Raw genomic sequence first — 52,492 nt, forward strand, 5'->3', positions numbered from 1 at the left:
CGGCCGCACGTCGGTGTTGTAGGCGTCCATCAACGCCGCGTTCGCCTCCAGCACGTCGCCCGCCTGCTGTGCCGCGTCCAACGCGTCGTGGTCGACGAGGAGCGCCTTCGCGGTGGCCTCCTGGACGTTGAGCACCGAGCGGATGATCGCCGGGATCTTCGGTTCCAGGTTGTGGCACTGGTCGAGCATGAACGCGATGCCGGCCGCGGGCCTCAGCGCGTCGGCCAGCACGATCTCGTGCATGATCCGGAACAGCTGGAACGGGTCGGCCGCCCCCACCATCAGGTCGTCGTCGGCGTAGAAGCGCGAGTTGAAGTCGAACGCGCCGAGCTTCCCGGCCCGCAGCAGGAACGCCACGATGAACTCGATGTTCGTGCCCGGCGCGTGGTGCCCGGTGTCGATCACGACCTGAGCCCGGTCGCCCAGCTGCTGGCAGTGCGCGAACGCCGTGCCCCAGTCCGGCACGTCCGTGGTGTAGAACGCGGGCTCGAAGAGCTTGTACTCCAGCAACATGCGCTGGTCCGGGCCGAGCCGCGCGTACGTCTCCCGCAGCGCCTCGGCGAGCCGGTCCTGGCGGGCGCGGATGTTGTCCTGGCCCGGGTAGTTCAGGCCGTCCGCGAACCACAGCTTGAGATCGCGCGACCCGGTCTGGTCCATGATGTCGACGCACTCGAGCAGGTGCCCGATCGCCTTGCGCCGCACCAGCGGGTCCGGGTGGCAGACGCTGCCGAGCTTGTAGTCGTCGTCCTGGAAGACGTTGGAGTTGATGGCCCCCAGGGCGACACCCCGGTCCCGCGCGTACTCGGCCAGCTTCGCGAAGTCGTCCACGCGGTCCCACGGGATGTGCAGCGCCACGGTCGGCGCGACCCCGGTCAGCTTGTGCACGACCGCGGCGTCGTCGATCTTCTCGTACGGCGTGCGCGGGACTCCCTGCTGCGCGAACACCTTGAAGCGGGTGCCGGAGTTGCCGTACGCCCACGACGGGGTCTCGATCCGCTGCTCGCGCAACGCGTCTTTCACGCTCATGTGTTCTCCCCAAACAAACTCAGTCGAGGTGGAAGACCTCGTCGAGGGGCCGCATCCGTTCGTCGGCGTTGCCGTCGCCGACGAAGAACTCCGCCATCTCGGCCTGCCAGCGCGCGTTCACCTCGGTGCGTGCCATCTCCGCGAGCGCCGCGTCGAAGTCGTCGCACTCCAGGTACCCGACGAGCAGGCCGTCCTCGGCGAGGAAGAGTGAGTAGTTGTGCCAACCCGCCTCGCTGAGGGCAGCCCGCATCTCCGGCCACACCTCGCGGTGCCGCGCCCGGTAGGAGTCGAGACGGTCCGGGCGGACCCGCAAGGTGAAGCAGACGCGCATGTCAGAAGTCGAACTTGTCGATGTTGTCCTTGGTGAACACGGTCGGCGGGCCGAGCACGACCTCGCCCTTGGCGCCGATCGTGTAGTCACCGAGGTCGCCCGCCTTGAACTTCTCGCCCTCCGCGCCGGTGATCTGCCCGGACGCGAGCGCGGCGGCGGCGTAGGTGGCGAGGTAGCCGAGCTTGGTGGGGTCCCACAGCGAGAACGACCTCACCGTGCCGTCCTGGATGAACTTGCGCATCTGGTTCGGCGTGCCGAGGCCGGTCACCTGCACCCTGCCCTTGTACTCCGACGAGCTGAGGTACCGGGCGGCGGCCGCGACACCGACGGTCGTCGGCGAGATGATGCCCTTGAGGTTCGGGTGCGCCTGCAGCAGACCCTGGGTCTTCTGGAACGACGTCTGGTCGTCGTCGTTGCCGTACGCGGTCTCCACGAGCTTCATGCCCGAGTACTCGGGCTTCGCGAGCTCGGTCTTCATGACCTCGATCCACGCGTTCTGGTTGGTGGCGTTGGGGGTCGCGGACAGGATCGCGATCTCACCGCTGCCGCCGACGGCCTCGGACATCATCTTCACCTGGCCGGCCGCGATCTCGTTCGAGGTGGCCTGGTTGACGAACACGTCACGCGCGTCCGGCGCGGCGTCGGAGTCGAACGTGACGACCTTGAGCCCTTGTGAGCGCGCGCTCTTCAGCGCGGGCGCCACGGCGTTGGCGTCGTTCGCGGAGATCACCAGCGCGTCCTGCTTCTGCTGCGCGGCGGTGTTGATGTAGGTGACCTGCGAGGACGCGGCCGCGTCCGACGGTCCGGTCGGCTTGACCTCGGCCTTGATCGCCGTGCCCGCCTGCTCGGAGCCCTTCTGCGCCACGGTGAAGTACGGGTTGTTGACCTGCTTGGGCAGGAACGTGATCTTCAGGCCCTCCTTCAGGGCCGCGTTCGGATCACCCTTCGCGGCGTTGGTGGCGCCGCCGGTCTGGTCCGTCGCGCTGTCCTTCGTGGTGCCACCGCAGGCGGTGAGCGCGACTGCCCCGGACATCACCAGGGCGAGCACTAGACGTGTGTTCATGGTGCGGCCTTCCTTAGGCTTCCGACGCGACGGGTGACGGACGGGGCGAGAACGCTCACCAGCAACAGGAGTCCGGTGACGATGGTGAGGACCTCGGTGGAGGTGTCCTGCAGGATCAGGAGGTTGCGCAGGCCGCCCAGCAGCAGCACGCCCGCGAGCACGCCGAAGAGCGTTCCCCGGCCGCCGAAGATGGACACGCCGCCGAGCAGCACGGCGGCGACGACGGCCAGTTCGAGGCCGAGGCCGTTGTCCGCGCGGGCACTGGAGAAGCGGAACGTGTAGACGATGCCGGCGATCGCGGCGACCGCTCCGGCGAGGACGAAGAGCGACAGCTTCACGCGCTTGACCCGGATGCCGGAGAACCGCGCGCCCTCCTCGTTGGCGCCGATCGCGTACACGGACCGGCCGAACGAGCTGGCGTGCAGGGCGATCCCGAACAGGATCGCGAGGACCGCGGCCAGCACGATCGGGTACGGGATGTCGGTGCCGGGCACCGGTGTCGTGCCGAACGACGTGTAGCCGGCCGGGAAGTCGGCGACGGCGGTGTCACCGAGGACGACCAGCGCGAGACCGCGGTAGAGCGCCAGGGTGCCGATGGTGACGGCCAGCGAGGGCAGCCCGAGGCGGGTGACCAGCACCCCGTTGACCGCACCGCACACCGCGCCCGCCACGATCACGGTCGGCAGGATGGTCTCGAGCGGCCAGCCCGCGTTCCACAGCCAGCCGATCAGCGCGCTGGACAGGCCGAGCACGGACGCGACGGACAGGTCGATCTCGCCGGCGACGATCACGAGCGTCAGCGGGAGGGCGATCAGCGCGATCTCGCCGATGTCGAGCCCGAGGTAGAAGAGGTTGCCACCGGACAGGAACGACCCGTCCGTGCTGACCTGCCCGGTCAGCGCCACCACGATCAGGAGGAACACCAGCGCGGTCTCCCACCGCAGGAGGTTACGCATGGCTGGTCCCTTCCGAGGTGCGCAGTGCCTTGGCCAGCCGCAGCGCCAGGAGCCGGTCGACGGTGATCGCGCTGAGCAGCAACGCGCCCGCGATCGCCTGCTGCCAGAACGCGGGGATCTGCAGCACCACCAGGCAGCTCGTGATCGTGCCCAGCAGCAACGCGCCGAGCGCCGCGCCGGTCACCGTGCCCGACCCGCCGAAGATCGCGACGCCGCCGACCACGACCGCGGCGACCACCTGGAGCTCGAGTCCGGTGCCCGCCGCCGCGTCGACCGTGCCGTAGCGGGCCACCCACAGCGCGCCCGCGAGGCCCGCGATCAGTCCGGAGAGGACGAACGTGGTGAGCGTGCGCTTGGCGACCGGGATGCCCGCGAGCGTGGCGGCCTCCGGGTTCGAGCCGATCGCGTACAGCTCGCGGCCGGACCGGTACGAGCGCAGGTAGACGGCGGCGACCGCGATGACCGCGACGGTGACGAGCACGAGGATCGGGACGCCGAGGACGCGGGCGCTGCCGAGGTTCAGCAGCGCGTCGGGGAGGTTGGAGGCGTTGACCTGCTTGCCTTGCGCCAGCGCGAAGTCGACGCCTCGGAAGACGTAGAGCGTGCCCAGCGTGACCACGAGGCTCGGGACGTTGCCCAACGCGACCAGCAGTCCGTTGAGCAGGCCGCAGGCCAGGCCGACCGCGACACCGAACCCGATGCCCAGCAGGAGCGGGGTGCCGGGGTTGTCGGCGAAGTGCTGGGCGGTGAGGAACGCGGACAGGCCCAGGACCGAGCCGACGGACAGGTCGACGTTGCGGGTGACGACCACCAGGGTCTGGCCCACCGCCAGGAGGGCGACGATGGAGGCGTTGAGGAGGAGGTCGCGGAGGCTCTGGGGCTGGATGAACCTCGGGTTCACGATCGCCGTGGGGATCACGACGAGGGCCAGGGCGACGACGATGCCTAGCTCGCGGACCCGGCCGACTCGGGTGGAGAGGCGGCGGGCGGCGGTGCGCTGGGCGGGTGGGGACGGGGGCGAGCTGAGCTGGGTGGTCATCGGACCACCTCCGCCCGGCCGCGGGAGGTGTCGCTGACGCGTGGCTGGGGGAGGTGGGGTGCTGTCGTGTCGCCACCACCTGACCGAGGGACGTGGGGTGCTTTCGTGTCGCCGCCGCGTGGCTGGGGGACGTGCGGTGCTGTCGTGTCGTCGCCACCTGGCTGGGGGACGTGGGGTGCTGTCGTGTCGCCGCCGCCCGACTGGGGGACGTGGGGTGCTGTCGTGTCGCCGCCGCCCGACTGAGGGACGTGCGGTGCCGTCGTGTAGCCACCGCCCGACTGAGGGACGTGCGGCGCTGTCGTGTCGCCGCCGCCCGACTGAGGGACGTGCGGCGCTGTCGTGTCGCCGCCGCGTGGCTGAGGGATGTGGGGTGCCGTCACTGCGACACCGCCTGTCCGGCCGCAGCCAGCGCCACCCGTTCCTCCGTCGCCTCGTCCCGCGACAACTCCTCCACCAGCCGCCCTTCGTGCATCACCAGGACGCGGTCGGCCATGCCGAGCACCTCCGGCAGTTCCGACGAGATCATCAGCACCGCGACGCCCTGCCCGGCCAGTTCCGAGAGCAACCGGTGCACCTCGGCCTTCGTGCCGACGTCGATGCCGCGCGTCGGTTCGTCGACGATCAGCACGGACGGCTGCCGCGCCAGCCACTTCGCCAGCACGACCTTCTGCTGGTTGCCGCCGGACAGCACGCCGACGGGGTCGCTCAGCTTCGAGAACTTCAGCCGCAGCTTCACCGCCCAGTCCTGGGCCAGCGCGCGTTCGGGACGGCGCCGCAGCAGGCCGAACGTCGACAGGCGGCCGAGCGATGCCAGCGCGGTGTTGCGTTCGATGGACGCGTCCATCACGAGTCCCTGCTGGCGCCGGTCCTCCGGCACGAACCCGATGCCCGCGGCCATCGCGGCGGTGGGGGAGCCGTACTTCAGCCGTTTGCCCCGCACCGAGGCGAAGCCCGCGTCGGGACGGTCGATGCCGAAGATCGCCCGGGCCACCTCGCTGCGGCCCGCGCCCACGAGTCCGGACAGGGCGACGATCTCGCCCGCGCGGACGTCGAACGACACGTCGGTGAACACGCCCTCTCGGGTCAGGCGCTGCACCGAGAGCAGCACCTCGCCCGCGGTCGTGTCCTGCTTGGGGAAGAGCTGGGAGAGCTCGCGGCCGACCATGCGGCGCACCAACGAGTCCGGCGTCTCGTCCTCCAGCGTGCCGGACCAGACGAACTCGCCGTCGCGCAGCACCGTGGCGCGCTGGCACAGTTCGAAGACCTCGCCGAGCCGGTGCGAGACGAACAGCACGGCGGCGTCCTGCTCGCGCAACGCCCGCACCACACCGAAGAGCCGTTCTACCTCGTGCGCGGACAGGGCCGCGGTCGGTTCGTCCATCACGATCACGCGGGCGTCGAACGAGAGGGCCTTGGCGATCTCGACGAGCTGCTGGTCCGCAATGGACAGTCCGCGGGCGGGCCGGGCGGGGTCGAGCCTGACTCCCAGGCGGGAGAAGAGTTCCGAGGTGCGCGCGTTCATCTGCGCGATGTCGATGCGCCGGCCCAGTCCGAGCGGTTGACGGCCCATGAACACGTTCTCGGCCACCGACAGGTCGCCGAACAGCGTCGGCTCCTGGTAGATGATCGCGATGCCCGCGGCCAGGGCGTCGGCGGGACCGGAGAACCGTTGGGGCGCCTCGTCCACGAGCACCCGGCCCGCGTCGGGGCGGTGGACTCCGGCGAGCGTCTTGATCAGCGTCGACTTGCCCGCGCCGTTCTCCCCGAGCAGCGCGTGGGCCTCGCCGGGGAACAGTCGCAGCGACACCCCGGACAACGCCCGGACGGCGCCGAAGGACTTGCTCACCTCGTCCAGCGTCACCACGGGAGGTCGGTCCACGTCCGTCTCCTCGATGTTGAAACGTTTTAACGCCTGAGTTACGAGCACTCTGAGTGTGTTACGTCACCATGTCAAGGGTTGCGAGGTACGATTCGTTGTCACGTTTCAACAAAGGAGCCGCCGGTGAAGCCGTCAGTGGGCATCCGCGACGTCGCGCAGCACGCCGGCGTGTCGAACGCGACCGTCTCGAACGTGCTGAACCGGCCCGACGTCGTCGCCCCGGCCACCCGGCAACGGGTGCTGGCCGCGATCGAGGAGCTCGGCTTCGTGCGCAACGAGTCCGCGCGTCAGCTCCGCGCGGGCCGCAGCCGGGTGCTCGCCTACCTCGTGCTCGACGCGGCGAACCCGTTCTTCACGGACGTGGCGCGCGGCGTGGAGGACGCGGCACGGGAGGCGGGCCTCGCGTTGTTCCTGTGCAACAGCGCCTCGGACGGCGGCCGTGAGCGCGAGTACCTGGAGCTGCTGCACGAGCAACGCGTCGAGGGCATCCTGATCACCCCGGTCGACACGGAGAGCGCGCAGATCGCCGAACGCGGTACGCCGGTCGTGCTGGTCGACCGGGAGGCGCCGGACGGCACGCGCTGCTCGGTCGCCGTGGACGACGTGCTCGGCGGCGAGCTCGCGGTGACCCACCTGATCGAGAACGGCCACACGCGCATCGCCATGGTCGGCGGCCCGCTGTCCATCCAGCAGGTGCGCGACCGGCGGGAGGGCGCCGTGCGGGCACTCGCCAACGCCGGGCTGCCGGCGGACGCGCTCACGTTCCTCGAGACCAGGGGCCTGCGGGTGGCCGAGGGGCGCGGCGCGGGGGAGAGGCTGGTCGGCCTGCCCGCGTCACGACGTCCCACGGCGGCGTTCTGCGCGAACGACCTGCTGGCGCTCGGCCTGCTGCAGTCGATGACGCAGCAGGGCCTGCGCGTGCCGGACGACCTGGCCGTCGTGGGTTACGACGACATCGAGTTCGCCGCGGCCGCCGCCGTGCCGCTGACGTCGGTGCGCCAGCCGCGCGAGCAGCTGGGCCGCACCGCCGCCCAGCTGCTGCTGGCGGAGAACGAACCGGACCACGAGCACCGGCACGTGAAGTTCCAGCCGGAGCTCGTGGTCCGCGCGTCCACCGCGGTCAAGCGACGCTGACTACCGGACGAGGATCATTTCCCGGTCGTTCTCGACAATGCTCGAACTGTCCGGCGGAAGGTAGACGTTCAACGCGGCGGACGTGAATGCGACGCCCGGCCGGAATGCCTTCGTGCGGGACACGACGGTCACGTCGAGGCGGTGGTGATCACCGGTGCACGGGACGTTCGACGTGTACTTGTCGCCCGTCGCGAGGTCCCCGCGCACGTTCTGCGTGACCTGCACCCACAACGACCCGGTGGCGCCGTTCTGGCACATCACCCGCACCGGAACGACGACCGCGGCACCCCGCGCCTCCAGCCTGGCCTGCGACTGGAGGGCGACCGCGGCGTCGACCGACGCCGACGCCGGGACCGCGGCGGCCAGTGTCGCGGCGGCGGTCAGCACGAACGCCGAAATTGCACGCACGATTTTCACCTCGTTCTCGTGGAAGAAGCGGAATGCGGCCGCGAAACGACATTAGCGACGAGGCTCGGAACTGTGCGAGGGGCCATTGATCGTGGCACGAATCCATTCCACGTGAGCAGCCGTTCGGGAACACGGCTTCGGTGATGCAGGCCGTGTCCACTGTGGTGCCGAACCCGAGCAGGACGAGGGGCCGGTTTCACTCTTGACGCGGTCATCTCTCGGCCGCTGGACGTTGTTCCAGGTCAGGCTGGTCGCGCGGCGAGGAGAGCTCGATCCGGGCAGCAGGTGTCCGCGGGTGGAGCGAGCTCCACGGTTGGATCACCGGCCGGATGGGCACCCACGGTAGGTCCCGCCCGAACGGAAAGGTCTAGCCCATGCCGCCGGACAGTGTTCTTCTCGCCGACCGGTACCGGCTGGGCGAGGTGCTTGGTACGGGCGGTGTCGCACAGGTGCGCCGTGCCACGGACGTCCTCCTGGCCCGCGACGTCGCGGTCAAGCTCTTCCGGCCCGGTGACGACCTCGCGGACGCCCGCCGCATCGACAACGAGATCTGCGCGCTCGCGGGCCTGTCCCATCCCGGGCTCGTCACCGTCTACGACGCGGACCCCGGCGGCGAGACGCCGTACCTGGTGCTGGAACTGATCGAGGGCAGGACCCTGCGCGACCGCCTCAGCGACGGGCCGCTCTCCGTCGAGCACGTGCGTCGCGTCGGTGCGGCCCTGGCAGACGCACTGGCGCACGTGCACGCTCGCGGGTTCGTGCACCGCGACGTCAAGCCCTCCAACGTGCTGCTCGACGACGACGAGCTCCCGCGCCTCGCGGACTTCGGCCTGGTGAGCTCGGCGGACAGCGCCGGGCTCACCAAGACCGGCCAGGTCGTGGGCACGGCCGCCTACCTCGCGCCGGAACAGGTGCGCGGCCAGGAGGTCACCTCGGCGGCCGACGTCTACGCGCTGGGGCTCGTGCTGATCGAGTGCCTGACCGGGCGCCGCGAGTACGAGGGGACGGAGCTCGAGGCCGCTGTCGCGCGCCTGCACCGCCCGCCGACCATGCCGGAGCACCTGCCGTTCGACCTCGTGCGGCTGCTGTCCAGGATGACGGCGCTGAGCGCGTCCCGCCGCCCGTCCGCGGCCGAGTGCGCTGCGGCTCTGCGCACCCCTGTGGGCGACCCGCCGACCGTCGTCGTCACCCGTCCCCGCTCACGAAGCCTGCTCGCCGCCGCATCGGCCGTCGTGCTCATCTCGGCCATCGGCACCGGGCTCAGCGCCTGGAACAGCGTCACCGCGACGAGTTCCGAACCGCCGGCCACGAACAACGCACCGGCCACGAACGTTCCCGCCGCGAACACCCCCGCGTCGACCCAGCAGCGCACGGCCGAACTGGTCGCCACACCCGTCGTGGTGCAGCCGACCGCCCCGATCGTCGCGCCGCCACCGGCCCAGGTCGTGGACCACGGCAAGGCCGCCGGTGGCAAGGCCAAGCCCGGCAAGGAGAAGGGCAAGCCGGGCCCGGGGAAGTGACCCGCTACCGCTCCTCTTCGCGGTGAGCCCGCAGCGAACCGGGGTGAGCCTTGGCCGAGGGGTCGTTGCGCGTCTTGACCAGGCTGGCGGCGGTCACGACGGCCAGGATGCCGATGATCACGCCCAGGCTGAGCGGAGTGGGGATCTCCGGCACGCTCTCGGAGATGTCCACGTGCGCCCAGTGCAGGATCAGCTTCACGCCGATGAACGCGAGGATGACCGCGAGACCGGCCGAGAGGTAGACGAGCCGGTCGAGCAGGCCCTTGACGAGGAAGAACAGCGCGCGCAGGCCGAGCAGCGCGAACGCGTTGGCGGTGAAGACGATGTAGGGCTCCTCGGTCACGCCGAACACCGCGGGGATCGAGTCGAGCGCGAACAGCAGGTCGACGCCGCCGATCGCCACCAGCACGACGAACAACGGGGTGGCGAGGCGCTTGCCGTCGATGCGCGTGAAGATCTTGCCGCCGACGTAGTCGTCGGTGACGGGCAGGAGCTTGCGCGCGGTCTTCACCACGACGTTGTTCTCGACGTCCGGATCCTCGTTGCGATGCCGGAACAGCTGCACCGCCGTGAAGATCAACAGCAGCCCGAACAGCAAGAACATGAACGAGAACAACGACAGCAGCGTCGCGCCGACGGCGATGAAGATGCCGCGCATGACCAGCGCGAGCACGATGCCGAACGTCAGCACCTTGTGCTGGTGCTCCTCGGGCACGAGGAAGGTCGTCATGATGATCACGAAGACGAAGAGGTTGTCGACCGACAAGCTCTTCTCGACGATGTAGCCCGCGAAGTACTCCGTGCCGAACTCACCGCCGTGCGCCCAGGCGAACCACACGCCGAAGCCGATGGCGACGAGGATGTAGAACACCGACCAGAGGCTGGCCTCGCGGAAGCCGATCCGGTGCGGCCGCCACGCCGCCAGCACGAGGTCGACCGCCAGCAGCGCGACGATCACCCCGATCGTCATGGCCCACGTCAGTCCGCTGATCTCCAGCACAGAAAACCCCTCCGGCAGCCCGGTCCGTCCGCAGTGGACGTTACCGGGCTCGCACGGGGAAACACGCTAAGGACTCGTCGTGAACTCCGGTGTCAGCGCGCGGTCGAACCCGACCCGCCGCGCGGCCCCGGTCATCGAGAGCTTCAAAGCGGTGTGGATGTTCGCGCTCGACGTCCCGACGTGCAGCTCGACGTCACCGGCGTCGACCTGGCGATGTCCCGCCCGGCCGGTGTAGGAGGTGAGGTCGGCGTGCAGCCGCGCGGTGACGGTGCGGGTCTGGCCGGGCGCGAGGTCCACCTTCACGGCGCCGACCAGCGACCGGACCGGCCGCGCGACCTCCGCGACCGGGTCGTGCAGGTAGATCTGGACGACCTCGGTGGCCGGGGTGTCCGCGTCGTTGCGCAGGACCACGTGCACGGCGCAGGTGCCGTCGGTGGGCCACTCACGCTCCTCGCAGCCCGCCGTCACCCACGTGACCGGCGTGTACGAGAGCCCGTGGCCGAACGGGAACAGCGGGGTCGGGTCGACCGTGCTGACCTCGCTGCGGGTGCCCAGCGGAGCGCTGAGGTAGGTCGACGGCTGGGTGGACCCGGCGCCGGGGAAGCTGACCGGGAGCCTGCCGGACGGGTCGACGCGTCCGCCGAGGACCCCCGCGAGCGCCTCCGCGCCCTCCTGACCGGGGTAGAAACCGCAGACGACGGCCGCGAGGCGGTCGGCCTGCCGGGACAGGTCGTAGGGCCTGCCCGAGAGCAGCACGAGGACCACGGGCATGCCGGTGCCGAGCACCGCCTCCAGCAGCTCCTCCTGACGGCCGGGCAGCCTCAGGTCCGCGACGTCGCAGCCCTCGCCGGACGTGCCGTTGCCGAACAACCCGGCCTGGTCGCCCAGGACCACGACGCAGACCTCCGCCTGCCGCGCGGCCTCGACGGCCTCGACGATCTCGTCGTCGGAACCGCCGGTCACGGGGCATCCCCGCGCGAACACCACGTCGTGGTCCTCGCGCAACGCCTCCAGCACCGTCATGACCTCGATGCCCATCTCGACGTCCGGGTGGTGCACGCCGACGTGCATCGGGAACGAGTAGCAGCCCATCATCGCGCCGGGCTCGTCCGCGCGCGGGCCGATGACGGCCAGCCGCTTGCCGGCCAGCGGCAGCACGCCGTCGTTGTGCAGCAGCACGATCGAACGCTCGGCCACCTCGCGGGCGAGGGCCCGGGACTCGAGGTCGTCGAGGTCGAGGTCCGCGTCGGGCGCGGGGGAGTAGCCGGGGTCGAGCAGCCCCAGCTCGACCTTCTGGGTCAGCACGCGGGTGAGCGCCCGGTCGACCAGCGCCACGTCGACCCGGTCGAAGTAGAGGCCTTCGAGCAGCGGCTCGCCGTAACAGTCCACAGTGGGCAGTTCGACGTCGATGCCCGCCGCCAGTGCCTGGGCCGCCGCGTCCTCCCGGCCCGCCGCGACGCCGTGCAGCTTGTGCAGGAACGCCACCGAGAAGTAGTCGGCGACCACGGTCCCGGTGAAGCCGTACTCGTCGCGCAGCAGTTCGGTGAGCATCCTCGGGTCGGCCGCGACCGGCACGCCGTCGTTGTCGGAGTAGGAGTTCATCACCGACCGGACACCGGTGCGCAGTGCCATCTCGAACGGCGGCAGGATCACGTCCGCGAGCTCGCGCGGCCCGATCGACACCGGCGCGAGGTTGCGTCCCGCCCGGGAGGCCGAGTAGCCGGCGAAGTGCTTGAGCGTGGCCACGATCCCCGCGGACTCGAGTCCGGCGACGTAGGCGGCGCCGATCGTGCCGACGAGGTGCGGGTCCTCGCCGATGGTCTCCTCGACGCGGCCCCACCGCAGGTCGCGCGCCACGTCGAGGACGGGCGCGAGGCCCTGGTGGATCCCGAGGCGGCGCATCGAACCGCCGAACTTCGCGGCCATGCGCCGCACCAGGTCCGGTTCGAAGGTGGCACCCCAGCACAGCGGCGACGGGAACACGGTCGCCTGCCACGCGGCCAGGCCGGTCAGGCACTCCTCGTGCGCCATCGCCGGGATCCCGAAGCGGCTCGACTCGACGATCTTCCGCTGGGTGCGGGCGAGCGTGCGCGCGCCGACCTCGGGTGCGATCGGCCGGGTGCCGAAGACGCGGGTGAGCTGGCCGATCCCGTGCTTGGTCAGCTCGTCGAAGTCCTGCGGTGCCACGGCGAACTCGTGCTGGTGCGGGGCCATGTCGCCGACGGCGTCGATGCCGACCCAGATGCCCTGCAGCTGCGCGATCTTCTCCTGCGGCGTCATGCGCGCGACCAGGTCGCGCACGCGGTCGGCCACGGATGCGTGCGGGTCGCGCCAGACCTCGTCCGGCGCGGTGGCTTCTGTCGTCACGAGAACAACCTCACGAGGTCAGTGGGCGGGTCGACTGCCGGACGACCAGTTCGGTGCCCAGGGTGATGTGGGTGTCGGCGGGCTCGTCGCCGTTGATGAGCCGCACCAGCAGTTCGAGGGCGCGGTGGCCCATCTCGCGGATCGGCTGCTGCACCGTCGTGATCGGCGGGCTGCACAACGCGGACTCGGGGATGTTGTCGAAGCCGACCACCGAGAGGTCCTCGGGCACGCGCAGGCCGAGGTCGAGCGCGGCCTCGATGGCCGCGATGGCGGTGGTGTCGTTGGCTGCGAAGATCGCGGTCGGGCGGTCGGGCCCGGTCAGCAGGGCACGGGCCGACGCGGCCGCCACGTCCGGGTCGTAGTCGCCGCGGCGGACCAGGGTCTCGTCGACCGGCACCCCGGCGCTGGCGAGCGCTCCCCGGTAGCCGGTTTCGCGCTGCTGGGCCGATTTCAGGTCCTCGCGGCCGGTGAGCATGGCGATCCGGCGGTGGCCGAGCGCGAGCAGGTGCTCCGTCGCGAGCCGGCCGCCGTGCAGGTTGTCGGAGTCGACGGTCGGCAGTGCCGCACGCCCGGTGTGGGGGTCGACGGCGACGACGGGCGTGCCGGGGATGCCTTCGAGGTCGACGGCGGGAGTGACCAGCACGGCGCCATCGACGAGCGTGCCGCTCAACCTCGTGAGGTAGCGCTGTTCCCAGCCGTGCGGATCGCCTGTGCGACCGCCCGCCGAGTACACGACGAGCTCGAAACCGGTGCCGCGGATGGCGTCCGCCGCGCCCTTGAGCAGTTCGGTGCTGAACGGCTCGATGTCGGCGACGAGGATCCCGATCACGTTCGTGCGGTGGTTGCGCAGGCTCTGCGCGACGAGGCTCGCCTCGTACCCGAGGTCCTTGATCACGGCGGTGACCCGCGCGAACGTGTCGGCCGAGACGCCGTAGCGGTTGTTGAGGACCTTGGAGACGGTGGCTACCGAGACGCCGGCCTGAGCGGCGACGTCCTTGATCGTGACGCGAGAGCGTGGAGGCACCGGGTCAGGCTAGCCGTGTAAAACGTTATCGACAACGATTGACACGGGACCGGTTCACACGGGAGTCTCTGGCCCCAACACAGGCAGTCCAACCGGCCGACGTCGTCAGGAGTGGACCCCCCAATGCGTTCCAGAAAGCCCCTTGCCCTCTTCGCCGCCGCGGCGTTCGTGCTGGCCGGGTGCGGTGGTGGCGGCGGTGACGCCTCCACGGAAGGCCCCGTCACGCTCACCTGGTGGCACAACCGCACCACCGAGCCGATGAAGTCGAAGTGGCAGCAGATCGCCGACGACTTCCACAAGACCCACCCGAACACCTCGTTCACGATCGAACCGCTGCAGAACGAGCAGTTCCAGACCAAGGTGCCGCTCGCCCTGCAGGGCAACACCCCGCCCGACCTCTTCCAGCAGTGGGGCGGCGGTGCGCTCGCCGACCAGCTGAAGTCCGGCAAGATCGCGGACATCACCCAGGCCTCGTCGGGCTGGATCGGCCCGCTGGCCAAGAACGCCGACGGCTGGAAGGTCGGCGGCAAGCAGTACGGTGCGCCGTACCTGATGCACGCGGTCGGGTTCTGGTACCGCAAGGACGTCTTCGCCAGCGCGGGGATCACCTCGCCGCCTGCGACCCTGGACGATCTCAACGCCGCCGTCGCGAAGCTGAAGACCGCGGGTGTCACGCCGATCGCGATCGGCGGCAAGGACCGCTGGCCGGACGCCTTCTACTGGGCGTACTTCGCGGTGCGGCAGTGCTCGGTCGACACGCTGAAGAAGGCGGTCGAGAAGACCGAGCTCACGGACCCGTGCTTCCTCAAGGCGGGCGAGAACCTCAAGAGTTTCCTGGACACGAAACCGTTCCAGGACGGGTTCGTCGGGACGCCCGCTCAGCAGGGGGCGGGCAGCTCGGCGGGCCTGGTGGCCAACGGCAAGGCCGCCATGGAGCTGCAGGGCGACTGGAACCCCGACGTGATGCAGGCGCTCACGGAGGACAAGGAGCTCGGCTCGAAGATCGGCTGGTTCCCGTTCCCGACCGTACCGGGCGGACAGGGCGATCCGAGCGTGATGGTCGGCGGCGGTGACGGGTTCTCCTGCACCACCCGCGCGGCCAAGGCGTGCGCGGAGTTCCTCGGCCACCTGGTCGGCGACGACGTGCAGAAGATCCTCGCCGAGACCAACTCCGGCCTGCCGGTCACCCCGGCCGGTGTGGCCGCGCTGAAGAGCGAACCGCACAAGGCGATCGCCGAGACCATGGGCAAGGCGTCGCACGTGCAGCTCTACTTCGACACCGCGTTCCCGACGAAGGTCGGCCAGGCCCTGAACGACGCCATCGCGAACTTCTTCGCGGGGCAGGGCGGGCCCGACACCATCGTCAAGTCGGTGAGTGAAGCGGCTGCCGGGAACAAATGATGAGTGCCGCGATCACCACGCGGCCGCCGACCGCCCCCGTGCCGCACGCGCCAGCGGCCGGGGGCACCCGGCGGCGGTCCAGAGTCCGCACTCGCCTCGAGCTCGCGCTCCTGCTGATCCCGGCACTGCTGCTGTTCACCGGGTTCGTGCTGGTGCCGATCGGTGTCGCGGCCTACTACAGCCTCTTCTCGTGGAACGGCTTCGGCCCGCTCACGGACTTCGTCGGGCTCGACAACTACGTCGACGCCTTCTCCGGTGACGTCTTCCAGGGCGCCATCGGGCACAACCTGATCATCGCCACGCTGTCCGTCGTCGTGCAGCTGCCGTTGAGCATCGGCCTCGCGTTGCTGCTCAACAGGAAACTGCGCGGCCGGACGGTCCTGCGGATGGTGGTGTTCGCGCCGTACGTGCTGTCGGAGGCCGTCACCGCGGTCATCTGGCTGCTCATGTTGCAGCCTGGTGGGTTCATCGACGAGATCCTGCGCGCGGTCGGTCTCGGTGGACTGGTGCAGCTGTGGCTCGCCGACTCGTCGATCGTGCTCTACACGCTCTTCGTGGTGATCACGTGGAAGTACATCGGGTTCGGCGTGATCCTGCTGCTGGCGGGCCTGCAGGGCGTTCCGCCCGAGCTGCGGGAGGCCGCCGCGCTGGACGGCGCGAGCGCCTGGCAGACCACCCGGCACGTCGTGCTCCCGTTGCTGGGGCCGACGATCAGGATCTGGGTGTTCCTGTCGGTGATCGGGTCGCTGCAGCTCTTCGACCTGGTCTGGATCATGACGCTCGGCGGGCCCGCCAACGCGTCCTCGACGATGGCGACCTACCTGGTCGACCACGGCTTCAAGCGGTACGAGTTCGGGTTCGGCAGCGCGGTCGCGGTGATCCTCTTCATCATCTGCTTCGTGTTCGCGTTGTTCTACCAGCGGTTCGCCTTGCGCCGTGACACCGCCGGCGCGATGACGGGAGTGCGCTGAGATGGCACGTCGCAACATGGTCGGCTATCTCGCCGCGTTCGCCGTCATCGGCATGACGGTGGTGCCGCTGTTGTTCGTGATCCTGGGCGGTTTCCGCACCACGGCGCAGATCAACACGTCGCCGGCCGGCCTGCCCGGACCGTTCGTGTGGGACAACTACGCCGAGGTGGCGACGTCCCCGCAGTTCTGGCGGCTGCTCGGCAACAGCGCGCTGATCGCGGTGATCGCGACGACGCTCGCGGTCGTGCTCGGGTCGATGGCGGCGTTCGCGTTGTCCCGCTACGCCTTCAAGGGCCGCGAGGCGTTCTACACGTTGTTCACGCTCGGCCTGCTGTTCCCGCTCGGCGTGGCGACGCTGCCGCTGTACCTGTGGCTCCGTCAGCTCGGCCTGCTGGAGAACCCGCTCGGCGTCGCGATCCCGGAGGCGGCGTTCTCGCTGCCGGTCACGATCGTCATCCTGCGGCCGTTCATGCACGCCATCCCCAACGAGCTGGAGGACGCCGCGCTGCTCGACGGCGCGGCGAAGCTCGGCTTCTTCTGGCGGATCCTGCTGCCGCTCTCGCGCCCGGCGCTGATCACGGTGTCGGTGCTCGCGTTCGTCACCAGCTGGAACTTCTACCTGTTGCCGTTGCTGGTGTTCAACGACTCCACCAACTTCACCCTCCCGCTCGGCGTGGCGATGTTCCAGTCCGAGCACACCCAGGACACCGCGAAGGTGCTCGCCTTCACCGCGCTGTCCATGATCCCCGCTCTCACGTTCTTCGTCCTCGCCGAACGCCGCATGGTCGGCGGTCTGACCGGCTCAGTGAAGGGATGATCGTGCGAACCCGATTAGCAGTTGGTGCGGCAGTACTCCTGATGTTCGTCCAGTCGGCACCCGCCTCGGCGGCGGGACCGTTGAAGGGCGTCACGAACAGGTACGTGGGCAGCGCGGTGGCCGTCCAGCACCTGAACGCCGAGGCGGACTACAAGAAGGTGCTGACGCGGGAGTTCGACAGCGTCACTCCCGAGAACGAGATGAAGTGGGGCGTCGTCGAGGCCGTGCGGGGCCAGCAGGACTGGTCCGGTGCGGACGCGATCGTCGAGTACGCCAGGAAGTCCGGCAAGACCGTGCGCGGGCACACCCTCGTCTGGCACAGCCAGCTGCCCGACTGGGTGGCCGGGCTCGAGGCCGCCGAGCTGCGCGGCGTCGTCAAGGACCACATCAGGACCGAGGCGGGCCGGTACCGGGGCAAGATCCGGGCGTGGGACGTCGTCAACGAGGCGTTCAACGAGGACGGCACGCGCCGGCAGACCGTGTTCCAGGAGAAGCTCGGCGACGGCTACATCGCCGACGCGTTCCGCTGGGCCCACAAGGCCGATCCCAAGGCCAAGCTGTACATCAACGACTACAACATCGAGGGGCTCAACCCCAAGAGCGACGCGACGTACGAGCTGGTGCGCAAGCTGAAGAAGCAGGGCGTGCCGATCCACGGCGTCGGCATCCAGGGCCACCTCTCGCTGCTGTACGGGTTCCCCGCGGGGATGAGGGAGAACATCGCCCGGTTCGCGGCTCTCGGCCTGGACGTCGCGATCACCGAGGCGGACGTGCGCATCCCGCTCCCCGTCACGCCCGAGAAGCTGGACGCGCAGGCGAGCTACTTCGGCCAGATGTGGGACGCCTGCCACGCGGTGCGGCGCTGCGTCGAGTTCACCACCTGGGGCTTCACCGACCGGCACTCGTGGGTGCCCGACGTGTTCCCCGGCGAGGGCGCGGCCTGCCTGTTCGACGAGAACCTGAGGCCGAAGCCCGCGTACGCCAGGCTCAACCCGTAGCGGGAGGGTCCCCTTGGCACAGTTCGAGAACCCGATCCTGCCCGGCTCGCACCCCGACCCCTCGGTGTGCCGGGCGGGATCGGACTACTACCTCGTCAGCTCGACCTTCGAGTACTTCCCCGGCCTGCCGATCTACCACAGCAGGGACCTGGTGCACTGGCGCCTGCTCGGCCACGTGCTGGACAGGCCGTCCCAGCTGCCGTTGCAGGGCGTGCGGGCCTCCGGCGGTCTGTACGCACCGACGATCCGCCACCACGACGGGGTGTTCTACGTGGTGTGCACGCTGGTGGACGGCACGGCGGAGAGCGGCAACTTCGTCGTGACGGCCACAGATCCGGCGGGGAAGTGGTCGGAGCCGCGGTGGCTGCCCGAGGCGGACGGGTTCGACCCGTCGCTGTTCTTCGACGACGACACCGGCCGCGCGTGGTGGACGGGGACCCGTGAGGTGCCCGGCGGGCGGCCCGGCCAGACCGAGGTCTGGTCGCGGGAGTTCGACCCGGAGCGGCTGGAACTGGTCGGCGACGAGCACGTGCTGTGGACCGGCGCACTGCGCGACTCCGTCTGGCTCGAAGCGCCGCATCTGTACGAAGTGGACGGTAAGTACGTGCTGGTGTGCGCGGAGGGCGGCACCGACTTCGAGCACTCGGTGGTCGTGGCGACCGCGGACTCCGTCACCGGGCCCTACCGCGGGTCGCCGCTCAACCCGGTGCTGACCCACCGCCACCTCGGCCGTGATCACCCGATCGCGGCGACCGGGCACGCGGACCTGGTGCGCACGCCGGCAGGTCAGTGGTTCGCCGTGCTGCTCGCGACCCGGCCGTACGGCGGCTACGTCTACAACCTGGGCCGGGAGACGTTCCTGGTGCCGGTGACCTGGGAGGCCGGTGGCCCGGTGTTCAGCCCCGGCACCGGTCGCGTCGAGTCCCGCTACGACGTCCCCGACCTCCCCGCGCACCCGTGGCCGGAGGTCGCGGGGACCGACGACTTCGACGGGCCGGTGCTCGACCCGGCGTGGTCGTTCCTGCGCACACCGGACGAGGTGTTCTGGTCGCTCGCGGAACGGCCGGGCCACCTCCGCCTGCGGGCGCGTCCGGAGAAGATCACCGACCGGGTGTCGCCGAGCCTGGTCGTGCGCCGCCAGCAGCACCAGGACTTCCACGCGTCCTGCGAGCTCGAGTTCGAGCCGTCGGACGCCGGGGACGCCGCGGGCCTGGTGCTGTTGCAGAACGACGACCACCACGTCCGGCTCCTGCTCGGCGACCACCGCGAGGTCACCCTCGTGTGCCGCGCCGGAGGTCAGGACGCGGTGCTGGCGAGGACGACCGTGCCGGACGGCGTGGTGCGGCTCTGCTTCGAGGCGGAGGGACAGGAGTACCGCGCGCTGGTCGCCGGGAGTGCCGGTCCGTGGCGGCCGCTGGGCGAGCCGTTCGACGGGCGGGTGCTCAGCACGCAGGCCGCGGGCGGGTTCACGGGAGTCCACATCGGACTGTACGCGACCGGCGGCGGTTCCTGGGCGGACTTCGGCAGCTTCACTTACGGCGGCAGGAGAAGCTGACCGTTCTGGTGGAGGTGGCGCCGGGCGCGGTGTCACCTCCACCCATTCCTTTGTGGACGCGCGGCTCACCGCCGGGCCGCGACCGCCTGCTGCAGCATCGCCAGTGCCTGCTTGGCCACGACGTTGAACATGCCCATGGTGGTGTCGCGTTCGCCGAGCACCACCAGCAGCGTGTCGGCGTCGACGCCGAACACCCCCACCTGGCCGGAGTCCCCTTCGAAGAACACCGCTCTCGGGCTGCCCACACCGGCCTGCGAGGTGAACTGGGTCGCGAGTCCGGCCGCGGCCGCCGCCATCGCGGCGACACCGTCGTCCTCGACACCGCGCGTGACACCGCACAGCACCAGGCCGTCCCGCGTCGCGACCAGCACCCCGTTGATCGAGACGGAGTCGAAATCGCCGTAGACCTCCTGCAGCGCGTCGGCCATCATCTTCGCGTCGGTGCCGACCGCGGGGCGTGGAATCGACGGTGTGGTCTCGGACGACGAACCGCGTCTGCGCGTCGGCAGCGCGTCGGAACCTGCCGGTGTCCAGGTGTGCATCTCAGGCATCCAGGTCACACCGTCAGGTCGGCTTCGATGGTCTTCAGGCTGTGCCTCGCCAGCGCGAGGTTGGCTCGTTCGCGGTCCAGCACGAGGTAGAGGAACAGCTTCGAGTCACCGCGCTGACCCGGCGTCAGCAGGCGGATGAGGTGGTACTGGCGGTGCAGGGTGATCAGGATGTCCTCGATCTCGTCGTTCAGCTTGAGCGCCGAGATCACGCGCTGCTTGGACCGCACGACCTCGGTGTTGCCGGCCGCGGCGATCTCCAGGTTCAGCCACTCGCCACCGCCGATGGAGCCGAGCGACATCCCGCTGTCGTAGTCGACGAGCGCGACCCCCACCGCGCCGGTGATCGTCATCGCTTCTTTCAGCGCGGTTTCGATGTTCATCCCGAGACTTCCCCTCGTGCGCGGCTGATGACACACGGCGACGATTTTCCCCCGACCTCGCCGGGAATCCGCTGGAAGGCCGTGTGATCGGATTACCCTACGTCGCGATTGTGCAGGTGGCACAAGTCCGTTCGGAGCAACATCACCTCCATTCGAGTCCGTTTAGGACCGAACGGACAACGGCGCGGAAACGGTGGTTGAACGGTACGAACGTCTCTACAAAGGACGTTCACATGCGCTGATTCAGCCTGCCGAGGTGCTGCCTCGGTCGGTGAGCCGCGGTTGGAGCAGACGGACCTCCGGCGCGAGGTCGTGGGCAAGCCTCGTCATCGCCATCTCCACGGCGATCGTCCCCAACTCCTGCGCGGGCACGGAGATCGACGTCAGCGGGACGGGCAGGCTCTCCGCCTCCTCGTCCGGGCAGAGCGTGATCACCGACAGGTCGCCCGGCACGTCGATCGACCGGCGCCGCAGCTCGAGCAGCAGCGGTCCGAGGATCGCCTCGTTGTGCACGACCAGGCCGGTGATCCCGCCGTCGGGGTGCAGCACGGCGTCGAGGCACGCGGCGACGGAGTCGTAGCCGGGGGCGCACGAGTGCACCGACGCCGGCAGGTTCCGCCGGGTGGTCTCGCGCTGGAACCCGGCCAGCAGCCGCGCGGCGTAGCCCGTGCCCCGTTCGTACACGGCGGGAGGCGAGCCGATCAGCGCGATCGACCGGTGGCCGAGGTCGGCCAGGTGTCCCACCATCCGCGCGCCGGCGGCGGCGAAGTCGAGGTCGACGCAGCTCAGGCCCTCGTGCTCGTCGGGCAGGCCGAGCAGGACCACCGGTGCGTCGACGGTCCGCAGTTCGGGCACGCGCGGGTCGTTGCTCTCCACGTCCATCACGAGGATCGCGTCGGCCATCGACCGGGCGATCACCCGGTGGGCCTCGCCCGGACCGGCCTCCTTGGTCAGCAGCAGGACGTCGTAGTCGTGCTCGCGCGCCGACGTGACGATCGACGAGACGAACTGCATGACCACCGGCAGGTTCTGGTCGGAGTGCAACGGCACCACCAGCCCGAGCACGTGCGACCGGTTCGACGCGAGGGCGCGCGCACCGGCGTTCGGGTGGTAGCCCAGCGCCGCGATGCTCTGCTCGACCCGGCGCTTGGTCTCCGCGGAGATGCTGCGCTTGCCGCTCAGCACGTAGGACACGGTGCTGATCGAGACGCCGGCGTGACGGGCGACCTCCTTGATCGTGATCATGCCCGCCCCTGTTCGCCCGGTTGGTGGCGATCATCGTAGTGCCGGGGAACGTCGATGCCGCGTTCGTCGAAATCGTCGAAGGAGCGCCGATCGCTTGACGGGCGAGTTTCCGGTGTGTCACGTTGCCGGAGGCGTGGGTCGAAGCGCTTCGATTCGCAGTCGTCCGGAGGTGTCGGCGTGGTCACCATTGTGGACGTGGCGAAACATGCGGGTGTTGCTCCCAGCACGGTGTCGTACGTGCTCACGGGCAGACGTCCGGTTTCGTCGGGCACTCGTGTTCGGGTGCGGGAGAGCATCCGGCTGCTGGGCTATCGGCCGCTCGCGGCCGTGCGAGGGCCGGTGGGCAGGACGAACGTGCTGGCGCTGGTGCTGCCGCTGCGCGAGGGCGTGCACCTGCCGGTCGTGATGCGGTTCGTGACGTCGGTGGTCACCGCCGCCCGCGCCCACGGCATGGACCTGCTGCTGGTGACGGCGGACCAGGGCGCGGCCGGGCTGCGCAGGGTGGCGGACAGCGGCCGGGTCGACGGTTTCCTGGTGATGGACGTGGAGCTCGACGACGAACGGGTGCCGGTGCTGCGCGAGCTGGGCCGGCCCTCCGTCCTGCTCGGCCATCCGACGGCGGTGAAGGGACTGACCTGCGTCGACCTGGACTTCGAGGCGGCCGGCGCCCGGTGCGTCGACCATCTCGCCGAACTGGGGCACCGCAGCATCGGCTTCCTGGGCGCGCCCAGCGTGGTCTACGCGCGCAACACCGGCTTCGCCCAGCGAACGCTCGCGGGTTTCAGCGCCGCGGCCATGCGCCGGGGCGTCACCTCGACGGCGTTGCCCGCGGGCCACCAGCACTCGGTGCCCGACATGGTCGCCACGTTGGTGCGCGAGCTGCCACGGATGTCCGCGCTGGTCGTGCAGAACGAAGCCGTGCTGGGTCAGGTGGTCGAGTGCCTGCGGGCCGAGGGACGGCGGGTGCCCGACGACGTGGCGGTGGTGGCGATCTGCCCGGACGAGCTCGCCGAACGGCTGCGGCTCACCTCCGTCCCGCTGCCGGTCGACGTGCTGGGACGGCGAGCGGTCGACCTGCTGATGGCCAAGCTGAACGGGCAGCAACCACCGGCGCTCACGTTGCTGCCGCCCAAGCTGTCCGGACGGACCGGGCTGAAGGTCGTCTCGTCGGGCTGAGACACACCGTCCACAAGGGAGTCAGGCGCCGAGTCCTCGTTCCCGCAACCACTCCAGCTGTGCGACGGCGTTCGAACCGTGCCCGCCGCCGTGGTCGGCGAACTGCCAGACCGTCACGTTCCGGTCCTCACCCGCGTACCGGTTGTACGCGGCGTACACAGTGGACGGTGGACAGATCGGGTCCATCAGGCCGACGCTGAACAACGCCGGTGCCGTCGCCCGCCGCGCGAAGTGCACGCCGTCGAAGTAGGAGAGGGTCGCGAACGCGGGGTCGACGCGGTGCCTGCTGTGCCAGCGCAGGTACTCGGCGAGCTCCTGGTACGGGCCTTCGGCGCAGATCTCCGCCGCCCGGCGGTAGTGGCACAGGAACGGCACGTCCGGCATCACCGCGGCGACGGTCGTCAGTCCCGCGACGGCGAGGGCCAGCCCGCCGCCCTGGCTGATGCCCGTGGCGACCACGCGGTCCGGGTCGAGTCCCGGCAGCTGGGCGACCGCGTCCACGGCCCGGACGCAGTCGGTGATCAGCCGCCGGTAGTAGTACGTGGCGGGGGAGTCGATGCCGCGGGTCAGGAAACCCTTGGCCCACTGGACCCCGCCGCCCGTGTCCGGGGTGTCGTGGCCCTGGCCGCGGCTGTCGACGACGAGCTGGGCGTACCCGGCGGCCGACCACAGCAGGTGGTCGGTGGGCAGGCCGCGCCCGCCGGTGTACCCGATGTACGTGACGACGACGGGCAGCGGGCCCTCCGCTCCCCGTGGCCGCAGCAGCCACGCGGCCACCGGTTCGCCGTTCCAGCCGGGGAAGCGGACGTCCTCGACCTCGACCGTGCGCAGGAGGTGCGGGACCCGCTCGGTCCCCACCTCACCGCCGCACGCGCGCGCCTCGGCCAGAGTGCTGTCCCAGAACGCGTCGAAGTCCTGTGGTGCCACCAGGTCCGGGCGGTAGGCGGTGAGTTCGTCGAGGGACAGGTCCGTCAACGGCATCGGGTGCTCCTTCAGTCGGCCGCGGTGAACCGGAAGGCGGCGAGGCGGACGCCGCCGTGCAGCGTCACTTCGAGATCGTGGACGCCGTCCAGCGGTACCGGCAACGTGGCCTGCGCGATGGTCCAGACGTACAGATCATCGTTGGCCGGCACGGGAATCTCCACCAGCAGTTCCTCACCGGACCGGAACTCCACGCGCCCGCCCGGACCGGCGACCTCGGCCTGGACCCGGGCCGCACCGGTGACGTCCACCGAACGGAACCACAGCGTCGCGGGCCCGGCCACCGCGTCACCGGCGGTGCGGGTGGCGTCGACGAGGGTGGCGCCGTCGTGGTCGTCGAAGTCGGCGGCTCGAAGGCGTCCGCCGCGTGGCCCGGGAGGTGGTCCGGCGACGGTGAGCGGGGTGGTGAGCACGACATCACCCGCTGACCTGGCCACGAGCACCTCGTAGCGGCCGGGGTCGACGGCGAACGCGCCACCGCCGACGTCCCAGTGCGCCAGCTGGTCGCCCGCGAGGCGGAAGGTCAGCACCCGGATCTCGCCGGGCGAGAGCGAGACCTTGCGGAAGTCGGCGAGCCGCAGCCGTGGTGCCTCGTAGCGGGCGTCCAGCGCGCGGACGTAGAGCTGGACGACCTCGCTGCCCGTCCGGGAGCCGGTGTTGGTCAGCGTCACCGAGAGGTCCACCGCGCTGTTCGCGGTGATCGTCCCGGCGGACAGGATCAGGTCGCGGTAGGCGAAACCTGTGTACGAGAGGCCGTGCCCGAACGGGTAGAGCGGCTCGGCCCGGTGGTACTGGTAGGTCCAGCCCGCCTTGATCACGTCGTAGTCGAGCGGGTCCGGCAACGCGTCGTCACCGCGGTACCAGGTCTGCGGCAGCCTCCCGCCCGGGTCGGCCTCGCCGAGCAGCACGGCGGCCAGCGCCCTGCCCGTCTCCTGCCCGCCGTGGGACGTCCACACGACGGCGGGCAGGTGTTCGTCCGCCCAGTCGACGGCGTAGGGGTAGCTGCTCATCACGACGAGCACGGTGTCGGCGCGGACGTCCGCCACCGCACGCAGCAGCGCGTCCTGGGCGTCGGGCAACGCGAGTCCCGCGCGGTCCTCGGTCTCCCGGCCGTGGATGAGCGGGTGGTTGCCCAGGACGACCACCGCGACGTCGGCCGCCAGCGCTGCGGCGAGTGCCTCCGCGGTGCCGTCGCGCAGCAGCTCGCGGTCCCAGCGCTCGGCGTCCTCGGGGGAGTCGGCGGTGACGCTCACCCGCCCGTCGCGCACGACGGCGTACCGGCCCGTCAGGACGTTCTGCAGCAGGTGCGAGTCCTCGACGGGCACGAGCCGGAACGTCTCGCGCACCTCCCAGCTCTTGATCTTCTCCTGGTCGGCCACGAGGGACGTGTCCCGCAGGCTCAGGTACCGCCCGGTCTCCGCTGACCGCAACGTCAGCACCCCGTCACCCCAGTCGGTGACGTCGAACGCGGTGCCGCCCAGCAGCGCGCCGCTCGTGCGCGACCGCAACGCCACCCGATCCGCTCCGTCCGCGACGGCCACGTCCTCGCCGAGCACCCCGGTGAGTCCACTCGCGACGGTGACGGCGTACGGAAGCGTGCCGCTGTACCAGTCCTCGAACACGGCGTCGGCGAGCGGCCCGATCACCGCGATCCGCGGGGTTTTTAGCGGCAGCAACCCGGTGTTGCGCAACAGGACCACGGACTCGGTCGCCGCCTTCAGCGCGAGCGCCCGGTGTTCCTGGCAGTCGAGGACCTCGGAGCCGATGGCCGCGTACGGGTCGAGCTCGGGGTCGAACTCGCCGAGGCGGAAGCGGATCGCGAGCTGCCGCCGGACCGCGCGGTCCACGTCGGACTCGTCGATCAGGCCGCGGTCGAACGCCTCCCGCACCCTGCCGACCGGGGTCGCGCTGTCCTCGCCGTGGTCGGTGAAGCTGTCGATGCCGGCCTTCAGCGCGGCGGCGTGGGACTCGGCGTGGTCGTCGAAGTAGTGCTCCGGGTCGACCAGGTTGGACGGTGCCTCCGCGTCGCTCACCACGAACAGCTCGCGGCCGGTCGCCTCGGCCCACCGGCGCAGCTCCGCCGCGATCAGCGGGGTGACGTGGCACGGCCGTCCGTTGACGAGGTTGTAGGCGGCCATCGCCCCGGTCGCGGCACCGGACGTGATCACGGGCCGGAACGCGGCGAGGTCGTACTCGTGCAGCACCCGCGGGCGCAGGCTCGACGACGTGACGCAGCGGTCGTTCTCGTTGTTGTAGGCCAGGAAGTGCTTGAGCACCGGGGCGGCGCGCAGGAACCGGGGGTGGTCACCCGCGAGGCCACGGCAGAACGCCGTGCCGAGCCGTGCGGTGTGCACCGGGTCCTCGGAGTAGCCCTCCTCGTTGCGGCCCCAGCGCGGGTCGCGCAGCAGGTTCAGCACCGGCGCCCAGGCCTGCAGGCTGATGACGGGCGAATGGTGGTGCATCGCCCGCAGCTCGATCGAGGTGGCCTCGGCGACGCGCCGCACGAGCTCCTCGTCCCACGTTGCCCCGAGCCCGACGGCCTGCGGGAACACGGTCGCGGTACCCAGCCAGGCGACGCCGTGCAACGCCTCCGTCCCGGTGCGGAACGCGGCGAGGCCGAGCCGCGGCACGGCCGGCGAGTACTGGTGCAGCATCGCGATCCGTTCGTCGAGCGTCAGCCGCCCGAGGAGGTCGTCGATGCGCTTGCGCGTCGGCAGCGCCGGGTCGTGAAACGCCGGCCGATCGTCGACGGGGAGGTACTCGGAAACCACGGGGCAACCCCTCGGGTCGGAGCCGGAAGCGAAGCGTTTCGACATTGGCAGGACCAGGTTTCTGCTGTCAACGCCCTTGTCCTGAGAGACCTGCATCACTAGCCTCGCCGACATCTGTTTAAGCGCTTCGACACTTCGACGACGAAGGATCGGTTCCGTCATGGGCATCGAGTTGAACCGCAGAAGCTTCCTGAACGCCGCCGTCGCCGCCGCGGGACTCGCCGCGGCCGGGCCGCTGCTGTCCGCGTGCGGTGGCAGTGCGGCGCAGCGGGCCGGGGTGAACTCCGAGGCGGGGCTGAAGGCCGCCCTGCCCGCCCACGTGCCGCTCACCTCGATCAAGCCGGACATCCCGTCCGTCGCGGGCGGCCCGGACGTCCTGACCGACCCCGGTTTCCTGAGCTACCCGGCGAACCGCGTCGCCACGGTGCCCGGGGTGCCGGGCCGGGGTGGCCGCTACTCCGCCGTCGTCCCGCTGTGGGGCACGATCCCGCCCGCGGACAACGCCTTCTACCAGGCCATGAACAAGGCGCTGGGCGTCGAGCTGGAGATGAAACCGGCCGACGGCAACACCTACAACACCATCGTCTCGACGATGACGGCGGCGAAGCGGCTGCCCGACTGGATCAACCTGCCGTCCTGGTGGAACCCCAACTTCAACACCGGCGGACTGGTCGGCAACCAGCTCGCGGACCTGACGCCGTTCCTGTCGGGCGACAACGTGAAGAAGTACCCGAACCTCGCGGCCATCCCGACCGCCGCCTGGAGGGCCGGGGCGTGGGGCGACAAGATCTACGGCATCCCGAGCTTCTCCTCGGGGTTCGTGGTCGCCGGGACCACGTACTACCGGCGGGACGTCCTGGAGGCCAGGGGCATCACCGCGGACCAGGTGAAGTCCGCCGACGACCTGATGAACCTGGGCAAGGAGCTGACCGACGCCAAGGCGGGCGTCTGGGCGTTCGACGACGTCTACACCTACCTCTACACGGCGTTCGGCGCGCCGCTGAAGTGGAAGGTGGACAACGGAAAGCTCATCCACCTGTACGAGACCGACGAGTTCTTCGAGGCCGTCGACTGGCACCACCGCCTCGCCACGGCCGGGTACGTGCACCCCGACGCGCTGGCCGGTGACACCGCGGGCACCACCCGTTTCTACGCGGGCAAGGTGCTGATCGCGGGCGGTGGCACGGGAGCGTGGAACCTCGCCGACCACCAGAACGGCGTGGCCGCGAACCCGGGCTACCGGCGTGGAGCGTTCGACTTCTTCACCGCCGACGGCAAGGGCACGCCCCGCGTCGACATGGGCCCGGCCACCAGCATCGTCAGCTACCTCAACGCGAACCTGAAGCGCGAGCAGATCGAGGAGCTGCTGGCCGTCGCGAACTACCTCGCCGCTCCGTTCGGGTCCGCCGAGTACACCGCGGTCAACTTCGGCGTCGAGGGCACGCACTTCACCACGGCGGGCGGGGTGCCGACGCCCACCGACGCGGGCCGCAAGGAGGTGCAGGCGCAGACCTTCCCGTTCCTCGCCTCGCCGGCCCAGGTGATCAGCAACCAGACCGCGCAGGGCGTCACCCGCGACCTCGCCGCCTGGCAGGCCGCGAACGCCAAGGCGCTGGCCAAGCCCGTGTTCTGGGGCATGAACATCAGCATGCCGCAGGCACAGGCCACCGCCGAGGCCGCGCAGGCCGTCACGGACACCGTCAAGGACTGCTACCGGGGCAAGAAGAAGGTGCAGGACGTCAAGGACGCCGTCGCGACCTGGAAGGGCAGCGGAGGCGGTGACCGGTTGATCCAGTGGATGAACGACAACGTGCTGCAGAAGTACGGCTCCGGGCAGTGACCACGCTGCGGGTGAGGCTGCGGCGCGACCGCTCGCTGATCCTGATGACGCTGCCCGCGGTCCTCCTGCTGCTGGTGTTCAACTACGTGCCGCTGTTCGGCGTCGTCACCGCGTTCCAGGAGTACGACCCGCTGTCCGGCGTCACCGGCAGCCCGTGGGTCGGGCTCTACCAGTTCGAGCGGCTGTTCGGTGACCCGCTGTTCTGGGGCGCGGTGCGCAACACGCTGTACCTGAGCTCCGTGCAGCTGGTGCTGTTCTTCCCGGTGCCGATCGCGTTGGCGTTGCTGCTCGACTCCGTGCTGAGCGAACGGGTCCGCAACTTCATCCAGTCCGTCGTGTACCTGCCGCACTTCTTCTCGTGGGTGCTGGCGATCACGATCTTCCAGCAGATGCTCGGCGGCGCCGGCGTGCTCAACCAGTTCCTGCGCGGCCACGACCTCGGCACCTGGGACGTCATGACGAACCCGGACACGTTCGCGCTCCTGGTCACCTCGCAGGTGATCTGGAAGGAGGCGGGCTGGGGGATCATCGTGTTCCTGGCGGCACTGGCGGCCATCAACACCGACCTCTACGAGGCGGCCGCGGCGGACGGCGCCGGACGGTGGCGGCGGCTGTGGCACATCACGTTGCCGGGCCTGCGGGGCGTGATCGTGCTGATGCTGGTGCTGCGCCTGGGCAACGCGCTGACCGTCGGCTTCGAGCAGTTCCTCGTGCAGCGGTACGCGGTCGGCCACGACACGGCGGACGTGCTCGACACGTTCGCGTTCTACTTCGGCATCGCCACCAACGACTACAGCTACGGCGCGGCGGCGGGCCTGTTCAAGGGCGTCATCTCCCTGCTGCTCATCTGGGGTGCGAACAAGCTGGCGCACGCCTTCGGCGAAGACGGGTTGTACCGCGCATGACCGACACGTTGACGAGGGTCCGGGCTCGTGAGGAAACCGTCGCGCCGCGACCGGTCCGCCGGAACAGGGCGCGGCCGCCGTGGGAGGAGCAACCGACCGCCGCGGGCGAGGCGGCCAAGGGGTTCACCCTCGGCGGGGTGCTGCTGATCGTGCTGGTGCCGCTGTGGATCGTCATCGTCACGAGCCTGTCCACGCAGGGCGCGGTGAACAGGGCCGGCGGCCTGGTGATCTGGCCGGACGGCCTCACGCTCGACGCGTACCGGGTGATGCTCGAGGACTCGACCGTGCGCACCGCCCTGCTGGTGAGCCTCGGCGTCACCGGGATCGGCACGCTGGTGTCGATGGTGGTCTCGATCCTGTGCGCCTACGGGCTCTCCCGGTCGCGGTCGCTCGGCCACCGCTTCCTGCTGACGTTGCTGATCGTCACGATGTTCGTCAACGGCGGCCTGATCCCGACGTTCCTCGTCGTCACCGGGCTCGGCGGGTACGGGCAGTGGTGGGCGCTGGTGCTGCCGAGCGCGGTGTCGGTGTTCAACATCCTGATCCTGCGGGCGTTCTACTCGAGCACGTCGGCCGAGATGATCGAGGCCGCGCGGATCGACGGCGCGGGGGACTGGCGGATCCTGTGGTCGATCGTGTTGCCGACCTCGCGTGCCGTCACGGCGGTGATGGCGTTGTTCTACGGCGTCGGCTACTGGAACTCGTTCTTCAACGTGATGCTGTACCTGCCGACGGACAGCGAGAAGTGGCCGTTGCAGTACGTGCTCTACACCTACGTCAGCCGGGGCAACGGGATGCCGGGCTCGGTCAACCAGGGCTTCGGCGACGCGCTCTCGCAGACCGCGCCGCTGTCGTTGCAGATGGCCGTGGTGGTGCTGACGCTCGTGCCCCTGCTCCTCGTCTACCCGTTCGTGCAGAAGCACTTCCGAACCGGCGTCCTGACCGGCGCGATCAAGGGCTGAGCACATGGTGACCATTGCCGACGTGGCGAGGCACGCGGGCGTGTCGTCCAGCACGGTGAGCTACGTGCTCAGCGGCAAGCGCGCGATCTCGGAGGAGACGCGGCGCCGGGTGCGCAGTTCCGTGCAGGCGCTGGGATATCACCCCAACGCGGGTGCGCGGGCGCTGGCGGCCCGGCGGTCGCACATCATCGCGCTGATGGTGCCGTTGCGCACGGACGTCTACGTGCCGGTGATGATGGAGATCGCGATCTCCGTGACGACGGCGGCCCGCCGGCACGGGTACGACGTCCTGCTGATCACCAGCGACGAGGGCCCCGGCGGCGTCCGCAGGATCGCGGCCAGCGGTCTGGCCGACGGCGTGGTCCTGATGGACGTCGAGCTGGACGACGAGCGCATCCCGGTGCTGCGGGCCCAGGAGACCCAGGCCGCGCTCATCGGACTGGCCGACGACGCCCGCGGACTGTCCTGTGTGGACCACGACTTCGCCGCCGCCGGGGCGTTGTGCGCGGACCACCTCGCCGATCTCGGGCACCGGGAGATCGCGTTCATCGGCTACGGCTCCGGCGTCTACCACCGGCACGCGGGCTACGCCGAACGCACGCTGGCCGGTTTCCGGGACAGGGCGGGACAACGCGGTCTCCGGTTCCTGCACCGGACCTGCGAGGGCACCTACGAGAGCACCGCGGGGACGTTGGCGCGCGTGCTCGCGGACCGTCCGGGCACCACCGGTTTCGTGGTGCAGAACGAGGGCGCGATCGGCCCGTTGCTGAGCCTGCTGCGCACCGGCGGCCGGACGGTGCCCGAGGACGCCTCGGTGGTCGCGCTCTGCCAGGACCAGCTGGCCGAGCAGTTCGCGCCGCGGCTCACCGCGGTGACCGGCTCGGCGCAGGACCTCGGCCGGGTCGCCGTCGAGCAGATCATGCGCCGGCTCGCCGCCGCCCACGACGGTGGCAGCCCGGCCGACGAACGGGTGCTGCTCACGCCCGTCCTGACCGTGCGCGACAGCACGGGACCCGCACCGCACTGACCCGAGGAGTCCCGCATGTCCCCGTACCTCCGAGACCTCGGCACCGCGCTGGAATGGCGGGCCGCGGGCGAGACCCTCCGCGTCGAGGCCTGGGGCCCGGACGCCGTGCGCGTCCGGTCGACGCCCGCCGGCCCGTTGCTCGACGACCTCCCCGGCGCCCTGCTGGACACCCCGCCGGACAGCGAGGTGGAGATCAAGGTCGGTGCGCACCACGCGACCCTCGTCACCGGCGGGCTGACCGTGCGGATCGACGCCGGCACCGAGGGCGCGCTGACCCCCGACCTGCCGGCGTCGGCGGGACGGCTCACGTTCAGCAGGACCGAGGACGGCACCGAACTGCTGGCCGAACAACCCGCCCACTTCTGGTGGCCGGGACCGCGACTCGCCACCGCGACCGGCAACGGCCACCACCGGCTCGAACAGCGTTTCCGCGCGTACCCGGGAGAACGGCTCTACGGCCTCGGTCAGCACACCCACGGCCTGCTGGACCAGAAGGGCGCCGTGATCGACCTCGTGCAGCGCAACGCCGAGGTCACCATTCCGTTGGTGATCTCCGACCGCGGGTACGGGCTGCTGTGGAACTCACCGGCCATCGGCCGGGTGGAACTGGCGGAGACCGGCACCCGCTGGGTCGCCGACAGCGCTCGCCAGATCGACTACTGGGTCACCGCGGGCCGACCTGCCGACGTGCTGCGCCGCTATGCCGGTGTGACAGGGCGTTCGCCGGTGCTGCCGGAGTGGGCGTCGGGCTTCTGGCAGTGCAAGCTGCGCTACCGCGACCAGGACGAGCTGCTGGAGGTCGCCCGCGAGTACCGGCGGCGCGGGCTGCCGTTGTCCGTGATCGTCTGCGACTTCTTCCACTGGACCCACCTGGGCGACTGGCGGTTCGACCCCGCGGAGTGGCCCGATCCCGCGGCGATGGTGCGCGAGCTCGACGAGATGGGCGTCCGGCTGATGGTCTCGGTGTGGCCGTCGGTGAGCCCGGCCAGCGAGAACTACCACCCGATGCTCAACCAGGGGCTGTTGGTGGGCACCGAGTTCGGCCCGATGGCGCACGCGGACTGGCCGGACAAGGGACTCGGCGCCTACTCCGCCCAGGTGGCCTTCTACGACGCCACCGACCCGTCGGCCCGCGAGTACGTCTGGGAACGGCTCCAGCGCGGGTACCACGACCTCGGCGTGAAGGTCTTCTGGCTGGACGCCGGAGAACCCGAGCTGAAGCCCGGCCACCAGTACAACCTGCGCTACCACGCGGGACCCGGCCTGGAGGTCGGCAACCTCTACCCGCGCGAGAACGCCCGCACCGTCCACGACGGACTCCGCGCGGCGGGGGAGACCGAGATCATCTCGCTCAACCGCTCGTCGTGGGCGGGCGCGCAACGGTACGGCGCCGCGCTGTGGTCCGGTGACATCGGCACGGACTTCGCCACCCTGCGCGCGCAGATCAAGGCCGGGCTCAACGTCATGCTGTCCGGAATCCCCTGGTGGACGACGGACATCGGCGGCTTCCACGGCGGCGACCCGGACGACCCCGCCTACCGCGAGGTCCTGGTGCGCTGGTTCCAGTACGGCACCTTCTGCCCGTTGTTCCGCCTGCACGGTTTCCGCGGCGCCGAGCAGGTGCTGGAACCCGGGATGACCGGCCTGGCCAACGAGGTCTGGTCGTACGGCGAGGAGGCCTACGAGATCCTCGCCGAGCACCTGCGCCTGCGAGAACGCCTGCGCCCGTACGTGATGGAGCAGATGCGCGTCACCGCCGAGACCGGGCTGCCGCCGATGAGGCCGGTGTTCCTGGAGTTCCCGGACGACCCCTGGGCGTGGCAGGTCGAGGACGCGTTCCTGCTGGGGCCCGACCTGCTCGTCGCCCCGGTGACCGAGGCCGGTGTCCGCGAACGGGAGGTCTGGCTGCCCGCCGGTGCGCGGTGGACCGACGCGTGGACCGGCGAGCGGCACGACGGCGGTCAGACCCTGACAGCGGCGGCTCCGATCGAGCGCATCCCGTTGTTCCTGCGCGACAACGCGGTTCTACCCGTGCGGGGTGAGCCGTGATCACAGAACGCCTGGGGGGCTTGGCTTTCGGCGGCGACTACAACCCCGAGCAGTGGGACGAGCAGGTGTGGAAGGAGGACGACGCGCTGATGCGCGCGGCCGGGGTCAACCTGGTCACGGTCGGCGTCTTCTCCTGGGCCCTGCTCGAACCCGGGGAAGGGTGCTACGACTTCGAGTGGCTCGACGCGCACCTGGATCGCCTGCACGCCAACGGCATCGCGGTCGACCTGGCCACGCCGACGGCCTCACCGCCGCCGTGGTTCACGCTCGCGCACCCGGACGCCCTGCCGGTCACCGCCGACGGCACCAGGCTGGTCCACGGCAGCCGGGACACCTACTGCCTGACCGCGCCCGCCTACCGGGACGCCGCCCGGCGCATCGCTTCGGCATTGGCGCAACGGTACGGCGACCACCCGGCGGTGGCGTTGTGGCACGTGCACAACGAGTACACGACGTTGTGCTGGTGCGAGCACACCGCCGCAGCGTTCCGCCTCTGGTTGCAGGCCCGCCACGGGTCGCTCGACGTGCTCAACGAGGCGTGGGGGACGGCGTTCTGGAGCCAGCGGTACACCGCGTGGGAGCAGGTCCTGCCGCCGCGCGCGACCCAGTGGCACCGCAACCCCGGGCAGGCGCTGGACTTCAGCCGGTTCTTCTCCGACGAGGTGATCGCGGCCTACCGGGAGCAGCGGGACGCGATCCGGGCGTTCAGCGACCGGCCGGTGACGACCAACCTGATGTTGCCCGGCTACCAGAACGTCGACCTGTGGGCGCTCGGCCGCGAGGTCGACGTCGTGGCGATCGACCACTACCCGGACGCGCCCGGTCTCGACGCGGCGGCGGACGTCGCGTTCGCCGCGGACCGCGCGCGGTCGTTCGCGGGTGGCAGGCCGTGGCTGTTGATGGAACAGGGCACCAGCACGGTCTACGCCGGCGACCGGGTGCTGGCCAAGGAACCGGGGGAGGTGCTGCGCCACTCGCTCGGCCACGTCGCGCGCGGGTCGGAGGGAGCGTTGTTCTTCCAGTGGCGGCAGTCGAAGGCGGGTGCCGAGCAGTGGCACTCGGGAATGGTGCCGCACGCCGGGCCGGACAGCCGGATCTTCCGCGAGGTGAAGGCGACCGGTGCGGCGCTCGCCCGTCTGGCCGGTCTGGCGGGGTCGACCGTCACGGCGGAGGTGGCGGTGCTGCACGACTCCGATGCCTGGTGGGCCTTGAACTCGGACGGTCTTCCCTCGGCCGAGCTCGACTACCACTCGGCACTGCGCGCGGCCCACCGGGCGTTGTGGGACGCCGGGGCGGTGGTCGACTTCGCCCACCCGGCGGCGGATCTGCGCCGCTACCGGCTGGTTGTGGCGCCGTCGTTGTACCTGTTGTCCGACGAGGGAGCGGAGAACCTCCGCCGCTTCGTCGGCGACGGCGGCACGTTGCTGGTGCAGCACTTCAGCGGAGTCGTCGACAGCCGTCTGCACGCACGGCTCGGCGGGTATCCGGTGGCGGCGTTGCGCGAGACCCTGGGTATCAGGGTCGAGGAGCACCGGCCGTTGCGGCGCGACGAGCGGATCACGTTGTCCGACGGTTCCCGCGGCACGGCCTGGAGCGAGTCGATCCGGCTGGAGGGCGCCACCGCGGTCGCGACCTACACCCACGGCGTGCTCGCCGGACTTCCCGCGCTGACCCGCAAAGGCGCGGCCTGGTACCTCTCGACCCGTCTCGGCGCCCTGGACCACGCGGCACTGCTCGCCGGGCTGCTGGACTCCTCCGGCGTGGTGCTGCCGGTGATGCCGCCCGGAGTCGAGGCCGTCACGCGAGAAGGGCCCGAGTGCCTGTGGCACTTCGTGCTCAACCACAGCGGTGGTCCCGTCGCGTTGCCGCTGCCCGCCCGCGACCTGCTGACCGGCAGGCTCGTGGGCGAGGTGCCGGCCGGCGGATGCGTTGTGCTGGAGGAGAGATGATCCCTGGAATGCACCCCGACCCGAGCATCTGCCGGGTCGGGGAGGACTACTACGTGGTGTGCTCGACCTTCGAGTACTTCCCCGGGATCCCGGTCTTCCACAGCACGGATCTCGTGCACTGGAAACAGATCGGCAACGCGCTCGACCGGCCGAGCCAGCTGCTCCTGACGACCTCGACACCGTCGTCCGCTGGGATCTACGCGCCGACCCTGCGCCACCACGACGGGCGGTTCTGGCTGATCGTCACGAGTGTGAGCCACGGCGGCGGGAACATGATCTTCACCGCCACCGATCCAGCCGGGCCGTGGTCCGATCCCGTCTCGCTGCCCGGTGTCGAGGGCATCGACCCCGATCTGGCCTGGGACGACGACGGGAACTGCTGGTGCACGGTCGCCGGGGTGCGGCAGTACCGCATCGACCCCGTCACCGGTGAGAACTTCGGCCCGCCGCACCAGTTGTGGTCGGGGTCGCCCGGCGCGAGGTTCCCGGAGGCGCCGCACCTGTACCGGATCGGCGACCACTGGTACCTGATGATCGCCGAGGGCGGCACAGAACGTGGGCACGCCGTCTCGATCGCGCGCGGAAGCTCGCCCAACGGCCCGTTCGAGCCATGCCCGGCCAACCCGATCCTGTCCCATCGCGGCATCGACAAGCCGGTGCAGAACACCGGCCACGCCGATCTCGTGCAGGCTCCGGACGGATCGTGGGGGATGGTGCTGCTCGCCGTGCGTCCGGGCGGCGGCACGCCGGGGTGGCACGTGCTCGGCCGTGAGACCTTCTTCGCGCCGGTGACCTGGGTCGACGGCTGGCCCGTGGTCGGCGAGCCGGTGCCCCGTCCCGAATCCGCGGAGCTTCACCGGGACGACTTCGACGGCGACCTGGCGCCGGCCTGGATCTCCGTGCGCGACCGTTCCGAGAAGCACTGCACCACCGCGGAACGCGCCGGATGGCTGACGCTGCACGCCCGCGGGGCCGGAATGGACGATCCCGCCGTCGTGTTCGCCGGGCAGCGCCAGCGGCACCTCTCCTGCGTCGCCCGCACCCTGCTGGACCCGGCGGACGGCAGCGGCGGTCTGGCGGTCCGCCTCGACGAGGAACACCACTACGAGATCGAGGTCGCGGCGGGCCAGGCGCGGGTGCTGGCCCGCATCGGCCCGCTGAGCACCGTCGTCGCGTCCGAGCCGGTGCCGGACGGGCCGGTCGTCCTGGTGGTGAGGGTGGACGAGGAGCGGACGCCACAGGACGCTCGCCGGGGCCCGGACACCCTGACGTTCGGCACGGAGACACCCGACGGCACCTTCACCGCACTCGCCACGCTCGACGGCAAATACCTGTCGACCGAGGTGGCCGGGGGTTTCACCGGTCGCGTCATCGGCCTGTACGCCGCGGCGGGCACCGTGCGCTTCGACTGGTTCGAGTACGGCTCACCCGATTGCGAGGATTCATGAACCGATCACGAGCGACAGCTCTCGTTGCTGTGGCGGCCTTGGTGCTCACGGCCGCGCCGGCGGCGGCGGGCGTCACCTACCAGGCGCACACCGCGGGCCGCGTCACGAAGACCGGCCAGTACACCTGGCCCGGCGTCTACTTCGAGGGCCGGTTCCGCGGCACCGGGATCGGCGTGGTCCTCAACGACCCGGTCAACGACTACGACGTGCAGGTCGACGGCACGACGGTCGCGTCGCTGGTGACTCCGGGCGCCGTCACGCACTGGGTGCGCGGGCTGAGCGACACCGTGCACCGCGTCCGGCTGGTCAAGCGCACCGAAAGCCCGTGGGCCGCCGGGGAGTTCGGCGGGTTCGTCGCCGCGGACGGTGGCGCGGTGCTCGCTCGTCCCGCCGCGCGCTCCCGGCAGATCGAGTTCGTCGGCGACTCCCTGACCGCGGGCTACGGCAACCTCTCGACCACCCGTGACTGCTCCGCGAACGGCGGGGTCACCCGCAACACCAACACCGACCTGAGCTTCGGCGCGATCACGGCCCGCGCCTTGAACGCCGACTACCAGGTCAACGCGTACTCCGGGCTGGGCGTGGTGCGCAACTACAACGGCCACTCCGCCGGCACGAACTACCGCACCTACTACGACCGCGCGTTGCTGAACGTCGAAGGCGACGTGTGGCGCGTTCCGGCGTCCTGGCGGCCGCAGCTCGTCGTCGTGGGGCTGGGCACCAACGACTTCTCCACGCCGCTCAACCCCGGTGAGCAGTGGGCAACGCCGGAAGCCCTGGTCAGCGACTACACGGCCGCGTACCAGGGCTTCCTCGACAAGCTGCGCACCCGTTACGGCAAGCGCACGATGATCGTGGTCGGCGTCCCCGAGGGGTCAGGCAGGTTCGCTGACGCCGCCCGCCAGGTCGTCCAGGACCGGGGTGACGACCGCGTCCGCCTCTGGAACTACGACGACCCCGCGCTCGACCGGCTGGGCTGCGACTGGCACTTCTCGGCGCGCGACCACCGGTTGATCGCCGACAAGCTCAGGACCTACCTGTCCACGATCCCCGTGCGCTGGTAGCTCACCTGGGGTCGAGCACGAACAGCGGGATCTGCCGGTCGGTCTTCTCCTGGTACTCCGCGTAGTTGGGGAAGGCCGCCACGGCCCGCTCCCACCACCGCGCCCGCTCGTCACCGTCGACCTCGCGGGCGGTGAAGTCCTTCGCCTCCGCGCCGTCCTGCAGGACGATCTCGGGGTGAGCCTTGATGTTGTGGTACCAGGTGGGGTGCTCGGGCGCGCCGCCCTTGGACGCCACGACCGCGTAGCTGCCCTCGTGCTCCACGCGCATGACCGGGGTGTAGCGGAGGGCGCCGCTCTTCGCGCCGCGCACCGTCAGCAGCACGATCGGCCGGCCGAGTACCTCGACCCCCTCGGTCGTCCCGGTCTCGAGGATCGTCTTCGTCTGCTGCTGCACCCATTCGGTGGGGCTGAGCTTCACGTCTGCCATGTCCACGATCAACGATTCTGCTGCACCCTTCATTCCCCCGCAGATCAGCGGGCGGAGAACCGCACGTTCGTGGACCGCACGGCGGGCGCGGGTGTGCAAGCCCGGCATGCTGGCGGTGGTGCCGCACCGCCGCAACCGGGCTCTCGTCCGAAAGTACGAGATGGCAACCCGTTGTGGCGCAACGGCTTCCCGGCGCTTCTACGGTCGTGATCATGACTACTGCAACGGGCCGGACCACTCCGCCGGGCACCATCATCGCGGCTTTCACCGGGTTTCTCGTGTCGTGCGTTTTCGCGGTCACGTCCGTGGGTGTCCTGGTGGGCACGCACGACGACCTCGTCGACGCGCTGAGGGCGTCGGGTACGACGATGACCGAAGAGCAGTTGCAGAGCGCCGCCACCTTCACGCAGGTGTTGTTCGCGAGCATCGCGCTGGTGATCGCGCTGGTGCAGCTGTGGCTTGCCTTCAAGCTCCGGTCGGGACGCAACTGGGCCAGGGTGGTGCTGACCGTGTTCACGGTGTTCCAGGTGGCGTCGCTGTTCATCGGCGAGGGGACGGCGACGCTGCCCGCGTACGGCGGCGCGCTGGTGGCGGCGATGGCGGTGGTGGCGAGCTACCTGCCCGCCTCCAACGTCTACTTCGACACCGTGAAGAGGGCGGGGTAATCCGTCACGGGGGCGGGGTCGAGAATGCCCGCATGACCGGAACGCCGGCGCGGCGCAGCGTGTTCGTGGCCGAGGTCGGCGCGCTGCTCGTGGCGGTGGTCGTGGACGCGGTGCTCGCGGTCGACGGGGACGGCCCACGAGGCCTGCTGGGCCCGCTGCTCGCCATGGTCGTGCCGTACGCGGGGGAGGCCGCCGCGGTCCTCGCGGTGCTGCGGCGCAGGTTCCCTCGGCGGATCGAGCTGCTGGCGGGCGCGGTGATCGCGCTGTCGCTCGCCGGGACAGCGGTCGCGGGGCTCGTGGAACGGGCTCCTGTGCGACCGCCGGTGACGGAGGTGCTGGCGGTGCTGTTGCTGGTCGCCGCCGGATGCCGCCGGCTTCCTCCGGCGCGGGCGGCGGTGCTCGCCACCGCCGCCTGCGTCACCGTCGTGCTCGCTCCGGTCGTGCGCTACGGCCTCGACTCGCTGTTCCCGGTGGCCGCCGCACTGGCCTGGGGTGCCGCGATGGTGCTGGGCCTGATCCTGCGCGACGCCGACGCCCGGCACCGCCGTGAGCTGGAACGCGTCCGCAACGACGACAGGCTGCAGCTCGCCCGCGACCTGCACGACCTGGTGGCGCACCACGTCACCGGCATCGTGGTGCGGACCCGAGCGGCCCAGGCGGTGCCCTCCCAGAACCCCGCCGAGGTCTACGACGAGATCGAACAGGCGGCGGCCGAAGCCCTGACCGCCACCCGAGGACTGGTCGGCGTGCTGCGCAGCGACGACCCGCTGCCGTCCCCGAGCCTCGCGCTGGGGGACGTGGTGCGAGCGGCGGCAGGGGACGCGTCGGTGCACATCGCCGCCGACGTCGAGGCGGTTCCCTTGCCACCACAGGTCTCCGTCGCGCTGCACCGGGTGGTGATGGAGGCGCTGACCAACGCGCGGCGCCACTCACGGGCCGCGGTCGTGCGGGTCGCGGCACGGTCCGAGGAGGGTGAGCTCGTGCTGGAGGTCGACAACGACGGCGTGCTGCCCGGCACTGCTGGTGGGGGCGGGTACGGCGTGACGGGCATGACCGAGCGGATGGCCGCGCTGGGCGGGGAGCTCACCGCGGGCCCGCACGGGGACGGTGGCTGGCGGGTGACCGCCCGGATCCCGCACGACTTCGACGGCCTGCCGAGGGGCATCTGATGACCATCCGCGTGCTGATCGCCGACGACCAGACCCTGGTGCGCACCGGTTTCCGGCTGGTCCTCGACGCCGAGCCCGGCATCGAGGTGATCAGCGAGGCCGCCGACGGCGAGTCAGCGGTGCGCCTGGCCCGGCAGCTCCGGCCGGACGTGACGCTGATGGACATCCGCATGCCGAAGCTGGACGGCCTGCGCGCCACCGAACTGCTGGCGGGACCAGGCGTCGCGGACCCGTTGCGGGTACTGGTCGTCACGACCTACGACGTCGACGCGAACGTCTACGCGGCTCTGCTAGCCGGGGCCTGCGGGTTCCTGGTGAAGGACGCCCGGCCGCGGTTGCTGGTGGAGGCCGTGCACGCCGCGGTCAGGGGAGAGGCACTGGTCTCACCCGCCGTCACGGTGCGCCTGCTCGCCCACTTCACCGCGGGCGAGAGTCGCGGCCACGGCACCCCGCTGACCGGCCGCGAACTCGACGTGGTGCTCGCGGTGGGCCGCGGCCTGACCAACGCCGAGATCTCCCGGCACCTGACCATCTCGTTGTCCACGGTGAAGTCCCACGTGACCAACGCCGGTGGCAAGATCGGCGCCCGCAACCGGACCGAGATGGCGATCTGGGCCTGGCGCAACGGGTTGCTCAGGTGATGCGGCGGACCACGGTCCCGGCGACCATGTCACCGAGCCTCTGGTGGCGCGGCGTCACGGCGATCAGCACCGCGCCGACCAGTCCGAGCAGCAAGCCGTCCACCGCCATCAGCAACCACCGCACGAAGTAGTCCCGCAACGACGGCTCGCCGCCGCGCACGGTCGTGATCCTCAGCCCCAGCCACCGCATCGCCGGTGTCGAACCGCCGTGCCGGTACGGGTACCAGATCTCGACCCACACCACGCCGAGCAACGACACGGCGACCACCGTCGCCACCGGCATCCACGTGAACACCTCCTTCGGTGCTCCGAGCTTGATCAGCGGCAACGCCAGCAGGACGCCGAGGACCAGGCTCAGGACGGCGGCGACGCACAAGAGCACCAGCTCGATGACGTGCTGCCAGTAGCGGCGGAGAACGATCGATCGGGCGTCATTGGCCACAGGGCAATCTAAGAGGACGCGGCCACCGTCGTCCCACGCGGTACAAACCTTGCCGCTGAGGCCACCGCGGTGCGACCTGCACGCCTGAAGTGACAGGGGATGCACCCATCACCGTCTGCAAGTGACGCGGATCTGGGTTCGAGGTCTGGCGGCGAACTCATCACCCAGCACGACGGAACTGCAGTGGCGTGGCCTGGATCGTGTCGGGCTTCACCGGCAGGGCGTTCACGACCAGGCGTTCACCGTGGACGTCCGTGACCGCGATCGAACCGCCGCAGCCGACGCCGTCCTCGGCGAGGAAGTAGTTGTACTCGGCGCGCTTCAGCTGCCGCCACTGCCCGCCCGCCTGCACTTCCAGCCGTGCCACGGGGTTGCGGTGGTCGAGGACCTGGATCCCGCACCAGTACTGGCTGGACCCGGACTTGTAGCGGATCCCGATGGTCTTGGACGTCTCCGGGCTGACGATCGTCCAGGTGATCGGGATTTCGCCTTTCACCGGCGGTGCGAGCTGTGCGAACGCCTCCGCGCTGAGGTCCAGCTGGCCCGGCCGGCACGGTGCCGGGCAGAGGTTCGTGATCCGCACTGTCAGGCTCTTTCCGCCGGCCTCGACCAGCACGAACGCGCCGCAGGCCGCCGAGTCGCCGTAGTCCGCCTCGTTCATCGCGGCGGTCAGCGGGTCGGGGCCGGGGTCGTACGAGCAGGCGCCACCGCCGTCGGAGTCGTAGAACGTCGCGACACCCGTCCGCCGCACGGCAGCCGGTTTCGGAGCGACGCTGGAGGCCGGAGGCGCGCTCGTGGTGGTCGTCGTCGCCGTGGTCGTCGTCTGCGCAGGTGGCGGGGCTGTGGTCGTGGTGGTCGGGCCGGCGACGGGTGTGCCCGCCACGCCTTCCCGGCCACGCAGCGCCACCACGCCGACGGCCGCCACCAGCGCGGCCACGAGTGCGTACAGCAGGAGGCGCTTCCGTGTCACCGCCGAACCATAGTCCGCTGCACGGCGATGAACACCAGCAGCAGCACGCCGATCACGATCTTCGTCCACCACGAGCTGAGCGTGCCCTGGAACGAGATCAGCGTCTGGATCGTGCCGAGCACCAGCACCCCGGCGAGGCCGCCGAGCACGTACCCGACACCGCCCGCCAGCAGCGTTCCGCCGATCACGACGGCCGCGATGGCGTCGAGCTCCATGCCGACGGCGTGCAGCCCGTACCCGGAGAGCATGTAGAGGCTGAACAGCAGTCCGGCGAGCGACGAGCAGAGGCCGCTGATGACGTAGACGCCGACCTTGACGCGGGTCGTCGGCAGGCCCATGAGCAGCGCGGACGACTCGTTGCCGCCCACCGCGTAGACCGAGCGGCCGAAGCGGGTGCGGTGCAGGACGTACATCGCGGCGGCGACGACGACCAGTGCGATCACGACGTTGTAGGTGATCGTGACGCCGCCGGGCAGCTCGATCGCGGCGGTGGCGACCGAGCGGAACGTCTTGTCCTTGATGGACACCGACTCCACGCTGATCAGGAAGCACAGGCCGCGGGCCAGGAACATGCCGGCGAGCGTCACGATGAACGGCTGGATGTCGAACCGGTGGATCACGAGCCCCATCAGCAGCCCGAGCGTCGACCCGGTCAGCAGCACGACGACGATGACCAGCGGGACCGGCCACCCGGCCTTGAGACCCGAGGCCGTGATCATCGTGGACAGGGCGACGACCGAGCCGACGGACAGGTCGATGCCGCCGCTGAGGATCACGAACGTCATGCCGGCCGCGAGCACGATGAGGAAGGCGTTGTCGATGAACAGGTTCGCGATCACCTGGCCGGACGCGAACCCTTCGTAGCGCGCCGAGCCGACCCCGAACGCGAGGACGAACAGCGCGACGGTCGCCAATACCGGCAGGAACCGCGTCGGCACCCGTGGGGCGAGTGCGGTCATGAGACGGCCACCTTCCGGAAGCTCAGTGCGGCACGGGCCTTGGGCGCCTGGACCAGGCACACGGCGATGACGACGACGGCCTTGAAGACCAGTGTCACCTCCGGGGCGACGCCGATCGTGTACACGGTGGTGGTGAGGGTCTGGATGATCAGCGCGCCGAGCAGCGTGCCCGTGAGCGAGTAGCGCCCGCCCGCGAGCGACGTCCCGCCGATGACGACGGCGAGGATGGCGTCCATCTCGATCCACAGCCCGGCGTTGTTGGCGTCGGCCGCGCTGACGTTGGAACTGATCATCAGCCCGGCGATGCCCGCGCAGACCGCGGCGAACACGTAGACGGTCCAGATGAGGGTCCGCGAGCGCACGCCGGCGAGTCTCGACGCCTCGGGGTTCACGCCGACGGCCTCGATCAGCATGCCCAGCGCGGTCTTCCGCGTCACGAACGCCACCAGCCCCAGCACGAGCAGGGCGATCAGGATCGAGACCGGCAGCACCACGAACCCGGCGCCGACCTGCCGGTACGCGGTGTTGTTGACCGTGACGATCTGTCCTTCGGTCACGAGCATCGCCACGCCGCGCCCGGCCGTCATCAGCACGAGCGTCGCGATGATGGGCTGGATGCCCAGTCCTGCCACGAGGAACCCGTTCCACAGTCCCAGCGCCGCGCAGAGCACCAGCGCGATCGCCATGCCCGCCAACGCCGTGCCGGTGCTGTCCGACGTTCCGATGTGGACACACGTCACCGCGCCCGCGATGGCCGCCACCGCGCCGACGGAGAGGTCGATGCCCCTGGTGGCGATCACGAGCGTCATGCCCAGTGCGATCAGGAGGGTCGGCGCGCCGTTCTTCAGGACGTCGACCAGGCCGCCGTAGAGGTGGCCGTCCTGCATGCGCAGCGCGAAGAACGACGGCGTGACGGCGAGGTTGAGCAGCAGGAGCGCGGCCAGTGCCAGCAGTGGCCACAACAGGCGGTTCTTCACGAGACCACTTCCTTCTCCGGCGCCGCCCCGCCCGCGATCAGCTCGACGACCTCGTCCACCCCGGTCACCGAGCCGTCCAGCTCGGCGATCTTGCGCCGGTCGCGCAGCACCACTATCCGGTCGGCGATGCGCACGACCTCCTCCAGTTCCGCGGAGATGAACAGCACCGCCGTGCCCTCCGCGGCCAGCGTCGTGACGAGCTGCTGGATCTGGGCCTTGGCGCCGATGTCGATGCCGCGGGTCGGTTCGTCGAGGATGAGCAGACGCGGTTCGGTGACGAGCCAGCGCGCCAGGAGGACCTTCTGCTGGTTGCCGCCGGACAGGGTGCGCACCAGCGCGTCCGGGTTGGCGGGCCTGATGTCGAGCGCCTTCAGGTACTTCTCGACCAGCTGGTCCTTGGTCCTGCGCGGCAGCGGGCGGGTCCAGCCACGTGCCGCCTGCATCGCGAGCACGAGGTTGTCGCGGATCGAGAGGTCCGCGACGAGGCCCTCGCCCTTGCGGTCCTCGGAGCTGAACGCGATGCCCGCCGCGATCGCCGACCGGGGTCCGCGCAGGCGCAGGGGGGCGCCGTCCACGAGCAGCCGGCCGGAGTCCGCGCGGTCGGCGCCGAAGAGCAACCGGGCCAGCTCCGTGCGTCCGGAGCCCAGCAGGCCCGCGAGGCCGACGACCTCGCCCGCGCGGATCTCGAGGTCGAACGGTTCGATCGCGCCCCGCCTGCCCAGTCCCTCGGCCTCGACCAGGACGGGGCCTTGGGCCGTGCGCTTCTCGGCGGCGTCCTCGATCGCCTCCAGCGCGCCGAGGTCGCGGCCGATCATCTGCGCGATGAGCGTGCGCCGGTCGACGTCCGCGGTGAGGTGCTCGCCGACGAGCGTTCCGTTGCGCAGCACCGTCATCCGGTCGGAGATCTCGTAGACCTGGTCGAGGAAGTGCGACACGAACAGGATCGCCACGCCCTCGTCGCGCAGCACCCGCATGATCCGGAACAGCTCCGCGACCTCGCCCGCGTCCAGGCTGGACGTCGGCTCGTCGAGGACGAGTACGCGGCAGTCGACCGCGATCGCACGGGCGATGGCGACCAGTTGCTGCACCGCGATCGGGTGTTCGCCGAGGCTCGACGCCGGGTCGATGTGCACGCCGATGCGCGCGAGCACCTCGGCGGCACGGCGGCGCATCGCCGGGAAGTCGATGCCGCCGAGACGGCGAGGTTCCCGCCCCAGCAGGATGTTCTCCGCGACCGTGAGGTTCGCGCAGAGGTTGACCTCCTGGTACACCGTGCTGATCCCGGCGTGCTGGGCGTCGGCGGGGGAGGAGAACGCCACCTCGTCACCGCTGAGCACGACCTGCCCGCTGTCGGCGCGGTGCACGCCCGTCAACGTCTTGATGAGAGTGGACTTCCCGGCGCCGTTCTCGCCCATGAGAGCGTGCACTTCGCCGGGGAACAGCCGGAAGTCGACGTCCTGCAACGCCTTCACGCCGGGAAACGCGAGGCTGATGCCCCGCATCTGCACGACAGGGGGCGGTGACTCGGTCATGGGCACTGTGCCTTCGTCGCTGGGCCGCGGGGCCCGTCACCCGGATGCGCGTCCATGACGGGTCCCGCGGGGTCTCTGGCGGTGAGTCAGTACTGGCGCTGCGGAAGCGCGGCCTTCGCCTGCTCCTGCGTGAACGTGCCCTCCTCGGTCACGACCCGCTCCGGCACCTGCTCACCGGCGACGACCTTCTTCGTGAGCTCCATCAGCTGCTTGCCCAGCAACGGGTTGCACTCGACGATGAAGTTGATCTCGCCGTTGGCCAGCGCCTGCATGCCGTCCTTCACCGCGTCGACGGTGATGATCTTGATGTCCTTGCCGGGCACCTTGCCGGCCGCCTTGATGGCCTCGATCGCGCCCAGGCCCATGTCGTCGTTGTGCGCGTACACCACGTCGATCTTCGGCTGGGACTTGAGGAACGCCTCCATGACCTGCTTGCCGCCGGAGCGGGTGAAGTCACCGGTCTGCGAGGCGACGACCTTGATGTCGGACTTGGCCGCGATCTTCTCCTCGAAGCCCTTCTTGCGGTCGATCGCGGGCGCCGCGCCGGTGGTGCCCTGCAGCTCCACCACGTTCGTCGGGCCGGAGGCGTTGGCCACCAGCCAGTCGCCGGCCTTGCGGCCCTCCTCGACGAAGTCCGAGCCGAGGAACGTCTTGTAGAGCGACGTGTCGTCGGAGTCGATCGACCGGTCGGTGAGGATCACCGGGATGTTGGCGCGCTTGGCTTCCTGCAGCACGGTGTCCCAGCCGGTCTCGACGACGGGGCTGAACGCGATGACCGACACCTTCTGCTGGATGTAGGAGCGGATCGCCTTGATCTGGTTCTCCTGCTTCTGTTGCGCGTCGGAGAACTTCAGCTCGATCCCGGCCGCCTTGGCCTCGTCCTGGATCGACTTGGTGTTGGCGGTGCGCCAGCCGCTCTCCGCACCCACCTGCGCGAAGCCCATCGTGATGGTGTCGCTGCCGGACGAACCGGTGCTCGCACCGCCTCCTGAACCGCACGCGGTGAGCGCGCTCAGCAGGACCACGCTGGCGACTGTCGTGATCTTCTTCAGCACTGGGATTCCTCCGGTGTGACGACGGTGTCGCGGAGCTCGACCGCGTGTCCGCGGTGGTCAGGTGGACAAGAGTGAACGCTCACAACTTTCGCGTCAAGGGCTTGCTCGTAACGAGTTGGCAGCCCTATGTTAACGCTCACTTCCGAGCTTGGGAGGAAACTCGTGCCCCGCAAGCACGTCCTGTTCAGCGCCGCTCTCGCGGCCAGCCTGCTCGTCGCCGTTCCGGGATCGGGAGCGGCCGCCGAAACCGACTACACGCTCAAGATCGACGCGTCCGGGAAGGGGCCGTCGATCGAAGACTCGATGTACGGCGTCTTCTTCGAGGACATCAACCGCGCCGCCGACGGCGGTCTGTACGCCGAGCTGGTGCAGAACCGCTCGTTCGAGTACGACCCCGCGGACAACGCGAGCTATCAGGGCCTGACCTCCTGGGCGCCGCACAGCGGCACCGTGGACGTCGCCGACGACAGCGGCCGGATGAACGAGCGCAACCGCCGTTACCTGAAGCTGGGCCTGCCCGCCGGCGTCATCAACTCCGGCTACAACAGCGGGATCGCCGTGCAGGGCGGCCAGCGCTACGACTTCTCCGTGTGGGCGCGGGCCGACCAGGCCGCGCAGCTCACCGCCACCATCACCGATCCCGCCGGGACCGCGCTGGGCGACCCCGTGAAGGTCCAGGTCCGCGGTGACGGCTGGACCCGGTACACGGGAACGATCCGCGCGAAGAGCTCCACCACGACGGGCAGGCTCCTGGTGACCGGCGGCGGCACCGGGACCCTGCGCCTCGACATGATCTCGTTGCTGCCGCAGGACACCTACAAGGGCCACGGCCTGCGCCGCGACCTCGCGGAGAAGATCGCCGCGCTGCGGCCCGGCTTCGTCCGCTTCCCCGGCGGCTGCCTGGTCAACACCGGCAGCCACTACGGCTACGACGCGCCGAACTTCGAGCGCCGCCGTTCGTACCAGTGGAAGGACACCATCGGCCCGGTCGAGCAGCGCGCCACGAACTGGAACTTCTGGGGCTACAACCAGTCCTACGGCCTCGGCTACTACGAGTACTTCCAGTTCTCCGAGGACGTCGGCGCCATGCCGCTGCCCGTCGTCCCCGCTCTGGTCACCGGCTGCGGGCAGAACCGCGCCACCGACGACCCCGCGTTGCTGCAACGGCACATCCAGGACACGCTCGACCTGGTCGAGTTCGCGAACGGCCCGGCCGACTCCGTCTGGGGTCGCAAGCGCGCCGAAATGGGGCACCCCAAGCCGTTCAAGCTCACCCACCTCGCGGTCGGCAACGAGGAGAACCTGCCGGACGAGTTCATGGCGCGGTTCACGCAGTTCCGCGACGCCATCAACGCGAAGTACCCGGACATCACCGTCGTCAGCAACTCCGGCCCCGACGACACCGGTGGCACGTTCGACCGCCTGTGGCAGCTGAACAAGCAGGCCGGCGTGAAGATGATCGACGAGCACTACTACAACAGCCCGAGCTGGTTCCTGGAGAACAACAACCGCTACGACTCCTACGACCGCAACGGTCCGAAGGTGTTCCTCGGCGAGTACGCCTCGCAGGACAACAAGTTCTCCAACGCGCTGAGCGAAGCGGCGTTCATGACCGGGCTCGAACGCAACGCCGACGTCGTGAAGCTCGCCTCGTACGCGCCGCTGCTGGCCAACGAGGACTACGTGCAGTGGCGTCCGGACATGATCTGGTTCAACAACCACGCGTCGTGGGGCTCGGCGAGCTACGAGATGCAGAAGCTCTTCATGAACAACGTGGGCGACCACGTCGTGCCGAGCACCGCGTCCGCCACGCCGTCCACCCAGGCGCCGATCACCGGTGCGATCGGGCTCTCCACGTGGGCGACGGCCGCGACCTACGACGATGTGAACGTGACCAACGCGTCCGGCCAGCCGTTGTTCAGCGACGACTTCTCCGGGACCGACACCCGGTGGACGAAGTCCGGCCGTGGCGCGTGGAACGTCGTGAACGGCGCCTACGTGCAGTCGGACGCCGCCGCCGAGGACACGCTCGTCACGGCGGGGGACAAGACCTGGCGCGACTACACGCTGAACGTCAAGGCCACCAAGCAGTCCGGGCGTGAGGGTTTCCTCGTCGCGTTCGGCGTGCAGGACACCGGCAACTACTACTGGTGGAACCTGGGAGGCTGGAACAACACCCAGTCCGCGGTGGAGAAGGCCGTGGGCGGCGGCAAGAGCGTGCTGGTCAGCAACGGCACCCGCATCGACACCGGCCGCACGTACGACGTGCGCGTGGAGGTCCGCGGCCGGCACGTCGCGCTGTTCCTCGACGGGCAGAAGTGGGGCGAGTTCACCGACGACAAGGTGGCCGAGCCGTTCCGCCAGGTCGTCACCCGCGACCTCGCCACCGGTGAGCTGATCGTCAAGGTCGTCAACGCCCAGGACAACGCCGCGCGCACGCGCGTCGACCTCGGCGTTCCGGTGGCGTCGACGGCGCGGGCGACCGTGCTGCAGGGCCGGCCCGACGACGTGAACACCGAGTTCTTCCAGCCGATCCGCACCCGTGCGGAGCAGATCAAGGTCGCGAGCAGCTTCACCCACACGTTCCCGCCCCACTCCGTCACGTTCCTCCGGATCAGGAGCCGCTCGTGATCACCCGACGATCTCTTCTGGCCACGGGCGGCGTGCTCGCCGCGACCGGCGCGCTCACCTCCGCGACGCCCGTCGCGACCGCCGCCGAACCCGTCGCCGAGGTGCCGACCCGCAACCCACTGGTCGAGCAGCGCGCCGACCCGTTCATCACGCCGCCGACCGAGGGCATGTACTACCTGACCGGGTCCGTGCCCGAGTACGACCGGGTCGTGATCCGCGGCGCGTCCACTCTGGACGGTCTGTCCGCCGCCCGTGAGCGCACCATCTGGCGGCGGCCCGCGTCGGGGAGGACGGGCGGGTACATCTGGGCGCCGGAGCTGCACCGCATCGACGGCAAGTGGTACGTCTACTTCGCCGCCGGGGACAAGGACGAACCGTTCCGCATCCGCACCTACGTGCTGGAGTCGCCGAACGCCGACCCGCGCGAGGGCGGCTGGGTGCTGCGCGGGCAGATGGTGACGGCGTGGGACACGTTCACACTCGACGCCACCACGTTCGCGCATCGCGGCAAGCGCTATTTCCTGTGGGCGCAGAGCGAGCCCGGCATCGCGACCAACTCGAACCTCTACATCGCCGAGATGGCCTCGCCGCTCGCGTTGAAGAGCGCGCCGGTGCGGATCGCGACGCCGACGCTGTCGTGGGAGGTGCAGGGCTTCAAGGTGAACGAGGGGCCCGCGGTGCTGATCCGCAACGGCCGGGTGTTCGTGACGTTCTCCGCGAGCGCGACCGACGCCCGTTACTGCATGGGCCTGCTGACCGCCGACGAGAACGCGAACCTGCTGGACGCGCGGTCGTGGACGAAGACGCCCACGCCGGTGTTCGTGACCTCCGCCGCGACCTCGCAGTACGGGCCGGGGCACAACTCGTTCACGACGGTGGGGTCGGCCGACGTGCTCGTCTACCACGCCCGCGACTACCGCGACATCACCGGTGATCCGCTGTTCGACCCGAACCGGCACACCCGCGTCCAGCGGCTGCACTGGAACGCGGACGGCACACCGTCGTTCGGGGTGCCGGTCGGGCGTGGCGGGCCGATCGTGCGGCTGTCGCCTGTGGACGCACCGTCGCTGGTGGTGCGGCACTACGAGTACCGGCTGCGGGTCGACGGCAACGTCCGCGACGTCGCCGACTCGCAGTTCCGCTTCGTACCGGGACTTCTGGGCTCGGGCACCGTCGCGCTGCAGTCCGTGAACTTCCCCGACCGCTACGTGAGGGTGGACGGGGACGTGGTCCGCATCGACCCGTTCGAGGACACCGATGCGTACGGCCGTGCGGCGAGCTTCGTTCGCGTACCGGGACTTTCGGACCGTGGCGCGGTCTCGCTGCGTGCCGGCGCGGACACGTATCTCGCACATGACACCGGCCGTGTCATGTTGTCCAGACCAGGTAACGACCGCGACGCGCGCCGACGTGCCACATTCCGCCTGGAATGAGTGGACAATGAGCACTGCATCGATGCCGGCCTGCTGTTATCGCTAACATCACCGGTGCAGATCAAGGATCGGAGACCGCCAGTGGAGAAGACCTCGCGTGACCCCGCGATGACCGATGTCGCTCGACTCGCCGGGGTGTCGCACCAGACGGTCTCGCGTGTGCTCAACAACCACCCGAACGTCCGCGAACAGACCAGGCTGCGCGTGCAGGCGGCCATCAAGGAGCTCGACTACCGCCCCAACAGGGCGGCCCGCGCACTGGTCACCGGCAAGACGCAGCTCATCGGCGTCGTGGCGCAGAACTCGACGCTCTACGGCCCGGCCTCGCTCCTGTCCGCCTTCGAGGAGGCGGCAGGCGAGGCCGGCTTCGCCGTCAGCGTCGGCAGGGTGAAGGTGCTCGACCGCGACTCCATCTCCGCCGCTGTCGAACGCCACCGCGACCAGCGGGTGGCGGGCATCGTGGTGATCGCCCCGAACTCGTCGGCCGCGGACGCCCTGGCCGACGTACCGGCAGGCGTCCCGCTGGTGACCGTGGACGGCGACCCGGACCGCCCGACACCTCTGGTCACCGTCGACCAGGCCCTGGGAGCGTTCGAGGCGACGAAGCACCTGATCGACGCGGGCCACGAGACGGTCTGGCACGTCTCGGGCCCGGCGGACTGGTTCGACGCCGCCGGCCGCGTGGACGGCTGGCGCACGGCTCTCGACGCCTGCGCCGCCGAGGTGCCCCCGGTCGTGGCGGCGGACTGGAGCGCCGCCTCCGGCTACCGCGCAGGGCAGATGCTGGCCAGGATGCCCGAGGTCACGGCCGTGTTCTGCTCGAACGACCACCTGGCCCTGGGCGTGCTGCGGGCGATGAGCGAGCGCGGCAGGAAAGTGCCGCACGAGGTGAGCGTCGTGGGCTTCGACGACGTGCCCGAGGCGGCCTATTTCATCCCGCCACTCACGACCGTCCGTCCGGACTTCGCCGCGGTGGCGCGCGAGACGCTCGGGCTGCTGCTGGAGCAGATCAGCGACGGGGAGACGGCCCGGCCTCGGCGGACCGTCGCGCCGACGCTGGTGAAGCGGGAGAGCGTGGCGCCGCCGCCCAGCTAGGCAGGGACGCGGCGGCTCGGCAGGGACGCGGTGGCTGGGTAGGGACGCGGTCGTTCGGTAGGGGCCTGCCCGGACAGCCTGCCCGGACAGGCCGGGCTCGCACCGCCAGGCAGGGGCCGCCCGCTGGTCGGGGTCGCCGCTCCGCCGGGTGGGGCTGCCATGCCGCGAGTCGGAGGCTGCCGCATCGCCGGACAGGTCTCGCGCAGCTGGTCGGCGCTGCCTGTCGGCGCTGCCGCCGGACTGAGCGGGACTGCCACACGCTCGGTGGTCCGCTGCACCCGTCGGCAGGGCTCCTGCACCGCTCGGCAGGGCTGCTGCACGGCTTGGCAGGGCTGCCGGATCTGCTGGGCCAGGCCGCCGCCCTGCTGGGCACGGGAGTGGCGACGTGCGCCGTGCTCCCGCCGTGCTTGTGGGTGGCGAGGGGTGTGACGTCACCTGCGAATTGGTCCCGGAGGGACGCTCGCCGGCGCGGTCGGGTCGCTGGCGTCCGCCATACCGCCTGCCGCATCACTTCGGCACGTCACGCACCGCTTCTCATCGCGCCGCCGCTTCTCATCGCGCCGCCGCTTCTCATCGCGCCGCCGCTTCTCATCGCGCCGCCGCTGCCCGTCGCGCCGCCGCTTCTCATCGCGCCGCCGCTGCCCGTCGCGCCGCCGCTG

General features: G+C 70.4%; 44 protein-coding genes (1 of these 44 only partly in view). 22 read left to right on the forward strand and 22 right to left on the reverse strand.

Annotation, left to right across the window (positions count from 1 at the left end; genetic code table 11):
- From rhaI to ACWF7A_RS07865, 6 genes are all read right to left on the reverse strand, one after another.
- Positions 1–1,026, reverse strand: the 5' portion of a protein-coding gene (gene rhaI / locus ACWF7A_RS07840) for an L-rhamnose isomerase (RefSeq protein WP_452249669.1). 129 nt of this gene lie to the left of the window's left edge; only the first 1,026 of its 1,155 coding nucleotides appear in the window; its start codon is at positions 1,024–1,026; its stop codon lies beyond the left edge, outside the window.
- Between the two features lie 19 nt (positions 1,027–1,045).
- Positions 1,046–1,357 (reverse strand): L-rhamnose mutarotase, encoded by a 312-nt coding sequence (locus ACWF7A_RS07845; protein WP_452249670.1) that lies wholly within the window; start codon positions 1,355–1,357, stop codon positions 1,046–1,048.
- A 1-nt stretch (position 1,358) separates the two neighbouring features.
- Positions 1,359–2,420, reverse strand: coding sequence for a rhamnose ABC transporter substrate-binding protein (gene rhaS / locus ACWF7A_RS07850; protein ID WP_452249671.1), 1,062 nt, complete (start codon positions 2,418–2,420; stop codon positions 1,359–1,361).
- The gene (locus ACWF7A_RS07855; protein ID WP_452249672.1) at positions 2,417–3,376 is read right to left on the reverse strand and encodes an ABC transporter permease; all 960 of its coding nucleotides are present in this window, start codon (positions 3,374–3,376) and stop codon (positions 2,417–2,419) included. Before ACWF7A_RS07855 ends, rhaS begins: the two co-directional genes overlap by 4 nt.
- Entirely contained in the window at positions 3,369–4,415 is a 1,047-nt protein-coding gene (locus tag ACWF7A_RS07860; protein WP_452249673.1) for an ABC transporter permease, read from the reverse strand. The genes ACWF7A_RS07855 and ACWF7A_RS07860 overlap by 8 nt, the downstream gene beginning before the upstream one ends.
- 376 nt (positions 4,416–4,791) lie before the next feature.
- Positions 4,792–6,309: a sugar ABC transporter ATP-binding protein gene (locus ACWF7A_RS07865; protein ID WP_452250146.1), complete on the reverse strand. Its 1,518-nt coding sequence runs from the start codon at positions 6,307–6,309 to the stop codon at positions 4,792–4,794.
- A 108-nt stretch (positions 6,310–6,417) separates the two neighbouring features.
- Here ACWF7A_RS07865 and ACWF7A_RS07870 point away from each other — a divergent pair, with 108 nt between their 5' ends.
- Positions 6,418–7,428 (forward strand): LacI family DNA-binding transcriptional regulator, encoded by a 1,011-nt coding sequence (locus ACWF7A_RS07870; RefSeq protein ID WP_452249674.1) that lies wholly within the window; start codon positions 6,418–6,420, stop codon positions 7,426–7,428.
- Here the strand turns inward: ACWF7A_RS07870 and ACWF7A_RS07875 are convergent, their stop codons facing one another.
- Positions 7,429–7,836 carry a hypothetical protein gene (locus ACWF7A_RS07875; RefSeq protein ID WP_452249675.1) on the reverse strand — a complete coding sequence of 136 codons (408 nt, stop codon included), beginning with the start codon at positions 7,834–7,836 and terminating at the stop codon, positions 7,429–7,431.
- Positions 7,837–8,210: 374 nt separating this feature from the next.
- Here ACWF7A_RS07875 and ACWF7A_RS07880 point away from each other — a divergent pair, with 374 nt between their 5' ends.
- On the forward strand, positions 8,211–9,356 hold the full coding sequence (locus ACWF7A_RS07880; RefSeq protein WP_452249676.1) for a protein kinase domain-containing protein: 1,146 nt from the start codon (positions 8,211–8,213) through the stop codon (positions 9,354–9,356).
- Positions 9,357–9,360: 4 nt separating this feature from the next.
- Here the strand turns inward: ACWF7A_RS07880 and ACWF7A_RS07885 are convergent, their stop codons facing one another.
- The 3 genes from ACWF7A_RS07885 to ACWF7A_RS07895 all read right to left on the reverse strand — a co-directional run bounded on the left by ACWF7A_RS07885 (position 9,361) and on the right by ACWF7A_RS07895 (position 13,747).
- Entirely contained in the window at positions 9,361–10,356 is a 996-nt protein-coding gene (locus tag ACWF7A_RS07885; protein ID WP_452249677.1) for a TerC family protein, read from the reverse strand.
- A 66-nt stretch (positions 10,357–10,422) separates the two neighbouring features.
- Complete coding sequence (locus tag ACWF7A_RS07890) at positions 10,423–12,723, reverse strand: beta-xylosidase/alpha-l-arabinosidase (protein ID WP_452249678.1); 2,301 nt, start codon at positions 12,721–12,723, stop codon at positions 10,423–10,425.
- A 10-nt stretch (positions 12,724–12,733) separates the two neighbouring features.
- On the reverse strand, positions 12,734–13,747 hold the full coding sequence (locus ACWF7A_RS07895) for a LacI family DNA-binding transcriptional regulator (protein WP_452249679.1): 1,014 nt from the start codon (positions 13,745–13,747) through the stop codon (positions 12,734–12,736).
- A gap of 123 nt (positions 13,748–13,870) precedes the next feature.
- Here ACWF7A_RS07895 and ACWF7A_RS07900 point away from each other — a divergent pair, with 123 nt between their 5' ends.
- The 5 genes from ACWF7A_RS07900 to ACWF7A_RS07920 are packed head-to-tail and all read left to right on the forward strand — an operon-like array spanning position 13,871 to position 19,489.
- The gene (locus ACWF7A_RS07900) at positions 13,871–15,148 is read left to right on the forward strand and encodes an extracellular solute-binding protein (RefSeq protein ID WP_452249680.1); all 1,278 of its coding nucleotides are present in this window, start codon (positions 13,871–13,873) and stop codon (positions 15,146–15,148) included.
- The gene (locus ACWF7A_RS07905) at positions 15,148–16,119 is read left to right on the forward strand and encodes a carbohydrate ABC transporter permease (RefSeq protein ID WP_452249681.1); all 972 of its coding nucleotides are present in this window, start codon (positions 15,148–15,150) and stop codon (positions 16,117–16,119) included. The genes ACWF7A_RS07900 and ACWF7A_RS07905 overlap by 1 nt, the downstream gene beginning before the upstream one ends.
- 1 nt (position 16,120) lies before the next feature.
- A complete protein-coding gene (locus tag ACWF7A_RS07910; RefSeq protein ID WP_452249682.1) occupies positions 16,121–16,936 on the forward strand; it encodes a carbohydrate ABC transporter permease in 816 nt (271 codons plus the stop codon).
- A 41-nt stretch (positions 16,937–16,977) separates the two neighbouring features.
- Entirely contained in the window at positions 16,978–17,934 is a 957-nt protein-coding gene (locus tag ACWF7A_RS07915) for an endo-1,4-beta-xylanase (protein WP_452249683.1), read from the forward strand.
- Between the two features lie 13 nt (positions 17,935–17,947).
- Complete coding sequence (locus ACWF7A_RS07920) at positions 17,948–19,489, forward strand: glycoside hydrolase family 43 protein (RefSeq protein ID WP_452249684.1); 1,542 nt, start codon at positions 17,948–17,950, stop codon at positions 19,487–19,489.
- 65 nt (positions 19,490–19,554) lie between these two features.
- Here ACWF7A_RS07920 and ACWF7A_RS07925 read toward each other — a convergent pair whose 3' ends face one another.
- The 3 genes from ACWF7A_RS07925 to ACWF7A_RS07935 form a co-directional block, all read right to left on the reverse strand.
- Positions 19,555–20,040: a roadblock/LC7 domain-containing protein gene (locus ACWF7A_RS07925; protein ID WP_452249685.1), complete on the reverse strand. Its 486-nt coding sequence runs from the start codon at positions 20,038–20,040 to the stop codon at positions 19,555–19,557.
- Between the two features lie 5 nt (positions 20,041–20,045).
- Positions 20,046–20,420 carry a hypothetical protein gene (locus tag ACWF7A_RS07930; RefSeq protein ID WP_452249686.1) on the reverse strand — a complete coding sequence of 125 codons (375 nt, stop codon included), beginning with the start codon at positions 20,418–20,420 and terminating at the stop codon, positions 20,046–20,048.
- 243 nt (positions 20,421–20,663) lie between these two features.
- Positions 20,664–21,665 (reverse strand): LacI family DNA-binding transcriptional regulator, encoded by a 1,002-nt coding sequence (locus tag ACWF7A_RS07935; protein WP_452249687.1) that lies wholly within the window; start codon positions 21,663–21,665, stop codon positions 20,664–20,666.
- 177 nt (positions 21,666–21,842) lie between these two features.
- Between ACWF7A_RS07935 and ACWF7A_RS07940 the strand changes: the two genes are divergently transcribed.
- A complete protein-coding gene (locus ACWF7A_RS07940; RefSeq protein ID WP_452249688.1) occupies positions 21,843–22,841 on the forward strand; it encodes a LacI family DNA-binding transcriptional regulator in 999 nt (332 codons plus the stop codon).
- A gap of 21 nt (positions 22,842–22,862) precedes the next feature.
- Here ACWF7A_RS07940 and ACWF7A_RS07945 read toward each other — a convergent pair whose 3' ends face one another.
- Positions 22,863–23,822, reverse strand: coding sequence for an acetylxylan esterase (locus tag ACWF7A_RS07945; RefSeq protein ID WP_452249689.1), 960 nt, complete (start codon positions 23,820–23,822; stop codon positions 22,863–22,865).
- 11 nt (positions 23,823–23,833) lie between these two features.
- A complete protein-coding gene (locus tag ACWF7A_RS07950; RefSeq protein WP_452249690.1) occupies positions 23,834–26,593 on the reverse strand; it encodes a glycoside hydrolase family 3 C-terminal domain-containing protein in 2,760 nt (919 codons plus the stop codon).
- Between the two features lie 160 nt (positions 26,594–26,753).
- Between ACWF7A_RS07950 and ACWF7A_RS07955 the strand changes: the two genes are divergently transcribed.
- From ACWF7A_RS07955 to ACWF7A_RS07990, 8 genes are read left to right on the forward strand one after another with little or no spacing between them, the layout of a single operon-like run.
- Positions 26,754–28,433 carry an ABC transporter substrate-binding protein gene (locus ACWF7A_RS07955; protein ID WP_452249691.1) on the forward strand — a complete coding sequence of 560 codons (1,680 nt, stop codon included), beginning with the start codon at positions 26,754–26,756 and terminating at the stop codon, positions 28,431–28,433.
- The gene (locus ACWF7A_RS07960) at positions 28,430–29,338 is read left to right on the forward strand and encodes an ABC transporter permease (RefSeq protein WP_452249692.1); all 909 of its coding nucleotides are present in this window, start codon (positions 28,430–28,432) and stop codon (positions 29,336–29,338) included. The genes ACWF7A_RS07955 and ACWF7A_RS07960 overlap by 4 nt, the downstream gene beginning before the upstream one ends.
- Positions 29,335–30,300, forward strand: a complete 966-nt coding sequence (locus ACWF7A_RS07965; protein WP_452249693.1) for a carbohydrate ABC transporter permease — start codon at positions 29,335–29,337, stop codon at positions 30,298–30,300. The genes ACWF7A_RS07960 and ACWF7A_RS07965 overlap by 4 nt, the downstream gene beginning before the upstream one ends.
- A 4-nt stretch (positions 30,301–30,304) precedes the next feature.
- Complete coding sequence (locus ACWF7A_RS07970) at positions 30,305–31,327, forward strand: LacI family DNA-binding transcriptional regulator (protein WP_452249694.1); 1,023 nt, start codon at positions 30,305–30,307, stop codon at positions 31,325–31,327.
- 15 nt (positions 31,328–31,342) lie between these two features.
- Positions 31,343–33,376, forward strand: coding sequence for a TIM-barrel domain-containing protein (locus tag ACWF7A_RS07975; RefSeq protein ID WP_452249695.1), 2,034 nt, complete (start codon positions 31,343–31,345; stop codon positions 33,374–33,376).
- Complete coding sequence (locus ACWF7A_RS07980) at positions 33,373–35,325, forward strand: beta-galactosidase (RefSeq protein WP_452249696.1); 1,953 nt, start codon at positions 33,373–33,375, stop codon at positions 35,323–35,325. The genes ACWF7A_RS07975 and ACWF7A_RS07980 overlap by 4 nt, the downstream gene beginning before the upstream one ends.
- Positions 35,322–36,773 carry a glycoside hydrolase family 43 protein gene (locus tag ACWF7A_RS07985; protein ID WP_452249697.1) on the forward strand — a complete coding sequence of 484 codons (1,452 nt, stop codon included), beginning with the start codon at positions 35,322–35,324 and terminating at the stop codon, positions 36,771–36,773. Before ACWF7A_RS07980 ends, ACWF7A_RS07985 begins: the two co-directional genes overlap by 4 nt.
- Entirely contained in the window at positions 36,770–37,837 is a 1,068-nt protein-coding gene (locus tag ACWF7A_RS07990) for an SGNH/GDSL hydrolase family protein (protein WP_452249698.1), read from the forward strand. The genes ACWF7A_RS07985 and ACWF7A_RS07990 overlap by 4 nt, the downstream gene beginning before the upstream one ends.
- 1 nt (position 37,838) lies before the next feature.
- On the opposite strand, the gene ACWF7A_RS07995 is transcribed toward ACWF7A_RS07990, so the two are convergent.
- Positions 37,839–38,264 (reverse strand): nitroreductase family deazaflavin-dependent oxidoreductase, encoded by a 426-nt coding sequence (locus ACWF7A_RS07995; RefSeq protein WP_452250147.1) that lies wholly within the window; start codon positions 38,262–38,264, stop codon positions 37,839–37,841.
- A 212-nt stretch (positions 38,265–38,476) separates the two neighbouring features.
- Here ACWF7A_RS07995 and ACWF7A_RS08000 point away from each other — a divergent pair, with 212 nt between their 5' ends.
- The 3 genes from ACWF7A_RS08000 to ACWF7A_RS08010 are packed head-to-tail and all read left to right on the forward strand — an operon-like array spanning position 38,477 to position 40,739.
- A complete protein-coding gene (locus ACWF7A_RS08000) occupies positions 38,477–38,929 on the forward strand; it encodes a hypothetical protein (protein WP_452249699.1) in 453 nt (150 codons plus the stop codon).
- 32 nt (positions 38,930–38,961) lie between these two features.
- Positions 38,962–40,098 (forward strand): sensor histidine kinase, encoded by a 1,137-nt coding sequence (locus tag ACWF7A_RS08005; protein ID WP_452249700.1) that lies wholly within the window; start codon positions 38,962–38,964, stop codon positions 40,096–40,098.
- Positions 40,098–40,739: a response regulator gene (locus ACWF7A_RS08010; protein ID WP_452249701.1), complete on the forward strand. Its 642-nt coding sequence runs from the start codon at positions 40,098–40,100 to the stop codon at positions 40,737–40,739. Before ACWF7A_RS08005 ends, ACWF7A_RS08010 begins: the two co-directional genes overlap by 1 nt.
- Here ACWF7A_RS08010 and ACWF7A_RS08015 read toward each other — a convergent pair.
- From ACWF7A_RS08015 to ACWF7A_RS08040, 6 genes are all read right to left on the reverse strand, one after another.
- Positions 40,732–41,181 carry an RDD family protein gene (locus ACWF7A_RS08015; protein WP_452249702.1) on the reverse strand — a complete coding sequence of 150 codons (450 nt, stop codon included), beginning with the start codon at positions 41,179–41,181 and terminating at the stop codon, positions 40,732–40,734. The genes ACWF7A_RS08010 and ACWF7A_RS08015 overlap by 8 nt on opposite strands.
- 160 nt (positions 41,182–41,341) lie before the next feature.
- Positions 41,342–42,151, reverse strand: coding sequence for an expansin EXLX1 family cellulose-binding protein (locus ACWF7A_RS08020; RefSeq protein WP_452249703.1), 810 nt, complete (start codon positions 42,149–42,151; stop codon positions 41,342–41,344).
- Positions 42,148–43,110: a galactofuranose ABC transporter, permease protein YjfF gene (gene yjfF / locus ACWF7A_RS08025; RefSeq protein WP_452249704.1), complete on the reverse strand. Its 963-nt coding sequence runs from the start codon at positions 43,108–43,110 to the stop codon at positions 42,148–42,150. The genes ACWF7A_RS08020 and yjfF overlap by 4 nt, the downstream gene beginning before the upstream one ends.
- Positions 43,107–44,087: an ABC transporter permease gene (locus tag ACWF7A_RS08030; RefSeq protein WP_452249705.1), complete on the reverse strand. Its 981-nt coding sequence runs from the start codon at positions 44,085–44,087 to the stop codon at positions 43,107–43,109. Before ACWF7A_RS08030 ends, yjfF begins: the two co-directional genes overlap by 4 nt.
- Positions 44,084–45,619, reverse strand: a complete 1,536-nt coding sequence (locus ACWF7A_RS08035; protein ID WP_452249706.1) for a sugar ABC transporter ATP-binding protein — start codon at positions 45,617–45,619, stop codon at positions 44,084–44,086. Before ACWF7A_RS08035 ends, ACWF7A_RS08030 begins: the two co-directional genes overlap by 4 nt.
- A gap of 86 nt (positions 45,620–45,705) precedes the next feature.
- Entirely contained in the window at positions 45,706–46,680 is a 975-nt protein-coding gene (locus ACWF7A_RS08040; protein WP_452250148.1) for an ABC transporter substrate-binding protein, read from the reverse strand.
- 156 nt (positions 46,681–46,836) lie between these two features.
- On the opposite strand from ACWF7A_RS08040, the gene ACWF7A_RS08045 reads away from it, so the two are divergent.
- The 3 genes from ACWF7A_RS08045 to ACWF7A_RS08055 all read left to right on the forward strand — a co-directional run bounded on the left by ACWF7A_RS08045 (position 46,837) and on the right by ACWF7A_RS08055 (position 51,833).
- A complete protein-coding gene (locus ACWF7A_RS08045; protein WP_452249707.1) occupies positions 46,837–49,305 on the forward strand; it encodes an alpha-L-arabinofuranosidase C-terminal domain-containing protein in 2,469 nt (822 codons plus the stop codon).
- A complete protein-coding gene (locus ACWF7A_RS08050; protein WP_452249708.1) occupies positions 49,302–50,738 on the forward strand; it encodes a family 43 glycosylhydrolase in 1,437 nt (478 codons plus the stop codon). Before ACWF7A_RS08045 ends, ACWF7A_RS08050 begins: the two co-directional genes overlap by 4 nt.
- 108 nt (positions 50,739–50,846) lie before the next feature.
- Positions 50,847–51,833 (forward strand): LacI family DNA-binding transcriptional regulator, encoded by a 987-nt coding sequence (locus tag ACWF7A_RS08055; RefSeq protein WP_452250149.1) that lies wholly within the window; start codon positions 50,847–50,849, stop codon positions 51,831–51,833.
- The last annotated feature ends 659 nt before the right edge of the window (positions 51,834–52,492 follow it).

This window comes from Lentzea sp. NPDC055074, from assembly GCF_053608005.1.

What these genes read in the sequence shown, in the direction of transcription:
- ACWF7A_RS07845 (WP_452249670.1), bottom strand. Translation starts at nt 1,357, where the DNA reads ATGCGCGTCTGCTTCACCTTGCGGGTCCGCCCGGACCGTCTCGACTCC.
- rhaS (WP_452249671.1), bottom strand. Translation starts at nt 2,420, where the DNA reads ATGAACACACGTCTAGTGCTCGCCCTGGTGATGTCCGGGGCAGTCGCG.
- ACWF7A_RS07855 (WP_452249672.1), bottom strand. Translation starts at nt 3,376, where the DNA reads ATGCGTAACCTCCTGCGGTGGGAGACCGCGCTGGTGTTCCTCCTGATC.
- ACWF7A_RS07860 (WP_452249673.1), bottom strand. Translation starts at nt 4,415, where the DNA reads ATGACCACCCAGCTCAGCTCGCCCCCGTCCCCACCCGCCCAGCGCACC.
- ACWF7A_RS07880 (WP_452249676.1), top strand. Translation starts at nt 8,211, where the DNA reads ATGCCGCCGGACAGTGTTCTTCTCGCCGACCGGTACCGGCTGGGCGAG.
- ACWF7A_RS07900 (WP_452249680.1), top strand. Translation starts at nt 13,871, where the DNA reads ATGCGTTCCAGAAAGCCCCTTGCCCTCTTCGCCGCCGCGGCGTTCGTG.
- ACWF7A_RS07905 (WP_452249681.1), top strand. Translation starts at nt 15,148, where the DNA reads ATGAGTGCCGCGATCACCACGCGGCCGCCGACCGCCCCCGTGCCGCAC.
- ACWF7A_RS07910 (WP_452249682.1), top strand. Translation starts at nt 16,121, where the DNA reads ATGGCACGTCGCAACATGGTCGGCTATCTCGCCGCGTTCGCCGTCATC.
- ACWF7A_RS07915 (WP_452249683.1), top strand. Translation starts at nt 16,978, where the DNA reads ATGTTCGTCCAGTCGGCACCCGCCTCGGCGGCGGGACCGTTGAAGGGC.
- ACWF7A_RS07925 (WP_452249685.1), bottom strand. Translation starts at nt 20,040, where the DNA reads ATGCCTGAGATGCACACCTGGACACCGGCAGGTTCCGACGCGCTGCCG.
- ACWF7A_RS07930 (WP_452249686.1), bottom strand. Translation starts at nt 20,420, where the DNA reads ATGAACATCGAAACCGCGCTGAAAGAAGCGATGACGATCACCGGCGCG.
- ACWF7A_RS07935 (WP_452249687.1), bottom strand. Translation starts at nt 21,665, where the DNA reads ATGATCACGATCAAGGAGGTCGCCCGTCACGCCGGCGTCTCGATCAGC.
- ACWF7A_RS07945 (WP_452249689.1), bottom strand. Translation starts at nt 23,822, where the DNA reads ATGCCGTTGACGGACCTGTCCCTCGACGAACTCACCGCCTACCGCCCG.
- ACWF7A_RS07955 (WP_452249691.1), top strand. Translation starts at nt 26,754, where the DNA reads ATGGGCATCGAGTTGAACCGCAGAAGCTTCCTGAACGCCGCCGTCGCC.
- ACWF7A_RS07965 (WP_452249693.1), top strand. Translation starts at nt 29,335, where the DNA reads ATGACCGACACGTTGACGAGGGTCCGGGCTCGTGAGGAAACCGTCGCG.
- ACWF7A_RS07970 (WP_452249694.1), top strand. Translation starts at nt 30,305, where the DNA reads ATGGTGACCATTGCCGACGTGGCGAGGCACGCGGGCGTGTCGTCCAGC.
- ACWF7A_RS07975 (WP_452249695.1), top strand. Translation starts at nt 31,343, where the DNA reads ATGTCCCCGTACCTCCGAGACCTCGGCACCGCGCTGGAATGGCGGGCC.
- ACWF7A_RS07985 (WP_452249697.1), top strand. Translation starts at nt 35,322, where the DNA reads ATGATCCCTGGAATGCACCCCGACCCGAGCATCTGCCGGGTCGGGGAG.
- ACWF7A_RS07990 (WP_452249698.1), top strand. Translation starts at nt 36,770, where the DNA reads ATGAACCGATCACGAGCGACAGCTCTCGTTGCTGTGGCGGCCTTGGTG.
- ACWF7A_RS07995 (WP_452250147.1), bottom strand. Translation starts at nt 38,264, where the DNA reads ATGGCAGACGTGAAGCTCAGCCCCACCGAATGGGTGCAGCAGCAGACG.
- ACWF7A_RS08000 (WP_452249699.1), top strand. Translation starts at nt 38,477, where the DNA reads ATGACTACTGCAACGGGCCGGACCACTCCGCCGGGCACCATCATCGCG.
- ACWF7A_RS08005 (WP_452249700.1), top strand. Translation starts at nt 38,962, where the DNA reads ATGACCGGAACGCCGGCGCGGCGCAGCGTGTTCGTGGCCGAGGTCGGC.
- ACWF7A_RS08010 (WP_452249701.1), top strand. Translation starts at nt 40,098, where the DNA reads ATGACCATCCGCGTGCTGATCGCCGACGACCAGACCCTGGTGCGCACC.
- yjfF (WP_452249704.1), bottom strand. Translation starts at nt 43,110, where the DNA reads ATGACCGCACTCGCCCCACGGGTGCCGACGCGGTTCCTGCCGGTATTG.
- ACWF7A_RS08035 (WP_452249706.1), bottom strand. Translation starts at nt 45,619, where the DNA reads ATGACCGAGTCACCGCCCCCTGTCGTGCAGATGCGGGGCATCAGCCTC.
- ACWF7A_RS08055 (WP_452250149.1), top strand. Translation starts at nt 50,847, where the DNA reads ATGACCGATGTCGCTCGACTCGCCGGGGTGTCGCACCAGACGGTCTCG.